This window comes from Acinetobacter sp. ACIN00229 (genome assembly GCF_016106645.1).
GTDB classification, from domain to species: domain Bacteria; phylum Pseudomonadota; class Gammaproteobacteria; order Pseudomonadales; family Moraxellaceae; genus Acinetobacter; species Acinetobacter oleivorans.
The window spans coordinates 57,672-115,342 of the sequence record NZ_JADWOM010000006.1 but is presented as its reverse complement, the minus strand read 5'-3'; the positions used below and the strand labels follow the sequence as shown (position 1 = coordinate 115,342).

At 39.5% G+C, this 57,671-nt stretch carries 57 protein-coding genes (1 of these 57 only partly in view); 38 read left to right on the top strand and 19 right to left on the bottom strand.

The annotated features are described in order from the left end of the window. The first annotated feature begins 65 nt into the window (after positions 1–65). From I7H67_RS07300 to I7H67_RS07205, 20 genes are read left to right on the top strand one after another with little or no spacing between them, the layout of a single operon-like run. Positions 66–680 carry a beta-ketoacyl synthase chain length factor gene (locus I7H67_RS07300; protein ID WP_198307471.1) on the top strand — a complete coding sequence of 205 codons (615 nt, stop codon included), beginning with the start codon at positions 66–68 and terminating at the stop codon, positions 678–680. Then, positions 665–1,468, top strand: a complete 804-nt coding sequence (locus I7H67_RS07295) for a lysophospholipid acyltransferase family protein (RefSeq protein WP_104075002.1) — start codon at positions 665–667, stop codon at positions 1,466–1,468. The genes I7H67_RS07300 and I7H67_RS07295 overlap by 16 nt, the downstream gene beginning before the upstream one ends. A 1-nt stretch (position 1,469) precedes the next feature. Next, positions 1,470–1,730, top strand: coding sequence for a phosphopantetheine-binding protein (locus I7H67_RS07290; protein WP_000067033.1), 261 nt, complete (start codon positions 1,470–1,472; stop codon positions 1,728–1,730). Between the two features lie 5 nt (positions 1,731–1,735). Next, the gene (locus I7H67_RS07285) at positions 1,736–1,990 is read left to right on the top strand and encodes an acyl carrier protein (protein WP_001987856.1); all 255 of its coding nucleotides are present in this window, start codon (positions 1,736–1,738) and stop codon (positions 1,988–1,990) included. Further along, positions 1,987–2,541: a septation protein IspZ gene (locus tag I7H67_RS07280; protein WP_111855481.1), complete on the top strand. Its 555-nt coding sequence runs from the start codon at positions 1,987–1,989 to the stop codon at positions 2,539–2,541. Before I7H67_RS07285 ends, I7H67_RS07280 begins: the two co-directional genes overlap by 4 nt. A 9-nt stretch (positions 2,542–2,550) precedes the next feature. Beyond that, positions 2,551–4,209 (top strand): AMP-binding protein, encoded by a 1,659-nt coding sequence (locus I7H67_RS07275; RefSeq protein WP_198307470.1) that lies wholly within the window; start codon positions 2,551–2,553, stop codon positions 4,207–4,209. 2 nt (positions 4,210–4,211) lie between these two features. Further along, positions 4,212–4,952, top strand: a complete 741-nt coding sequence (locus I7H67_RS07270) for a glycosyltransferase family 2 protein (protein ID WP_198307469.1) — start codon at positions 4,212–4,214, stop codon at positions 4,950–4,952. Between the two features lie 2 nt (positions 4,953–4,954). Then, positions 4,955–5,881 (top strand): acyltransferase, encoded by a 927-nt coding sequence (locus tag I7H67_RS07265; RefSeq protein ID WP_198307468.1) that lies wholly within the window; start codon positions 4,955–4,957, stop codon positions 5,879–5,881. Position 5,882: 1 nt separating this feature from the next. Further along, positions 5,883–7,418 (top strand): HAL/PAL/TAL family ammonia-lyase, encoded by a 1,536-nt coding sequence (locus I7H67_RS07260; RefSeq protein WP_005302274.1) that lies wholly within the window; start codon positions 5,883–5,885, stop codon positions 7,416–7,418. Between the two features lie 9 nt (positions 7,419–7,427). After that, positions 7,428–7,856, top strand: coding sequence for an acyl-CoA thioesterase (locus I7H67_RS07255; RefSeq protein WP_003654902.1), 429 nt, complete (start codon positions 7,428–7,430; stop codon positions 7,854–7,856). Then, positions 7,856–8,485 (top strand): LolA family protein, encoded by a 630-nt coding sequence (locus tag I7H67_RS07250; protein ID WP_005302277.1) that lies wholly within the window; start codon positions 7,856–7,858, stop codon positions 8,483–8,485. The genes I7H67_RS07255 and I7H67_RS07250 overlap by 1 nt, the downstream gene beginning before the upstream one ends. Continuing rightward, complete coding sequence (locus I7H67_RS07245; RefSeq protein ID WP_227602550.1) at positions 8,460–10,775, top strand: MMPL family transporter; 2,316 nt, start codon at positions 8,460–8,462, stop codon at positions 10,773–10,775. The genes I7H67_RS07250 and I7H67_RS07245 overlap by 26 nt, the downstream gene beginning before the upstream one ends. Positions 10,776–10,804: 29 nt before the next feature. Then, positions 10,805–12,100, top strand: coding sequence for an NAD(P)/FAD-dependent oxidoreductase (locus I7H67_RS07240; RefSeq protein WP_198307467.1), 1,296 nt, complete (start codon positions 10,805–10,807; stop codon positions 12,098–12,100). 2 nt (positions 12,101–12,102) lie between these two features. After that, positions 12,103–12,648 (top strand): DUF3261 domain-containing protein, encoded by a 546-nt coding sequence (locus tag I7H67_RS07235; protein WP_198307466.1) that lies wholly within the window; start codon positions 12,103–12,105, stop codon positions 12,646–12,648. Beyond that, positions 12,645–13,847 carry a beta-ketoacyl-[acyl-carrier-protein] synthase family protein gene (locus I7H67_RS07230; protein ID WP_198307465.1) on the top strand — a complete coding sequence of 401 codons (1,203 nt, stop codon included), beginning with the start codon at positions 12,645–12,647 and terminating at the stop codon, positions 13,845–13,847. Before I7H67_RS07235 ends, I7H67_RS07230 begins: the two co-directional genes overlap by 4 nt. Further along, complete coding sequence (locus I7H67_RS07225) at positions 13,847–14,272, top strand: 3-hydroxylacyl-ACP dehydratase (protein WP_000762337.1); 426 nt, start codon at positions 13,847–13,849, stop codon at positions 14,270–14,272. The genes I7H67_RS07230 and I7H67_RS07225 overlap by 1 nt, the downstream gene beginning before the upstream one ends. A 23-nt stretch (positions 14,273–14,295) precedes the next feature. Beyond that, positions 14,296–15,021: a 3-ketoacyl-ACP reductase FabG2 gene (locus I7H67_RS07220; RefSeq protein ID WP_004794677.1), complete on the top strand. Its 726-nt coding sequence runs from the start codon at positions 14,296–14,298 to the stop codon at positions 15,019–15,021. Beyond that, on the top strand, positions 15,021–16,247 hold the full coding sequence (locus I7H67_RS07215) for a beta-ketoacyl-ACP synthase (protein WP_198307464.1): 1,227 nt from the start codon (positions 15,021–15,023) through the stop codon (positions 16,245–16,247). Before I7H67_RS07220 ends, I7H67_RS07215 begins: the two co-directional genes overlap by 1 nt. 11 nt (positions 16,248–16,258) lie before the next feature. Beyond that, a complete protein-coding gene (locus I7H67_RS07210) occupies positions 16,259–16,693 on the top strand; it encodes a hypothetical protein (protein ID WP_004794675.1) in 435 nt (144 codons plus the stop codon). Positions 16,694–16,717: 24 nt separating this feature from the next. Then, positions 16,718–17,374: a 4'-phosphopantetheinyl transferase family protein gene (locus tag I7H67_RS07205; protein ID WP_198307463.1), complete on the top strand. Its 657-nt coding sequence runs from the start codon at positions 16,718–16,720 to the stop codon at positions 17,372–17,374. A 68-nt stretch (positions 17,375–17,442) separates the two neighbouring features. Here I7H67_RS07205 and secB read toward each other — a convergent pair whose 3' ends face one another. From secB to rsgA, 4 genes are all read right to left on the bottom strand, one after another. Continuing rightward, positions 17,443–17,895 (bottom strand): protein-export chaperone SecB, encoded by a 453-nt coding sequence (gene secB / locus I7H67_RS07200; protein ID WP_003654925.1) that lies wholly within the window; start codon positions 17,893–17,895, stop codon positions 17,443–17,445. 27 nt (positions 17,896–17,922) lie between these two features. Beyond that, positions 17,923–18,180, bottom strand: a complete 258-nt coding sequence (gene grxC / locus I7H67_RS07195) for a glutaredoxin 3 (protein ID WP_002114715.1) — start codon at positions 18,178–18,180, stop codon at positions 17,923–17,925. An 11-nt stretch (positions 18,181–18,191) separates the two neighbouring features. After that, on the bottom strand, positions 18,192–18,608 hold the full coding sequence (locus I7H67_RS07190) for a rhodanese-like domain-containing protein (protein ID WP_111855456.1): 417 nt from the start codon (positions 18,606–18,608) through the stop codon (positions 18,192–18,194). Between the two features lie 98 nt (positions 18,609–18,706). Further along, complete coding sequence (gene rsgA / locus I7H67_RS07185) at positions 18,707–19,768, bottom strand: small ribosomal subunit biogenesis GTPase RsgA (RefSeq protein ID WP_005302303.1); 1,062 nt, start codon at positions 19,766–19,768, stop codon at positions 18,707–18,709. 125 nt (positions 19,769–19,893) lie between these two features. On the opposite strand from rsgA, the gene orn reads away from it, so the two are divergent. From orn to I7H67_RS07170, 3 genes are all read left to right on the top strand, one after another. Further along, positions 19,894–20,460 carry an oligoribonuclease gene (gene orn, locus I7H67_RS07180; RefSeq protein WP_004794671.1) on the top strand — a complete coding sequence of 189 codons (567 nt, stop codon included), beginning with the start codon at positions 19,894–19,896 and terminating at the stop codon, positions 20,458–20,460. A gap of 154 nt (positions 20,461–20,614) precedes the next feature. Next, positions 20,615–21,346 (top strand): Bax inhibitor-1/YccA family membrane protein, encoded by a 732-nt coding sequence (locus I7H67_RS07175; protein ID WP_198307462.1) that lies wholly within the window; start codon positions 20,615–20,617, stop codon positions 21,344–21,346. A gap of 137 nt (positions 21,347–21,483) precedes the next feature. Continuing rightward, on the top strand, positions 21,484–22,287 hold the full coding sequence (locus I7H67_RS07170) for an enoyl-ACP reductase (RefSeq protein ID WP_023274323.1): 804 nt from the start codon (positions 21,484–21,486) through the stop codon (positions 22,285–22,287). 68 nt (positions 22,288–22,355) lie between these two features. Here the strand turns inward: I7H67_RS07170 and I7H67_RS07165 are convergent, their stop codons facing one another. From I7H67_RS07165 to I7H67_RS07135, 7 genes are all read right to left on the bottom strand, one after another. After that, positions 22,356–23,750 carry an efflux transporter outer membrane subunit gene (locus tag I7H67_RS07165; RefSeq protein WP_198307515.1) on the bottom strand — a complete coding sequence of 465 codons (1,395 nt, stop codon included), beginning with the start codon at positions 23,748–23,750 and terminating at the stop codon, positions 22,356–22,358. Positions 23,751–23,772: 22 nt separating this feature from the next. After that, a complete protein-coding gene (locus I7H67_RS07160) occupies positions 23,773–25,767 on the bottom strand; it encodes a MacB family efflux pump subunit (protein ID WP_005302315.1) in 1,995 nt (664 codons plus the stop codon). Between the two features lie 2 nt (positions 25,768–25,769). Then, positions 25,770–27,110: a MacA family efflux pump subunit gene (locus I7H67_RS07155; RefSeq protein WP_004794665.1), complete on the bottom strand. Its 1,341-nt coding sequence runs from the start codon at positions 27,108–27,110 to the stop codon at positions 25,770–25,772. A 107-nt stretch (positions 27,111–27,217) separates the two neighbouring features. Next, on the bottom strand, positions 27,218–28,207 hold the full coding sequence (gene holA / locus I7H67_RS07150; protein WP_004794664.1) for a DNA polymerase III subunit delta: 990 nt from the start codon (positions 28,205–28,207) through the stop codon (positions 27,218–27,220). 18 nt (positions 28,208–28,225) lie between these two features. Then, a complete protein-coding gene (gene lptE, locus I7H67_RS07145) occupies positions 28,226–28,735 on the bottom strand; it encodes an LPS assembly lipoprotein LptE (RefSeq protein ID WP_004794663.1) in 510 nt (169 codons plus the stop codon). A gap of 27 nt (positions 28,736–28,762) precedes the next feature. Continuing rightward, positions 28,763–31,387 carry a leucine--tRNA ligase gene (gene leuS / locus I7H67_RS07140; RefSeq protein WP_151826851.1) on the bottom strand — a complete coding sequence of 875 codons (2,625 nt, stop codon included), beginning with the start codon at positions 31,385–31,387 and terminating at the stop codon, positions 28,763–28,765. A gap of 187 nt (positions 31,388–31,574) precedes the next feature. After that, the gene (locus tag I7H67_RS07135) at positions 31,575–31,922 is read right to left on the bottom strand and encodes a DUF4124 domain-containing protein (protein WP_192835835.1); all 348 of its coding nucleotides are present in this window, start codon (positions 31,920–31,922) and stop codon (positions 31,575–31,577) included. A 505-nt stretch (positions 31,923–32,427) separates the two neighbouring features. On the opposite strand from I7H67_RS07135, the gene I7H67_RS07130 reads away from it, so the two are divergent. The 4 genes from I7H67_RS07130 (at position 32,428) to I7H67_RS07115 (ending at position 38,081) form a co-directional block, all read left to right on the top strand. Continuing rightward, positions 32,428–34,152 carry an acetolactate synthase 3 large subunit gene (locus tag I7H67_RS07130; RefSeq protein ID WP_198307461.1) on the top strand — a complete coding sequence of 575 codons (1,725 nt, stop codon included), beginning with the start codon at positions 32,428–32,430 and terminating at the stop codon, positions 34,150–34,152. Next, positions 34,152–34,643, top strand: coding sequence for an acetolactate synthase small subunit (gene ilvN, locus I7H67_RS07125; protein WP_001215920.1), 492 nt, complete (start codon positions 34,152–34,154; stop codon positions 34,641–34,643). The genes I7H67_RS07130 and ilvN overlap by 1 nt, the downstream gene beginning before the upstream one ends. Positions 34,644–34,674: 31 nt before the next feature. Beyond that, positions 34,675–35,691 carry a ketol-acid reductoisomerase gene (gene ilvC, locus I7H67_RS07120; protein ID WP_004794656.1) on the top strand — a complete coding sequence of 339 codons (1,017 nt, stop codon included), beginning with the start codon at positions 34,675–34,677 and terminating at the stop codon, positions 35,689–35,691. 335 nt (positions 35,692–36,026) lie between these two features. Continuing rightward, positions 36,027–38,081, top strand: coding sequence for a GGDEF domain-containing phosphodiesterase (locus I7H67_RS07115; protein WP_013198956.1), 2,055 nt, complete (start codon positions 36,027–36,029; stop codon positions 38,079–38,081). 703 nt (positions 38,082–38,784) lie between these two features. On the opposite strand, the gene I7H67_RS07110 is transcribed toward I7H67_RS07115, so the two are convergent. Then, entirely contained in the window at positions 38,785–39,357 is a 573-nt protein-coding gene (locus I7H67_RS07110) for a TetR/AcrR family transcriptional regulator (RefSeq protein ID WP_192834201.1), read from the bottom strand. Positions 39,358–39,686: 329 nt separating this feature from the next. Here I7H67_RS07110 and I7H67_RS07105 point away from each other — a divergent pair, with 329 nt between their 5' ends. The 7 genes from I7H67_RS07105 (at position 39,687) to I7H67_RS07075 (ending at position 49,104) form a co-directional block, all read left to right on the top strand. Continuing rightward, positions 39,687–40,550, top strand: coding sequence for a hypothetical protein (locus I7H67_RS07105; protein ID WP_198307460.1), 864 nt, complete (start codon positions 39,687–39,689; stop codon positions 40,548–40,550). 232 nt (positions 40,551–40,782) lie between these two features. Beyond that, positions 40,783–42,375 (top strand): peptide chain release factor 3, encoded by a 1,593-nt coding sequence (locus tag I7H67_RS07100; RefSeq protein ID WP_004794650.1) that lies wholly within the window; start codon positions 40,783–40,785, stop codon positions 42,373–42,375. Between the two features lie 69 nt (positions 42,376–42,444). After that, complete coding sequence (locus I7H67_RS07095; RefSeq protein ID WP_198307459.1) at positions 42,445–43,287, top strand: hypothetical protein; 843 nt, start codon at positions 42,445–42,447, stop codon at positions 43,285–43,287. 91 nt (positions 43,288–43,378) lie between these two features. After that, complete coding sequence (locus I7H67_RS07090; RefSeq protein ID WP_151768020.1) at positions 43,379–44,320, top strand: RsiV family protein; 942 nt, start codon at positions 43,379–43,381, stop codon at positions 44,318–44,320. Next, positions 44,320–45,132: a TatD family hydrolase gene (locus tag I7H67_RS07085; protein WP_151768015.1), complete on the top strand. Its 813-nt coding sequence runs from the start codon at positions 44,320–44,322 to the stop codon at positions 45,130–45,132. The genes I7H67_RS07090 and I7H67_RS07085 overlap by 1 nt, the downstream gene beginning before the upstream one ends. Before the next feature lie 124 nt (positions 45,133–45,256). Further along, positions 45,257–48,010: an aconitate hydratase AcnA gene (gene acnA / locus I7H67_RS07080; protein ID WP_198307458.1), complete on the top strand. Its 2,754-nt coding sequence runs from the start codon at positions 45,257–45,259 to the stop codon at positions 48,008–48,010. Between the two features lie 332 nt (positions 48,011–48,342). Next, entirely contained in the window at positions 48,343–49,104 is a 762-nt protein-coding gene (locus I7H67_RS07075) for a ThiF family adenylyltransferase (protein ID WP_005302346.1), read from the top strand. Between the two features lie 65 nt (positions 49,105–49,169). On the opposite strand, the gene I7H67_RS07070 is transcribed toward I7H67_RS07075, so the two are convergent. Continuing rightward, positions 49,170–49,292, bottom strand: coding sequence for a hypothetical protein (locus tag I7H67_RS07070; RefSeq protein ID WP_128825280.1), 123 nt, complete (start codon positions 49,290–49,292; stop codon positions 49,170–49,172). A 96-nt stretch (positions 49,293–49,388) separates the two neighbouring features. Here I7H67_RS07070 and I7H67_RS07065 point away from each other — a divergent pair, with 96 nt between their 5' ends. Then, positions 49,389–50,288, top strand: a complete 900-nt coding sequence (locus I7H67_RS07065; RefSeq protein WP_198307457.1) for a LysR family transcriptional regulator — start codon at positions 49,389–49,391, stop codon at positions 50,286–50,288. Positions 50,289–50,319: 31 nt separating this feature from the next. On the opposite strand, the gene I7H67_RS07060 is transcribed toward I7H67_RS07065, so the two are convergent. From I7H67_RS07060 to I7H67_RS07035, 6 genes are all read right to left on the bottom strand, one after another. Then, positions 50,320–50,715, bottom strand: coding sequence for a hypothetical protein (locus tag I7H67_RS07060; protein ID WP_198307456.1), 396 nt, complete (start codon positions 50,713–50,715; stop codon positions 50,320–50,322). Positions 50,716–50,884: 169 nt separating this feature from the next. Beyond that, positions 50,885–51,403 carry a hypothetical protein gene (locus I7H67_RS07055; protein ID WP_005302354.1) on the bottom strand — a complete coding sequence of 173 codons (519 nt, stop codon included), beginning with the start codon at positions 51,401–51,403 and terminating at the stop codon, positions 50,885–50,887. Between the two features lie 334 nt (positions 51,404–51,737). Beyond that, positions 51,738–52,742: a tRNA dihydrouridine(20/20a) synthase DusA gene (gene dusA, locus I7H67_RS07050; RefSeq protein ID WP_198307455.1), complete on the bottom strand. Its 1,005-nt coding sequence runs from the start codon at positions 52,740–52,742 to the stop codon at positions 51,738–51,740. Between the two features lie 141 nt (positions 52,743–52,883). After that, the gene (locus I7H67_RS07045; protein ID WP_198307454.1) at positions 52,884–54,074 is read right to left on the bottom strand and encodes an MFS transporter; all 1,191 of its coding nucleotides are present in this window, start codon (positions 54,072–54,074) and stop codon (positions 52,884–52,886) included. An 18-nt stretch (positions 54,075–54,092) separates the two neighbouring features. Continuing rightward, positions 54,093–54,500 (bottom strand): RidA family protein, encoded by a 408-nt coding sequence (locus I7H67_RS07040; protein WP_151821737.1) that lies wholly within the window; start codon positions 54,498–54,500, stop codon positions 54,093–54,095. A gap of 67 nt (positions 54,501–54,567) precedes the next feature. Beyond that, positions 54,568–55,494 carry a DMT family transporter gene (locus tag I7H67_RS07035; protein ID WP_198307453.1) on the bottom strand — a complete coding sequence of 309 codons (927 nt, stop codon included), beginning with the start codon at positions 55,492–55,494 and terminating at the stop codon, positions 54,568–54,570. 238 nt (positions 55,495–55,732) lie between these two features. On the opposite strand from I7H67_RS07035, the gene I7H67_RS07030 reads away from it, so the two are divergent. The 3 genes in view from I7H67_RS07030 to I7H67_RS07020 are tightly spaced (at most 12 nt apart) and all read left to right on the top strand, a layout consistent with a single transcriptional unit that may run on beyond the window. Further along, the gene (locus tag I7H67_RS07030; RefSeq protein WP_198307452.1) at positions 55,733–56,860 is read left to right on the top strand and encodes a Re/Si-specific NAD(P)(+) transhydrogenase subunit alpha; all 1,128 of its coding nucleotides are present in this window, start codon (positions 55,733–55,735) and stop codon (positions 56,858–56,860) included. 11 nt (positions 56,861–56,871) lie between these two features. Beyond that, positions 56,872–57,186 (top strand): proton-translocating transhydrogenase family protein, encoded by a 315-nt coding sequence (locus tag I7H67_RS07025; protein WP_003654992.1) that lies wholly within the window; start codon positions 56,872–56,874, stop codon positions 57,184–57,186. 12 nt (positions 57,187–57,198) lie between these two features. After that, a protein-coding gene (locus tag I7H67_RS07020; RefSeq protein ID WP_004794591.1) for an NAD(P)(+) transhydrogenase (Re/Si-specific) subunit beta crosses the window boundary here: on the top strand, positions 57,199–57,671 show its 5' portion. Its footprint extends 982 nt past the window's final position; only the first 473 of its 1,455 coding nucleotides appear in the window; its start codon is at positions 57,199–57,201; the stop codon falls past the right edge of the window.

The window sequence follows — 57,671 nt, the reverse complement described above, 5'->3', positions numbered from 1 at the left end:
TCAGCATCTTTATAAAATAATTTATATTTCGACAGAATAACGCGGCTTAGGGTTCATTTTTTAGCATGGTAACATTACATCTTGCTCAGCTTATATTTACACATGCTCAGCCCTCCTACGCAGCTCTCGACTGCATCCCAGCGATGCAGCGTAGACGGTTATCGCCCTTAGCTAAACTTGCTTTAAATAGCGCGATCGGTGCATTAGATGGTAATAAAGCCGATTATATTGTTTGGGTGTCAAAATATGGTGATGAGGCCAAAACTTTAAATATCTTAAAAGATGTTTTAAATGAACAAACTCCATCGCCTACACAATTTTCAACGTCTGTTCATAATGCAATTTCTGGGCTTTATTCTATTTTATGTCAGGATGATACTCCCTCTACAAGCTTAAGCTGTTCATGGACTGAAAGTTTGATTGAGGCGTATGCACTTTTAAAGTCAATGACTGATATCAAACGGGTCTTAGTCGTTGCTTATGATGAGCCATTACCTAATATTTATGCTGAGGCAGTCGATTTTTCTGCCTATGCAATGGCTACCGTCGTTACTCTAGAGCAACCTAATTTACAAATTACTGCGTGGATGCATACAGATGAAGCAGATGCTCCTGCTTTTGCTCATTTTTGGCAGGATGCTGACCAGTTAACATCTGCATTTGGGTGGAACAAATGCTAAATCTTAAGAACCTCAAGCAAAAAAGTAATTATTGCTGGCGTGTGGCTGCTACTGGTTTTAGTTTTGCCAGTTTTGGGCTGGGTGGTATGGCCATTGCCTCAGTGATTGCACCAGTACTAAATGCGACAACCTCTGATTCTGAAGAGCGTCAGCAGCGTGCACAAAATGTGATTAAACATAGTTTTAAAGGCTTTACCGAAATGATGGTCAAACTTGGCATCATGACTTATTCGGTAGAAGGCTTGGAAAAGCTACAAAATAGTCGTCAAGAGTTGGTGATTGCCAATCATCCGACTTTGATTGATGTTGTAGTACTAATTGGTATGATGCAGCAGGCTAATTGTGTTGTGAAGCAGTCTCTTTGGTCGAACCCATTTACCAAAGGACCCGTACAAAGCGCAGGCTATATTTTAAATGCAGGTTCTCAGCAGTTTGTTGAAGACTGTGTAAAGCGTCTAAAAGAAAACAATGCGGCTTCTCTTTTAATTTTTCCGGAAGGAACGCGCACTGAAAAAGGGATGACCCTCAACGAATTTCAGCGAGGCGCAGCCAATATTGCCATTCGCGCAAATGTACCAATTCGTCCAGTAATTATTACCTGCACACCATCAACATTAACCAAGAATGAAAAATGGTACCACGTACCATCTCAACCATTTCATATCGAGGTCAAGGTTTTAGATGCAGTGCAAGTATCAGATTTGTTAGACGATTTAACAGTAGGACCTAAACAAGTTCGTCAGTTAAGTCGTAGTTTTTATAAAATTTTTGATGAAGAGTTATCTTGAAATGAGCAATCTTGCTGATGAACTAAAGCAAATGATTATTGATGTTTTGGCACTTGAAGATATCACTATTGCGGATATTGATACAGAAGCACCACTATTTGGAGAAGGTTTAGGATTAGACTCGATTGATGCACTTGAGTTGGGACTAGCTTTGAAAAAGCGTTACAACATTCATTTAAATGCAGAGTCGGATGAAACCAAACAGCATTTTAAATCAATCCAGAGTTTGGTTGCTTTAGTTGAAGCACAACAGAAGTCATAAGGAGTGTGATGATGTTATCTCAAGAGCAAGTATTAACTAAACTTCGCGAATGGATGGAAGATTTGTTTGAGATTGAACCAGAGACTGTTCAACTCGATTCGAACCTTTATTCTGATCTTGATGTCGACAGTATTGATGCGGTTGATTTAGTTGTAAAAATTAAAGAGTTAACAGGTAAGCAAGTAAAGCCTGAAGACTTTAAAAATGTGAGAACCGTACTTGATGTTGTGACGGTTATTCAGAACATGACTGCTGAATGAAGTTTATTCTTAAAGGGATAGTTGCAGCACTTTTTGTGCTGTATCCCTTTATTGTGGGTTGGAGTTTGACACATGGTCAATTCATTTGGGTAAGTCTATTACTCATCGGGTTGGGTGTCGTCAGACTTTTTGGTAAAGGTAACTCTTTATTATGGCCTTTAACCGGTTTTGCTATTGTTTGTGGCAGTCTGAGCTTATTGTCACATAATCATGCGTGGTTAAAGTTATATCCAGTCGGTATGAGTTTAGGCGCATTAATTATTTTTTCGCTGACACTCATCAAGCCGCCGTCTATGATTGAGCGCTTTGCCCGACTCGTTGAACCTGATTTACCTGATTCTGGGGTGCAGTGGACCAGACAGGTGACTAAAGTTTGGTGTGTTTTCTTTTTTTGTAATGCACTGATTGCGTTAAGCACTGTGCTTTTTACCTCAACTCAGGTTTGGGTCATTTATAATGGCTTTATTTCTTATGTGCTGATGGGCATTTTGTTCCTTGGTGAATTTATTTTGCGAAAGCGACATCAGCGTTTACATTCTTCAAATCATTAATTAAAAACTATGTATTGCCATTTTCAGAAATTCATCGATTCAGCTCAGCCACTTTGTATAGACGGTGCTCTGCACTCGACCAGTGTTAATTACTTTTGGCAGGATGTGGCCTTACAAGCTGCTGCAATTGCTCAAATGGAAAAACTAACTTGGGCTTTATGGGAAGCGGATAGCTATGAATTTCTGGTTTTATTCTTTGCTGCTTTGCTAGCGAAAAAACAAGTACTTTTACCACCAAATCGAGTACGTGAACTAGAACAAGATTTTGCAGCACAGCAGATTTATTTTTTAAAGCGCCAAAATACTGAAGAAGTTGTTCCTTCATCTTTAACCTTAGACGATGCTTTTTTAGAGCAGGCGCAACTCTATTTTTATACATCAGGTTCAACTGGTGAACCTAAAAAAATTCCAAGGACACTCAAACAATTACTCAACGAAGTCCAAGGGTTAAGTCAAAGCTTTAGTTTTGATGAACATGCAATTGCGATTGCAACGGTTAGTCATCAACATATTTATGGATTACTGTTTAAATTACTGCTACCACTTGCTACTGGTCGAAGTTTTTATGTACCTCAAATGGCATTCCCAGAAGATGTGGTACAAGCTCAAAAAAAGTTAGAAACGTTGAGATTAAGCAATTATTTGATCTCAAGTCCTGCATTATTAAAACGTTGGACAACTGATGTCGTTTTGCAACACTGCCAAATGGTCTTTAGTTCTGGTGGCAAGCTAGAAAGAGGTGTTCGCCCTTTCTTAAATCGTCCGATTATTGAAGTTTTGGGAAGTTCGGAAACGGGTGGTATTGCCCATCGTGCTAAAGATGAAGATGCTTGGATTGCATTTAGTAATGTGGCTATTCGGATTGAAGAGCAACAGCTTATGGTCAAGAGTAATCATGCCTATGAGGATGATTGGATTAGCACAGGTGATGGCGCTGCATGGACAGATGCAACATGTCAGACCTTTAAGTTGATGGGGCGTACAGATCGAATTGTAAAACTTGAAGAAAAGCGCTTGAGTCTAGATGCGATTGAGCAAAGTATTCAGGCTCTAGATGTCGTCAAACACTGTCATGTATTGGTATTTGAACATGAGCAACGTCAAATATTGGGTTGTATTGTTGTTCTGACAGAACAAGCTCGTGAGCAGTTACAACAGCAAGGTAAGTCCGCTTTTGTCAGCCATTTAAAACAACAATTAAAAGACAGCTTGGAAACGATCGCAATTCCTCGTCAATGGCGTTTCCTCAGCCAGTTACCACAAAATACTCAGTCCAAACTCAATAAAAACTATTTGAAAACTCTATTTAAGCCTATGTTACAACCCGTAGTGCTGTCACAGTCTCAAAATTCAGATGACTACATTTGGGAGTTGGAATTTCCACCTGAATTAGCATGTTTTAAAGGGCATTTCCCAACACAACCGATTTATCCTGGGGTTGGGCAAATTGGCTTTTTACAACATTTTGCTAAATCAATTTGGTCTGATTTGAGCTGGTGTCAGGGATATGAGCAGTTAAAATTTCAAAACCTGATTCGTCCGTATGCCATGGTACAACTCAAGCTTGCTCGAAAAGATCACAAGGTGAGTTTTGAACTACGCGATTCAGAACAGATTCTGGCTTCAGGACGACTATTATTTGCTTTGCAAACGGAAGTAGGGGGTTAAAAATGCAGACCAATTACGGTTTTGTTGTTCCGGTTTATAACCATCCACATTATTTAGCAGATTTGATTTCTTATCTGGACAGTTTTGATCTACCGATTGTGTTGGTCAATGATGGAAGTGATGATGCTTGTAGCCAAATTTTAAAAGGATTGGCAGAGCAATATTCTCAAATTCATCTTATTGAACATGAGGTGAATAAGGGTAAGGGACAAGCCGTAATGACTGGTTTACGTGCAGCCTATGAGCTTGGTTTAAGCCATGCATTACAACTCGATTCAGATGGTCAACACTGCTGGGATGACATTCCAAAATTTATCGAGCAGTCTCGGCAGCATCCAGATGCAATGGTAATTGGTCAGCCATACTTTGATGCCTCTATTCCTAAAAAGCGCTTATATGGCCGTTACATTACTCATTTTTGGGTCTGGTTAAATAGTTTGTCTTTTGAAATTAAAGACAGCATGTGCGGGTTTCGCGTGTATCCGCTTGAGAGCACAATAAATGTTTTAAATAGTGCTAAATTTCAGCCACGTATGGGTTTTGATAGTGAAATTTTAGTGCGTTTAAAATGGGAAAATACTCCTTTTATTAATGTACCAACACCTGTGGTTTATCCAGAGCAGGGTATTTCTCATTTTCATGCTTGGCGAGATAACTTAGGGTTAAGTAAAGCGCATGCAACTTTGTTTATGGGCATGCTGATTCGCTTACCGAAGCTATTAAAACAAAAGCTGCAAGGTTAATTATGACAGATTCAGCTTCACCAAAATGGAATGACATTAAAGAGCGAGGTGGCATGTTGCCCCTTATGCTCGTGTTGTGGTTTTACCGTTTTGGTGGACGTTGGTTATGCAAGTTGGTGATGTACTTCGTTATTATGTGGTACTGGTTATTTGCAGCCACAGCAAGACAGGCTTCTTTACTCTATTTACAAAAACTGCATCATTTTGCTGGATCACAATCGCCTTTTAGCCACCAACCAAATTGGACAAATAGCTACGCGCATTTCATACAATTTGGGGAATGTATTTTAGATAAGATTGAGGGCTGGTTGGGTAATATTCCCGAGCAGGAATTACAAGTTTTTGGACATGAAAACTTCTCTCAGCATTATCAAAAAGGTGCTCTGATTATTGTCTCTCACTTTGGTAATATTGAATTGCTTCGAGCCATTAAGTCAGAGCATCCGCAGAAAATTAATGTGCTGGTTTACCAAAAGCACGCGACAAAATTTAATGAGTTTTTGAAAAAACTAAATGATAAGGCGGATGTCTGTCTTTTATCAGTTGATGAGTTAGGTATTGAAACCGCGATGTTGCTGCAAGATAAAATGCAGCAAGGTGAGTGGGTCATTGTGGCGGCAGATCGAGTTCCTGTGCAGTCAGATCGTGTACAGCATGTTGATTTTTTAGGGGAATCAGCAGCTTTCCCACAAGGTGCATGGATTTTAGCAAATTTACTCAAAGTGCCTGTTATTGCGGTGTTTTGCTATCGAGTGCAACAGCAGTTTCAAGTTCATATTCATTCAATTGCTGAGCAGGTGAGTTTACCCCGTGCTCACCGTATTGAAAGTATGCAAACCATCACTAAAACGTACGTTGCCGTACTAGAACAGCATTGTCTGCGTGCCCCTTATCAATGGTTTAATTTTTATAATTTTTGGACGAAATAACATGCGTGTGTTAACCGTAGGTGAACAACCTCTGAGTATTGAAGATGTCGTTTCCGTAGCCAGAGGCGAATGTCAGGTTGCTTTACCAGAAACGTCTGAGTGGCGTGAACTGATTCAAAAAGGTGCTGATTTTCTCGATCAGCTCCTTGAAGAAGAAGGGGTTATCTACGGTGTGACCACGGGTTATGGTGACTCATGTTTGGTTGAAGTACCATTACATCAGGTTAATGAACTACCGCTGCATCTTTCACGCTTTCATGGTTGTGGTTTAGGCGAAAATTTAGATGTCATCACTGCACGTGCAGTAGTCGTGACACGTTTATGTTCATTGGCTCGCGGTTATTCAGGCGTGTCGATCGCTTTGCTGGAACGCTTAGTTTGGTTGCTGAATGAAAATGTAATTCCAGTCATTCCATCTGAAGGTTCAGTCGGGGCAAGCGGAGACTTAACGCCGTTGTCTTACATTGCGGGAACTTTAGTCGGTGAACGTGACGTCTATGTCGATGGGCAAATTGTTCCTATTGCTCAAGTCTATGCTGAAAAAAATATGTTGCCTTTAACGCTTAGACCTAAAGAAGGTTTGGCGCTCATGAACGGCACAGCGGTGATGACGGCGATTGCTTGTTTGAACTATAAAAAAGCAGAGCAAATTGCACTTGCAAGTACTTTAATTACTGCTCTAAATGTATTGGCTTTGGAAGGTAATCCTAGTCATTTTGATGAAGTACTATTTGCACAAAAGCCCCATCCGGGGCAGCAGCAAATTGCCAAGCAATTACGTGACTGGCTGAACAGTGAAGTACAAACAGCACATCAAAGTCCACGCTTGCAAGACCGTTATTCGTTGCGCTGTGCACCACACATCATTGGTGTTTTTGAAGACTCAAAAGTATGGTTACGTCAGTTTATTGAAAATGAACTGAATTCAAGTAACGACAATCCATTGATTGATCCAGTCGGTATGCGTGTGTTGCATGGCGGTCATTTTTACGGTGGACACATTGCACAAGCAATGGATAGCTTAAAAATTATGATTGCCAATATTGCTGACTTGATGGATAGACAGATTGCACAACTAGTCGATCATAAAATGAATCATGGTTTACCACGTAATTTAACGGGTGCAACGGCTGAACGTTTGCCACTGAATCATGGTTTTAAAGCGGTACAAATCGGAGTATCGGCGTGGACGGCTGAAGCCTTAAAAAACACTTTGGCAGCTTCAATTTTTTCACGTTCAACCGAATGTCATAACCAAGACAAAGTTAGCATGGGAACTATTGCTGCGCGTGATGCGAGCCGAGTAATTACCTTAACACAGCAAGTCATTGCAGCGCTGTGCTGTGCAAGTGTGCAGGCGATTCACTTGAAAGGCCTCACCACACAGTTAAGTCCAACATTGCAGGCATTTATGCAATGGACCTTACAAAGCTTTGCATTTGTCGAAGAAGACCGACCATTACAAACCGAATTACAACAGATTGTTGATCGTTTAGACCAACTTGAACTGTTTAATCAACCAGAATTTATGGGATAAGGTGAGCCAATGCATGCAGATGTAATCATTGAAATTCCATTTCATGATGTCGATACCATGAATGTGGTTTGGCATGGACACTATTTAAAATATTTTGAGATTGCGCGCTGTAAATTGCTCGATCAATTTCATTACAACTATATGCAGATGAAAGAATCAGGCTATGCATGGCCTGTGATTGAAAGCCATGTTCGCTATGCATACGGTATTGAGTTTGAACAAAAGATTCGGGTTCGGGCCATTTTAAAAGAATGGGAAAACCGTTTGAAAATTGATTATTTGATTTTTGATGCTGAGTCAGGAAAACGTTTAACCAAGGGTTATACCACACAGGTAGCGGTGAATATTGAAGCTCGTGAAATGTGTTTTCAATCGCCACAGGTTTTGTTTGATCGCTTGAATGCATGGTCTGAGTTTCAACCGAAGAGGAATACGTGATGTCTCAATTCATCAAAACTTTAGGTTTAGGTGCTGCTGTTTGGATGAGCAGTTTAAGTGCGGTCTATGCAGCGCCAACACAGATCACTCAAATTTTTCAGCAATTGTCACAGTCTCCTACGGTTCGTGCTGATTTTGAACAGCAAAAAAAATTGCCATCGTTGAATAAAACTTTTATATCGAACGGCTCTTTGTTGTTCTCAAAATCTTATGGTGTAGCCTGGCAAATCAAACGACCTGTACAAGCAGATTTGATTGTTACCCCAACCAAATTGGTACAGAAAACTCAGCGTACATTTAGCCAAATACAAGTTGATCAATCGCCATATAGTTCGGTCGCGACTTTATTCTTACAACTCATGTCTGGTAATGAACAGGCTTTGGCAAAGAATTTTAATGTGGTAAGTGCGAATTATAGTCCAGCGGGTTGGAGCATGAGCTTAACTCCGAAAAGTAGCTTGTTTAAAAAGTTATTTGTGCGTGTTGATGCTCAAGGACAACAGTACGTCAACCAAATCGTAATTACCGAGAAAGCGAATAATTTAACGACCATTCGCTTTAGTCACCAGACTTCTCAACCGACGACTCTAACGGCTGCTGAGCATGCGATTTTCCAACTGGCAAAATAGGTTCACCGCGCTTTGGTTAATTGCTCTGCTACTGATTGCGGTGGGGCTTGGCGTGACGTGGCTGAATAAAGATATTCATATTCAAACTAATATTTTTGCGTTATTGCCTAAAGTTCAGCAGGACCCAGAACTTGCACGTACTCAGCAGTACATGAATGAGCAACTCAACAATAAAGTATTTGTGGTGGTCGATGCCAAAGATGAAGCTGCGATACAACAAGCGACTCATTTCTTAACAGCGCAGGCCAAGCAAAGCCAGTTGTGGCAACCACTGAAACCACAACTTGATTTTGATCAATTTGCAAAACAGTTGTATCAACATCGAGCAGGTTTGTTGAGTGCTCAAGATCAAGCCTTATTGCAAAAAAAGGATTATGCTGCGCTGACTGAACAAAGTCTGATGCAGATGATGAGTCCAGGCATGCCTGTCACTGCTGAGTCACTTAAGCAAGACCCGCTATTATTGTTCCCTCGTTATGCCATGCAGTTGGTAACCCCGTCGCAACAAGATATTGAAATGGAGCAGGGCTTTGCCACGATTCATCATGAGCAAGGTATCTCTCGGCTTTTCGTATTACAGTTGACGCAAAGCCCATACAATATTGATTACCAAGAACAGACCTCTACTTGGATTGAGCAAACTAAGCAAAAGTTAGCTGCAATGGGATTAAAATCTCATTGGACTGGAACTATTTTATTTTCAAATTTTGGGACGCAATCCGCTAAACAGGAAATATCAACCATTGGTGTTGGCTCGACACTGGGCTTAATTTTTCTGGTTTGGTTCGGCTTTCGCTCACTGCGACCTTTGGCGACCGAGTTTATTGCAGTTTCGACTGGAAGCTTTGTGGCGTTTGCAGTCACACATTGGGTATTTGGTGAAATTCACCTGATGACATTAGTATTTGGTGCAAGTCTGATTGGTGTTTGTGTCGACTTTTCATTTTATTTTATGGCGATGCAATCGCAGCATAGAAAGCTTGGTGGTTTTCAAATTTTAAAACCACTATTACCAAGTTTGTTTATGGGCTTAATGACCACATTAGTTGCTTACATCTTTTTGAGTTTTACTCCATTTCCAGGTTTTAAGCAGATTGCAGTCTTTTCAATTGTAGGATTAACTGCGGCGTGGATCAGTAGTGTTCTACTATTACCAAGATTACCTGCACTCAATGCCCAGCCAGCAATAAAAGCATTGTCGTGGATTGGACAAGCACGGTTATGGTTTCAGCAACGAGCCAAAGTTCGTTATATCTTGATTGCAATCATTTTAGCAGTAGGTACGGCGAGTCTTTTCTATCTTAAAAGTAACGATGATATTCGTAATTTACAAGGTATGGACGTGAGCTTAAAACAGCAAGACCAAGCGGTTCGTGAGCAATTTGGCCAGCAACAAAGTAGTGATTATTTTGTGGTGCGTGCAGCATCGGCAAATGAAATGCAGCAACAAGAGCAGCGACTGATTGGACATTTGCAACAGTTACAGTCACAAGGGAAAATCAGTGCATTTCAAGCTTTGGGACAATGGATTCCACCATTGGCAGAGCAGCAAAATAATCTACAACTATTAAGAAATATTCCAAAAGTGACTTTGCAGCAATATGCACAAAGCATGGGGCTAAATCTTAATGATGTTTTACAGTGGCAACAGCAACTGGTGACACAACCGTTATTAGATTTTTCTGTATTTAAAGATCATCCTTTAGCTTTTTTACAACCTCAAGCCAATGAACGATTAGTCATGGTGACAGGGGTGAAGCAACCTGACGTGTTGAAGCAGCTTCAGAATGAGCACATACATTTCCAGCAACCGATTACCGAAATGTCGCAAATGTTTGCTGAACATCGAGTGCAGGCTCAACATCTTCTGATTTATGCCTTAATTGGTCTGGCGGTTGGTTTAGCGCTTATTTATGGACTAAGTTCGATTGTGCCATTGGTTCTGCCAGTCAGTTTGGCTTTACTGAGCACTTTTGCTATTCAGGCATGGTTAGGTGTCGAGATTAACCTGTTTAGTATTATGGCGACATTCCTGATTATTGGGATTGGTGTCGACTATGCAATTTTCTACCGACATGGACATGATCACCCACAAGTAGTTGGAATGGCATTATTTTTATGTATGATGTCGACCTTACTTGGCTTTGGATTACTTTCATTTAGCCATACTTACGCAATTCATTGTTTTGGTTTAACGGTTTTATTCGGGGTTATTTTCTCGTTTATCTATGCGACTTTGTTAACCCCCGCAGATGAAAAACATATTGTAAATTTACAAGACCATTCATAATTTGAATAAATTAAAAAGGAAGTTGTGCTATGAGCACTATAGAAAAAATTGACGTCGTGATTATTGGGGCTGGGCCATCAGGTAGTTCTGCTGCTGCACTTCTTCGAAAAAAGGGCTATACCGTTACGGTCATTGAAAAACAGCATTTCCCTCGTTTTTCCATTGGTGAGTCATTGTTACCGCAGTCTATGGTGTTTTTAGAAGAGGCTGGTTTATTAGAAACAGTCCGTGAACATGTTGAGCAATACGCTTTTCAATTTAAAAATGGCGCGGCTTTTTTACGCGGCAAACAGCGTAGTTTTTATGACTTTACAGAAAAATTTACGGATGGTCCGGGAACAACTTGGCAAGTTCGCCGTGCAGATTTTGACAATTTGCTAGCAAAACAGGCTCAAGTTTATGGCGCAGATATACGCTTTGGACATGAAGTCTTAGATGTTGATGCTGTATCTGAACAGCCTGTACTTACAGTAATTGATGAAGAACAACAGCGTTATCAGATTCAAACTAAATTCTTGTTAGATGCGAGTGGCTTTGGGCGGATTTTGCCAAAGTTATTAGATTTAGAAAGCCCATCAAATTTTCCGGTACGACGTGCGCTGTTTACCCATATTGAAGATGGTATTACAGATGACCCAGAGTTTGACCGTAATAAAATTTTAATTACTGTCCATGAAAAAGATCACCGTGCATGGTATTGGCTGATTCCATTTGCTGATGGGCGTGCTTCTTTCGGTGTCGTTGCAGAACAAGAATTTTTTGACAAATACACGGTCGAAAATGCTGAAGATAATGAACCAGAAGCAATGTTTAAGCGTATTTTAGCCGATGAACCAAGCTTGTCACATGTCTTGCGCCATGCAACGTTTGATACACCAGTGCGTACTTTGGTGGGCTACTCAGCGAATGTAAAACACTTGGCAGACCGCAACTATGCGCTATTAGGTAATGCGGGTGAGTTTCTTGATCCAGTCTTTTCATCAGGTGTGACGATTGCTCTTAAATCTTCAAGTTTGGCGGTTCCTTTAGTTGAAGGAGTTTTACAAGGTGAGCAAGTCGACTGGTTAGAAGAATATGAAAAACCATTACGCCGCGGCATTCAGGTATTTCGTGCCTATGTTGAGTCATGGTACGAAGGCGAGTTCCAAGATGTGGTGTTCTCGCAAAATCAGAATGAAGGCATTCGCCGTATGATTTCTTCATTATTGGCTGGTTATGCGTGGGATGAAAAAAATCCAATCCATAAAAATGCCAAACGTAGACTCACCACTTTGGCAGAATATTGTCGTGAAGGATTGGCGCAAGAACAGGTACTTGAGGGATAACCATGCAACGCAAATGGGCAACGATATTACTCAGTAGCTTTATATTTTTAAATGGTTGTCAGGTTATGCCACATGCCAAAGGGCTGCAAAGCCCACTATGGCAGGCACAAGCTTATCAACGGCAAGATCAGGTTGAAGTTCAGTGGAAGCAGCAAAGTTTTAGCTTCTTGTTATATCAACAGCAAAAGGGCGCTGTACTGGATATGGTCGCTTTAAGCCTGACAGGCCAGCAATTATTTAAGTTACAGTTTGATGGGCATCGGGTTCATGTTGAACAGCGTATTGATCAAATGCGTTTATTGCCTTTTGAGTTTGTGGTGCGTGACCTTTTGTTTGCGACATACCCTCAGTTTTCGCATTTAGGGCAGCAAGCTGTAGAGATGAAACAACAAGCAGACAAGCAGGTTGTTTATATTGAAAAGCAACCTGTATTGCAGCTTAAACAGGGACAAGGAAGCATTGAATTGATTAATGAACAAGTCCCTTATACCATGACGCTGAGTTCGATTGAGAACACTTTACAGACAGAAGAAAGTCCTACGCCATGAAACATCTACCTTCAGCAAATGCAGCTCCAATGGCAGTAGGCATACAATTTAGTGTTGGTTTATCTGCATTAGGCTGTGAACTTAATCAAATTAAACAGGCATTACAACAGCCGCAGCAAACCTTGAATTTGCGAGATGATTTAATCGCTGATCGTGATGTTTGGGTGGGACAATATACGCATCCATTATGTTCGAGCGTACCTGATGCTTTACAGTCTGTAGATTCACGTAATCTACGTTTTGCATTAACCGCATTATCTAAAATAGAAACAGACTTAAAAGCTTATACCGCATCCTTTGAAAATAAACGTTTGGCCATTGTGGTGGGCACATCGACGTCTGGTATTGCAGATAATGAACTCTTACTTAAGCAATATTTTCAAGGGCAAACAGATCTATCGATATCTCATTATCCCCAAGAAATGAGCTGTTTAGCGAAAGCATTGCAGCAGTACTTAGGATGGGAAGGGCCAGCCTATACGATTTCAACAGCTTGTTCTTCAAGTGCTAAAGCATTAGCCGCAGGGCAGAGATTACTTCACGCAGATTTAGCTGATGTTGTGCTAGTCGGTGGCGTCGATACCTTGTGTAAGTTGACTCTAAATGGATTTAATAGTCTAGAGAGTTTATCTGAACATATTTGCCAACCCTGCGGTCTAAACCGTGATGGTATTAATATTGGTGAAGCCGCTGCGTTTTTTGTACTAAGTAAAGAACAAGCCCCTGTCATGTTAATGGGGGCGGGTGAGTCCATGGATGCATGGCACATTTCAGCCCCGCACCCTGAAGGTAAAGGTGCTGCTTTAGCTATGCAACGTGCATTAGATATGGCACGTATTTCAGCTCAAGAGGTGGGTTATATCAATTTGCATGGAACAGCAACTCCACAAAATGATGCAATGGAAATTAAGGCTGTAAGGCAAATTTTTGGCGATTACCAAGTTGCTTTAAGTAGTACAAAACATAAAACTGGACATTGTCTTGGTGCAGCGGGTGCCATAGAGGCTTTTATTTGTGAGCAAGTTTTAAAAGATCAAAATTGGTTGCCTTTACATCAAAGTGTTGAGATTGATCCAGATTTGGCTGACCAAAACTATGTGCAAAATGCCGAACTAAAACAGCCCATCCGCTATGTCATGAGTAATTCTTTCGCTTTTGGGGGAAGTAATATTAGTCTTGTTTTTGGAGTGAAGCCCTAGTGAAACTAGATGCAATTCAATATATTCCTCATGAGCAACCGATGGTATTTATTGACCATTTAACTGAGGTTGCAGAAGGGCGGGCGCAAGCAGAACTTACGATTACGCCAGAGCTTATGTTTTGTGAAGCAGAAGGTTTGCCGACATGGGCAAGCATTGAAATTATGGCACAAACGATTAGTGCTTATTCCGGCTGGCAAGGTCAGCAGTCAAAACAAGCGCCAAAAGTCGGTTTTTTATTGGGAACGCGTAAGTTAAATTTACCGATCCCTTATTTCGCCTTAGGTTCACGATTGATCATTCAAATAGAACAACAATATTTTCATGAAGGACTTGGGCAATTTTCCTGTGAAATTCAATATGCTGAGCACTGCATTCAGGCAACGTTAAGTGTATTTGAGCCAACAGAATCACCATTTGAATAACCACAAAGAATTAGGAATACATTGTGACAAGACGAATTTTAGTAACAGGTTCAAGTCGAGGAATTGGGAAAGCGATTGCGTTACAACTAGCAAAGGCTGGTTTTGATGTGACTGTGCATGCACGTTCGCGTCAAGCAGAGGCTGAGCAAGTCGTACAAGAGATACAGGCTCTAGGTCAAAATAGCCATTATCTAATGTTTGATGTAAATGAACGCCAAACTGTTCAACAAATTTTAGAGCAAGATGTAGAGCAGCATGGCGGATTCTATGGCGTTGTATTGAATGCAGGTCTTACCCATGATGGTGCTTTTCCAGCGCTCACCGATCAAGATTGGGATGAAGTTATTTCAACGTCCCTAGACGGTTTTTATAACGTATTAAAACCATTAGTTATGCCAATGATTCATTTACGTAAAGGTGGCCGTATTGTCACCTTATCTTCGGTTTCTGGGATTATGGGTAACCGTGGTCAGGTTAACTATAGTGCTGCAAAAGCAGGATTGATTGGTGCGACCAAGGCTTTGGCACTCGAATTGGCGAAGCGAAAAATTACTGTGAACTGTGTCGCACCAGGGTTGATCGAAACTGAAATGGTCACCGATGAAGTCAAAGAGCATGCACTTAAAATGATTCCGTTGCAACGCATGGGACAGGTCGATGAAGTGGCGAGCGTAGTAAAATTCTTGTGTTCAGATGAAGCCTCTTATGTAACTCGACAGGTTATTTCTGTAAATGGGGGACTCATTTGATGAAACGTGTGGTCGTGACAGGAATGGCAGGAATTACCTCTTTAGGTGAAACCACCGATGAGATCTTTGCTCGATTTGATGCTGCCAAAAGTGGTATACGATACATGCCAGAGTGGGAGCAATATGTTGATCTTCGGACAAAGCTTGCTGGCCCTGTTGAAACATTCCATGTTCCAAAACATTTTAACCGTAAGGTTACCCGCGGGATGGGGCGTGTAGCCCTTATGTCTGTGGTTTGTGCGGAAACTGCCTTACAAAATGCTGGTTTGCTTGGGCATGAAATTTTGTCTAGTGGCGAAGCCGGTGTTGCTTTTGGTTCTTCTGCGGGTAGCGTAGAGGCCGTGGGTGAGTTTGCTAGCATGTTGCTTCATCAGAGCATGAGTAAGATCAACGCAACAACCTATATTCGTATGATGGCCCACACAAGTGCGGTGAACATGACCGTATATTTTGGTCTAAAAGGCTTAACTTTACCGACCTCAAGTGCATGTACTTCTGGTTCTATGGCCATTGGGCAAGCCTATGAAGCCATTAAATATGGCAAACAACAGGTTATGATTGCGGGTGGTGCAGAGGAACTCAGTGCAGCAGGTGCAGCGGTTTTTGATGTATTGTTTGCGACTAGTGGCATGAATGACCAACCAGAAAAAACACCGCGTCCATTTGATGCTAAGCGAGATGGATTGGTGATTGGTGAAGGCGCAGGCTGTTTAATTTTAGAAGAATACGAACATGCCAAAGCTCGAGGTGCTCATATCTATGCAGAGGTGATTGGCTATGGTAGCAATACTGATGGTCAACATGTAACTAAACCAGACGCCGAGATGATGGGGCGCTGTATGCAATTGGCACTTAAAGATGCATCTGTAGAGGCTAAAGACATCGCTTATGTGAATGCGCATGGTACCTCAACTGATCAGGGGGATGTGGCTGAAAGTCAGGCGACAGCAACAGTTTTAGGACGTAAACCAATCAGCTCTTTAAAAAGCTACTTTGGACATACGTTGGGGGCGTGTGGAGCTATTGAAGCTTGGCTGAGCATTGAAATGATGAATCGTGGCCGTTTCATTCCAACTTTAAACCTAGATGAAATTGATCCATTGTGCGGTGATCTAGATTATATCGTTCAGCAGCCGAGAAATTTGGATGCTGACATTATTATGAGCAATAACTTTGCTTTTGGCGGAATTAATACTTCGCTTATTTTTAAACGTGTTAAACAATAAGGAACACAACAATGTTAAATAAAAAACTTTTATTTGTAGCAATGCTAAGTGCGGGTTTTACTGCCACTGTTCAGGCTGGAGATGAAGTACATCAGTTAAATTTTAAAGAAGCTGTAGACCGTGCAGTTGCAGATGGGACTTTAGATGGTTCAGTAAAGTTTTATTTAAAGGGTACAAAGTCTGGCGGTAAAATCATTCAAAAAGATGCGGTAACCAATAAAAAAACCAATGGTTTTGGTAAGTCAGCAGCAACGTCTTGTGACTGGGTTTTACGTTCAGCACTGATCCAAATGCAAAATAATGCTAAAGCACAAGGTGCAAATGCAGTTACCAATATTGTGAGCTATTTTAAAGCCAATGAAACTACAAGTACGACAACTTACGATTGCTATAAAGGCGCTATGATGGCGGGTGTTACCTTAAAAGGTGACGTGGTTAAATTCTAATTAATTTTAAATAAGGTCGGGATAATGTCTAAACGTAATATTGAAGTCTACACACAGACATTGTCCCAGCTTCTTTTAAAATCTAAACAAGATTTTCCAGACTTTCGTACATTTAATCATTATAAAAAACAGCAAATACATAATATTAGAAACGAGCTGATAGCACAGAAATTACAAATTAAAATAACGGATTTGGAGTTTGCAAAGCATGAGCATGGCAAGCCATATTTATTGAGTCACGATTTAAATTTTAATCACTCTCATAGTCAACAATACTATGCTTTAGCGATGAGTCAGCATGTTAAAGATATCGGTATAGACGTTGAAGAGTTAGACCGTAAAGTACATTTGGAAGCTCTAGCTCAGCATGCATTTCATCCCGATGAATATGTAACATGGCAAAGTCTAGAACAAGATAGAGAATATTGGTTTAAAGTCTGGACGACAAAAGAGGCTGTTCTAAAAGCTTCAGGCCTTGGTATACGTTTAGATTTAAATACTTTAAATACTCAAGCACATCCTACAGACCGTGGCGGAATATGTTCTCATCCACTGATCGGGACATTTGCTTATCAAAACTTCGTTGTGGGTAATATGATTTTAACAGTGGCATGGCGTTCAGAATTATCTTGCCGTGGTTTTCAGTTTCCTACAATACAGCTTCATTCACTTGATACTTAAAAAGCGAATAGCAGACATAAAAAAACCGCGAATTACGCGGTTTTTTAAGTTTAGAGCAAGCTATAAAATTAAGCTTGACCTTCAACAGCTTGAGCACGTTGCATATTCGCTTCGAACTCTGCATCAAAGTTGATTGGTGTAAGAAGTAACTGTGGGAAGCTACCTTTAGTCACTAAATCATTTACCGCTTCACGTAAGAACGGGAACAAAATATTTGGGCAATAAGCGCCTAAAATATACGGTAAGCGATCTTCTTCGATGTTATCAATCAAGAAAATACCTGATTGAGTGATATCTACAATGAACGCTGTTTCGTTGTCGTTATCGGCTTGTACCACAACTTTTAAAGAAACTTCAAAATGAGTTGGATCAATTTTTTCTGCAGCAGAAGAAAGATTGATATTGAGTTCAGGTTGCCATTGTTTAGTAAAAACCTGCGCCCCAGGAACCTCAAAAGAAATATCTTTTGTATAAATACGCTCTAAAGCTAATTGTGGTTGAACTTGTTGTTCTTCGCTCATTGTTTTTTCCTTAATATGGATGCGAGATTAAGCCAATAATTCGTCGAGTTTACCTTCACGCTCTAAAGCATAAAGTTGGTCAAAACCACCAATAAACTGATCGTTAATAAAAATTTGTGGGACAGTACGATGATTAGTGCGTTGCATTAATTCAACACGTACTTCCGGTGCTTCAACAGAAAGATTTACTTCTTTGTAAGCAACACCTTTACGCTCAAGTAACTGTTTAGCACGAACGCAATACGGACATACAGAAGTTGAGTAAACAATGACATTTGCAGCCATAATAATTCTCCTTAAGCTTTTGGTTTGCTTTTAACAAGAGGTAAGCCTTGTGCTTTCCAGTTACTAATACCACCATCAAGACGATAGCTGTCATGGTGAGCAACTTTTTGCAAAGCACTACCAGCGACTTGCCCGAGGTTGCAAATAAATACTAATGGACGGTCACTTGCTTTTAATTCATCAGCATGACTTGCAATTTGGCTGAAAGGAATATTGCGGCTACCACTAATATGACCTTCACGGAAGTCTTTACTATCGCGCAAGTCGATGAGTATGGCATTTTTCGCTTTCACTAAAATACCAAGCGACTGTGGTGAAATTTTACGACCGTTACGTTGACCTTCAAAAATGAAGAACAACACGATCAAGACTCCGAGCGTACCAAACAAAATGGGGTGATTCCCCATAAACTCTAACCAGCGTTCCACAAGTCACCTAAAAAAAATTAAAAACAAAATTGACCTAGAGTATAGCGTATATAGATGGTGATCAAAATCACCACTTCAAGGGCAAAGCGGACAGAAAATTAGTTTTTTTGCTGTGCCTCTTGAATCTCATCATTTAAACGCAAAAAGCTATCTAGGCGCCGTGGTAAAATTTCACCAGATTCTACAGCGTGTTTTAACCCGCAGTTCTTTTCATGAGTATGGGTGCAGTTACGGAATTGGCAAGAACCCAAATGTGCTTCAATTTCTGGAAAGCCCATACGAATTTTTTCTAAATCAAGATGCCAAAGCCCAAATTCACGAATTCCCGGTGAGTCGATTAACGCGCCATTTTTACCGAAATTCATTAAACGTGTAGAGGTTGTTGTGTGCTGACCAAGTGCAGAGTTTTCAGAAATAATATTTGTTTTTTGCTCTGCTTCTGGAATGAGCACATTAATTAATGAACTTTTTCCTACACCCGATTGGCCAACGAAAGCGACTGTTTCACCATCTAAACGTTCAGATAACGCAGAGATATCACCCTTTTTAGACTGACAAATCATCACTTCATAACCCAAAGTTTTATATTCTTCTAATAGTGTGAGAATTGGGTCATTTTCGGTTAACAAATCAGACTTATTGAGGACTAAAAGAGCAGGAATATTAGCATCTGCACAAGCAACTAAATAACGGTCAATTAACGTTGGCGCAGGTTCAGGAAGCGGTGAGAATACAATCACAATCAAACTGATATTTGCTGCCACAGGTTTAACTTTGTGATAACGGTCTGGACGGGTAAGTAAAGAAGTACGTGGGTGAATGGCTGTAATAATACCTAAACCCGTATTGGGGTCAGCTTGCCATTTAACTCGGTCACCAGTTACAAGTAATTCTAAGTTTGTTCGAGTATGACAGCGCCATACGCTTTTGAGCTCGATAGGTTTCCAGAAAGGTTCTGGCTCTCCTTCGGCAACTTGAGGTTTTTCTGGGTGATGCTCAGGTACAGAGAGTGCTTGTACTTCAAGTTGGCGGCCATAATGTTGTACAACGAGTCCGTCCAGATCTTGTGAAGTATCAGCCTCTTCTTGGCGAGTTTTGTGCTGTTTTTCAATACGACGTTGCTGTTGTTCAGTTAAACGACGCTTACGAATTAAAGCCATTCATATCCCAAAAAAACCACTGTTTGAAGATGGCAAAAATAGCATGAAGCGGCTATAGAATTACAGCGCAGATGCAAGAAATTTGCTACTATTGATGTTTTTACGGCATTTTAGAACGTACATACATGAGCAGTACTTTAAATACACGATTAATTTGGATTGATCTGGAAATGACCGGATTAGATACCGATAATGACCAAATTATTGAAATCGCAACAATTATTACAGATGATCATTTAAATGTACTTGCCGAAGGTCCGGTTTTAGCCGTTCACCAGCCTGACCGTATTTTAAATGCAATGGATGAGTGGAATACCCGCCAACATGGGCAGTCTGGGTTAGTTGAACGAGTTCGTCGCAGCAAATTAACAGCTCGTGATGCTGAGTTACAAACTTTAGAATTCCTAAAAAAATGGGTCAATCCAAAAGTTTCGCCAATGTGTGGTAACTCGATTTGTCAGGATCGCCGTTTCCTACATCGTTTAATGCCAGAGCTTGAGCAGTATTTTCACTATCGTAATCTTGATGTATCTACGGTAAAAGAACTCTCAAAACGCTGGCGCCCTGAAATCATGAGCGGTTTGAAAAAGAATGCATCGCATTTGGCAATGGATGATATTCGTGACTCGATTTCCGAGTTGAAATACTATCGTGAATATTTCTTTATCATGAACACTGACGGTAAAGATTAATAACCTTACCAGAGTGATATGAAAGGGAGGCTATTGCCTCCTTTTTTATTGTTTAAAGGGGATTGTTACAATAATGCCAATTCCTTAATTTGGCTTTCATATTCATTTTGCTTAAAATGATGTTTTAAATTTTTATTATAAAAAGAGAGCATTTATGCAAAGTAATAACCCGATACTGACCCGTGTTGAAACGGTCAGTGACTATAGTCAACCGATGACTGTGCAAGGTGCGATTCAAAAATCTGTAATGTTGACAGTTATTGCTGCTGCGGTGGGTGTCGCTTTATTTTTCTATGCAGCCTTTACTGCAAATGTTGGTATTGCTTACGCGGCTTCAATTGTGGGTGCAATTGGTGGCTTGGTTTTAGCTTTAATTACAATGTTTAAACCAACGACAGCGCCAACATTAGCAATTCCATATGCCTTATTTGAAGGGGCTTTTTTAGGTGGTATTTCTTTTACTTTCCAGTTGAAATACCCAGGTGTTCCTCTTCAAGCTTTATTAGCAACTTTCGTCACCACTTTGGTGATGTTTGGTCTATATAAATTCCAAATTATTCGCGCAACTGAAAAGTTCAAGTCAGTTGTAATCTCTGCATCTTTGGCGATCTTTATTGTATTTATCGTCCAGATGGTCATGCGTTTAGCATTTGGTTCAAGCGTTCCTTATATTTTTGAAAGTAACTGGTTAGGTATTGGCTTTGCTGCATTTGTTGCAGTGATTGCTTCACTTAACCTGATTTTAGATTTTGATTTAATTGAAACTAATGCAGCTTATCGTGCACCAAAATTCATGGAATGGTTGTGTGGTATCGCATTACTTGCAACTTTAGTGTGGATGTATATTTCTTTCTTACGCTTACTTGGCTTATTGTCTGACGACTAAGATTGAATTCATCGAGAAGTCGCTCCTTATCAGGAGCGATTTTTTTTCGTGCGATTTTTGAAAAAAGATGCATTATGCAATTTCGAAAACCGCTGAATATTGGCATTATGCTTGAAATTGTTTTGAGTGAGATCGGCATGACACAAGGACTTTTAGCAGGTAAGCGCTTTTTGATTGCAGGCGTTGCTAGTAAATTATCAATTGCTTTTGGTATTGCACAAGCATTACACCGTGAAGGTGCAGAGCTTGCGTTTACTTATCCAAACGAAAAATTAAAAAAACGTGTGGATGAATTTGCTGAGCAATTCGGTTCTAAGCTTGTGTTTCCATGTGATGTTGCTGTTGATGCTGAAATTGATAATGCATTTGCAGAACTTGCAAAACATTGGGACGGCGTAGACGGTGTTGTGCACTCAATTGGCTTTGCACCTGCACACACGCTTGATGGTGACTTCACTGACGTAACTGACCGCGATGGTTTTAAAGTTGCTCATGACATCAGTGCATACAGCTTTATTGCAATGGCTCGTGCTGCAAAACCTTTATTACAAGCTCGTCAAGGCTGTTTATTGACTTTGACTTACCAAGGTTCTGAGCGCGTTATGCCTAACTATAACGTAATGGGTATGGCAAAAGCGTCTTTAGAAGCGGGTGTTCGCTACTTAGCATCAAGCTTGGGTGTTGATGGTATCCGTGTAAACGCGATTTCTGCGGGTCCAATCCGTACTTTAGCTGCTTCTGGTATTAAATCTTTCCGTAAAATGTTAGATGCCAATGAAAAAGTTGCGCCGTTAAAACGTAATGTAACGATTGAAGAAGTAGGTAACGCAGCGTTGTTCCTATGCTCACCTTGGGCTTCAGGTATTACTGGTGAAATTCTATATGTAGATGCTGGTTTCAATACTGTAGGTATGAGCCAATCTATGATGGATGATGAATAAGTTTTAAAACTTATTTAGCCATAAAAAAGCCGTAGTTCAAGGACTACGGCTTTTTTAATTGGTACAAGTTATTGCGGCAGTTCTTTTACAGGTGAACCACCTAAAGCTTGCATGAGAGTGACATACGCGTTGTATTGGCTTTGCTTGGTTTCAACAAGACTTAGACGTGCAGTACGTGTGGTTTGCTGAGCATCAAGAAGTGTTTTTAATGCGACAGCACCATAACGGTAACGGACTTCGGTTAAACGTTCAGTTTTTTCTGCAAGTTCAACATTGCGCTCCTGTAACGCTACTTGTTTGTCGAGTTCGGTACGACTCGATAAAGCATTTTCTACATCAGCAAAAGCCTGATAAAGTGTTTGACGATATTGAATAATCGCTTTCTCATAATCCAGATTGCTAATCGCGATATCTTTCTTCATATCGTTATATTGCAAAAACGGTAAGCTCAAACTTGCCCCAAGCGTGAGGGCAGGGTTACGTAATAACTCTGTTAACGATGTGCTGCTTGAGCCCAAACTACTGGTTAAGCTAATCGATGGATAGTAGCTCGCCTTAGTAGCATCTTTAGTCGCTAATGCTTTTCTTAAGCGGAGTTCACTTGCTTGCAAATCAGGGCGGCGCGATAAAATATCGGCAGGTAAACCAGCACCAATTGAAGGTAGAGCAGTGCGTGGTAAACGCTTTGGCTCTTGAATGTTTAATTGTTGCAATGGCTCATGTAATAGCACTGCAATAGCCGTACGTGTTTCAACCAATTGTTGTTCAATCTGGCTTAAACTCGCTTTCTGGCTTTGTACTGATTGTTCTGCTTGAGTCAGATCTACACCTGAAACAGCACCAGCTTTATATTGAATCTGCACCAAGTCATAAAGCTTTTGAGAGGTTGCGAGACTTTGCTGGGCAGTTGTGTAGCGCTCATTTAAATAACCGAGTTGCCAATAAAGTTTGGCAGTGGTTGCAATTAAACTTTGCCCAGTCGCTTGTAAGTCTTGTTCAGTCGCTAAGGCTTCCCATTTACTTGCTTCAGTTTGGCGTGCAAGCTTACCAAACAAATCAAGCTCATAGCTTACACCCGCACTCATTGATAGGCCTTTAGAGCTGTCATCTCCCGAATTTAAATCGAAAGAATGTCCTGTAGAAACACTAGAACTGGTACGCAAGCCTTGTTTGTTTGCAATTAGATCAGCTTGCAGACGGGCTTGTTTCAACGCAATTCCGGCAACTGCTAAATCACTGTTACGCTCTAATACATTGCTTACGAGCTGATTAAGCTGAGCATCATTGAAAAGCGTCCACCAACGATCAGAGTATTGATCGGCAGACATGTTTTTTGCTTTTGCTGTGTCATATTGAAAGCTACCCGGAACTTGTACCGCAGGTGTTTCATAAGGTGTTTTTACTACAGCTGCACATCCTACAAGAGAACCTGTGAGAAGAAGTGCTGTGCTGAGTTTAGTCATAGAGAAAGACATGCAATTTTCCTTATTCTCGTGATAGTGCGGCAACCGGGTCAAGTTTCGCGGCATTCTTAGCAGGCAAGAAACCGAATACGACACCAATCAGTGTTGAACAGACAAATGCTGCAATAATAGAAGTGCTTGAATAAGCCACGCTAAAGTTACCGCCAGCAAATTTATTAATAAGTTGTCCAAGGCCAAGCGATAGTAAAACGCCAAGCACACCACCAATTAGACACACCAAAATTGCTTCAATTAGGAATTGCTGCAAAATATCACTTTGACGAGCACCTACGGCCATACGTACGCCAATTTCCTGAGTACGTTCAGTCACTGAAACCAACATAATGTTCATTACCCCGATACCACCAACTACCAGTGAAATTACGGCAATTGCTGAAACCAGAAGCGTCATTGTGCTGGTTGTTTTCTCAATGGTTTGACGGATACTGTCACTGTTCATGGTGAAAATATCTTGTGCACCATGGCGCTGAGTTAATAGGTTTACAATCGCATTTTCTGCGGCAGCAGTTGAATATTTGTCATTAATACGAACCACGATATTACGTACATTAGACTGACCCAACATACGGCTCATTACGGTTGTATAAGGCATATAGACATTTAAAGTATCATCTGAGCCCATGCCGCTTGTCTGCGGTTCTACAATTCCGATAATACGTGCTGGTACACTACCGAGCAGTACGACTTGACCAATTGGATTGCTCCCATCTCCAAAGAATTGTTTTTGAGTATTAGTATCAATGACAACATCTTGTGAACGATCACGCACACTACGTTGGTCAAAAGTTTGCCCATCTTTAAAGACCAGACCTTTAACATCAAAATAATCGTTACTCACACCATTAATGGTCGCGTTTGCTTCATTCTGCTGGTAACGCATGGTTTTGGATGTACTGACGATTGGGCTGACTGCACTGACATAAGGTTGAGTCATTAACGCATCAGCATCGGCAGGAACCAATGTTTTAAAGTTTGCAGTTTTGGAGTTATCACCAAAACCACGGCCCTGAAACACCGTAATCGTATTTGTTCCCAGACTGCTAATATTGCTTAAAATTTGTTGTTGAGAACCTTTACCTAGCGCGACCACTGTAACAACAGATGCAATACCAATAATGATCCCAAGCATGGTTAAAAAAGTACGCATGCGGTGAGCATTCATCGACAGTAAAGCCATTTGAAAAGCTTCTGACAAACGATCTAAAGTAGAACGCCATGCGGAAATACTTTTGCCTTTCTTCTGTTTGCCTTGCAAAGCAGGAGCGGCATCTGGATCAGAATTGCCTGGTTCAGCTGCTTGATCAGGAACATTAGGACGGTCACTAATAATTTCTCCGTCACTAATTTCGATAATACGCGTCGCATTTTTTGCAACTTGCATATCGTGGGTGACTAAAATAATAGTGTGACCTGCGGCATTGAGTTCACGCAAAATACGCATCACCTCAACACCACTATGAGAGTCGAGTGCCCCTGTCGGTTCATCTGCCAGAATAACGTCACCGCCATTCATAAGGGCACGGGCAATAGAAACACGTTGCTGCTGACCGCCAGAGAGCTGGCTTGGTCTATTGAGTGTTTTAGTACCTAAACCTAATTCGGTCAGTAAAGCCGTTGCGCGTTGTTTACGCTCAGAAGGGGTAACACCTGCATAAACTGCGGGAACTTCAACGTTACCCTCAGCGGATAAGTCACCCAGTAAATGGTAGCGCTGGAAAATAAAACCAAAATATTCACGGCGTAGTCGAGCGAGTTGATCTGGTTCGAGTTTACCGGTCTCTTGTCCACTAACCTTGTAACTACCACTCGTAGGACGGTCTAAACAGCCCAAAATATTCATGAGTGTTGACTTACCAGAACCAGACTGACCGACAATGGCAACCAGTTCACCTTCGTAAATGGTAAGGTCAATGCCTTTTAAAATTTGTATCGTGCTTTCGCCAGCAGGGAATTCCCGGACTAGATTGCTGACTTCAAGCAAAGCTTGTTTTGTCATGCTTACATTCCCATTGGGCCACTACGGCGACGGTTATTACTACTATTAGCTGATGCAGCAGAAGTATCTGCGCTATCGGCAATGACAACTTGATCACCTTGTTTTAAGCCCGCAAGAACTTGCGCATTTACACGGTTGTTAATGCCAACCAAAATTTGAGTTGGTTTAGTTGTGCCATCAGCTTGTAATACACGTACAACACTTAACGTTAATTTACCTTGTTCAATTAACTGTTTTTGCTCAGCAGTCAGGTTAAGACGCTCCAAACGAGCTCCATTTCCTTGAGATTTTTTAGCCGCTTCAGGTGTAGAGCTTGCTTTATCAGATGATTGGCCTGATTTTCTTTGACCTGAAAATTGTTTAGAGCTCAGTGCTGATGATGGAACGAGTAGAGCATTTTTAGCTGAGTTTAATACGATATAAACTTGTGCAGTCATATCAATACGCAATTTACCGTCGGTATTTGGCACATCGAATAAGGCATTATAGTAAACAGCTGAACTCGTTGTTGAGCTTGTCGTACTTGTTGATTCGCTAGAAATAGAATCTGGAGCAGGTTCAATCTGACGTAAAGTTGCATAACGCTTAGTGTCTTCACCTAATGTAGTGAAATAAACTTGTTGTCCTTTCTCAACTTTCATAATGTCAGCTTCACTGACCTGTGCCTTGATCGTCATGTTTTGTAGTTTTGCAATTTTGACAATTGTTGGCGCACTTTGATTGGCGTTTACTGTTTGACCTTCTTCGGTCACAATCGCAACAACCGTACCATCTGTTGGAGCAACAATACGCGTATAACCAATATTGGTTTGCGCCGTAGATTTTGTGACTTTTGCCGATTCGATTTGTGCATCTAACGCTTTGATTTGTGCCTGAGCTGTTTTATAGCTTGCCTCAGCCGATTCTAAATCCGCACGTGGTGTTGCATCTTGCGCATACATTTGTTGCTGACGGCGGTATTCAAGTTGTTTTTCATTTAAAGAAGCAACTTGCTGAAGGCGCTGAGCTTCTAAATTTTTAATATTCGCATCAGAGGTTTTTAAACTATTTTCTTGTGTCGTTGAATCAATCTGTGCAATAAGTTGACCTTGCTTAACCTGATCGCCAAGTTGCACATACATCTTTTTAACCTGACCAGATACCTGAGCACCGACACTAATCAGTTTGGTTGCATCAAGTGTACCCGTTGCAAGTACATTATTTTCAATATCTCCACGTGTTACCTCGGCAGTAATATATTGTGGCTGCTGCTGTTTTGGTTTGAAAAACTTCCAAGCTAAAAGAGCAATAATGACTATACAGACGATGATAATAACAAGTTTGATTGGCTTTATTTTTGGCATGGCGAGAGGTCGAAAAGTTTAAAATTTAATTTAGTATAAAAGCGAAATGAGGATAAAACGTGAATTTTTATGATATTTCAGGAATGAAGAAAAAGGATACAGCCGAATTACTGTATAAATAATGTTTTTCCACATAATTCAGCAATCGCTTGCTGCATTAAATGTTCTGCATTTTCGTTCGACATTCCTTTAATTGCTGCATCGATTTGCAATAGAAGGGTAGACCAGCCTAGAAACTGTTGTGGATTTAGTCTTCTTAATGCTTGTTGATATAAGCTGACTTTTGTTTTCCATATACCGAGCTGTAAGGCATTATGGGGTTGTTCAAACAATTGCATCAACAAGCGCATTTCTTTACTTAAAGTCCATAAAATCAGACTATCGGGTTCGCCTGCTGCAATTAAATATTGAAAAATCTTAATAGATTGACCAAGGTTGCCTTCTAATAACGCATCACTTAAATCATAGGTGGTATAGCGTGATTGATCTTGTAGGCACGCATATAATTGTTCAATTTGAATGAGTTGTTGGTCTGGAAATGTGTCTCTTACACGCATCAAGCTATTTTTAGCTGCCAGCAAATTGTGCTCATGATGTTGCATTAACCACTGCCAAGCATCATTGTCGAGTTGAATTTCAAGTTTCTCTGCTTCAGCAGATAAAATTCTTTGGCGATCTTGTGGGTAATTTGCCGTGAGGGCAACTACAACCCCATTTGCTTCAACAACTTGGAAAAAAGCAGATTTTAGGCTACTACTATCTTGTTTGGGTAAAACAATTAATAGCAGGTTATGTTCATTATGTTGTATATAGCTTTTGAGTTGTTTTAAGCCATTCGCATCAGGTTTTATATTGCCGTGTACTTCAATAGCAAGCTGCTGAGAAAATAAAGATAAGCTATTAAGTGCGTTAAAGACATTTTTCCAGTCGCTTACGCTACTAATATCATAGCGCTGTCTTTCAACTTCTTGTTGTTGCCAGCTTTTTCGAAAGGCATCTAATAAATTTTGTTCTAATAAAGGCTCTTGCCCATGCAAAATCCACGCACCCCGAGCTTCCGGAGTACGTTTTAAGGCTTGTAAATAGTCAATTTTCATTGCTGGCAAAAATACAGATTAAGGCTGAGCTTTTGGTAAGCGATTTGCTGAAATCTGACGAGTAATCTGCTGCGCAATATCATCAATTACAATACGTTGTAAGTAACTTTCTTGCTGATTTTCAGTGTTGACTGTTGCCAAGTCATATTGATAACTACGAGATGCAGTTAATGAGCGTGGCTCAGTAATTTTATTACCCTGACGATCTTCGATCTGGAAGGTTACGGTCAAACGTAATAATACTTCAGTTAGTTTTCCATTTAAAAGCTGACGACGTGGTGTGTACTCTAAAACACGAAGTACGTAGGCATCATTATCATTGCTGAGTTGAACACCATTTGCAGCTAAATACACTTTTAACTGCGTTTCCAAATCATCAGTTTTAGCCGGTAACTCAAGGCTTAACTTTTTATAAACAAGCGGAGTCGCAGTCGGGTTGGTTCCTTTTAAATGAAATCCACACCCGACTAAGCCTGCACTAAGGCCTAAGGTTAAAACAACAGCGGCTAAACGTTTGGCTAAGTGCATGCTTGATCCTCTCATTAATAACTTTAATTAAACCACGAGGTTAACTAATTTATTTGGAACCACAATTTCTTTTTTTGTTGGTCCGGTTAAGAATTGTTGAACTTCTGGTAGAGCTTTAGCTTGAGCTAATAGATCTTCCTTAGAAATATCAACAGAAACTTCAAGTTTACCGCGAAGTTTACCATTAACCTGTACAACAATCGTTTGCGTATTACGCGTTAACGCAGAAGCATCAACTTCAGGGAATGTTGCTGCTGTAACATCTGTACCAAATTGAGCCAATAAAGTTTGGCTTAAATGCGGTGCAAACGGTTCAAGTAAAGTTAACAGTGTTGTGATTGCTTCACGTTCTACAGCAATGTCATTGTCATCTTTTGCTTCAAACTTGTTGCTTGCATTTAACAACTCCATTAAAGCAGCAATCGCGGTATTGAATGCATGACGACGTTCAATATCATCACTTACTTTTTGAATAGTTTCGTGTGTTTTACGACGTAAGTCTTGAGCGTCTTTAGATAAATTAGCTGTATCGATTGTAGAAGCTGAGTTGCCTTTTTCAAGGAAGCCAGCTACAAGGCGCCATACACGTTTCAAGAAACGGTTTGCACCTTCAACACCTGCATCAGACCATTCTAAAGATTGATCTGGTGGAGCAGCAAACATCATGAATACACGAGCTGTATCTGCGCCGTATTGATCAATAATCGCTTGTGGGTCAATACCGTTATTTTTCGACTTAGACATTTTTTCTTGTCCGCCGATTACAACTTCTTGGCCGTCACCTGAATATTTTGCAGAAAGAATACGACCTTTCTCATCACGTTCTAATTCAATATCAGCTGGGTTGAACCAAGTTTTCTTGCCATTTTCTGCTTCACGATAGAACGTATCTGCAAGTACCATGCCTTGAGTTAGCAAGTTGGTAAATGGCTCATTACCTTGTACAACGCCTTCATCACGCATTAATTTGTGGAAGAAACGTGCATAAAGTAAGTGAAGAATCGCGTGTTCAACACCACCAATGTATTGATTTACAGGAAGCCAGTTTTGAGCTGCTTCAGGTTTAACCATACCACCAGTAAAGTCTGGAGATGCATAGCGTGCATAGTACCAAGATGACTCTACGAAGGTATCTAAAGTATCTGTTTCACGACGAGCATCGCCACCACAACAAGGACATTTAGTTTCATAGAATTCAGGCATTTTATTCAGCGGATTACCTGAACCATCTGGAACAACGTCTGTTGGTAATACAACTGGAAGTTGGTCTTCTGGAACTGTGACTTGACCACAAGTATCACAGTTAATCATTGGAATTGGACAACCCCAGTAACGTTGACGAGAAACACCCCAGTCACGTAAACGGAATTGAACTTTAGAGTTTGCTAAAGCTTGTGGTTCTAATTTCGCAAGGAATGCGTCAAACGCAGCTTGGAATTCTAAACCGTCAAACTCACCAGAGTTAACAAGTTTACCTTCTTTAGAACCGTACCATTCTTGCCATTCAGTTGCAGAGTAATCTGCATCGTCAGCACCTTTGGCATCAATCACTTGCTTAATTGATAAGTTAAACTTGTTAGCAAATTCAAAATCACGTTCGTCATGCGCTGGTACAGCCATTACTGCGCCAGAACCATAAGACATTAATACGTAGTTTGCGATCCAGACAGGAAGCTCTTCACCAGTTACAGGATGTTTTACAAACAAGCCTGTTGCCATGCCTTTTTTCTCGGCTGTTGCCAAGTCCGCTTCCGCAACTGAACCCATGCGGCACTCTTCAATGAATGCAGCCAATTCAGGGTTGTTTTCAGCAGCTTTCAGCGCAAGAGGGTGTTCTGCTGCAACAGCAACATATGTCACACCCATTAGCGTGTCGGCACGTGTTGTATAAACAGTTAAGCCATCAGCATAGATTTCAGTATTGGCTGAAGGGAAAGTAATTTCCATGCCTGTAGAGCGACCAATCCAGTTACGTTGCATGGTCAACACTTGTTGAGGCCAGCCGTCTTGTAAAGTGTCAAGATCGTCTAATAATTCTTGTGCATAGTCCGTAATACGGAAGTAGTACATTGGAATATCACGTTTTTCAACCAATGCACCTGAGCGCCAGCCACGACCATTTTCAACTTGCTCGTTTGCTAAAACTGTTTGGTCAACTGGATCCCAGTTTACTGTTGAAAGTTTACGGTAGATCAGGCCTTTTTTATAAAGCTGAACAAATAACCATTGTTCCCAGTGATAATACTCTGGTGTACAAGTCGCGAATTCGCGATCCCAGTCTACAGATAAACCTAATTTTTTTAATTGGTCACGCATGTAAGCGATGTTTTCAAATGTCCATTTTGCCGGAGCAACTTTATGGGCAATTGCTGCGTTTTCAGCAGGTAAACCGAATGCATCCCAACCCATAGGTTGTAATACAGTTTCACCTTTTAAACGGTAAAAACGGCTAATTACATCGCCAATTGTATAGTTACGCACATGCCCCATATGCAGCTTGCCACTTGGGTAAGGAAACATTGACAGGATGTAACGATGTTTACCTTCGACAGTGTCGGCAACTTTAAAGACTTTACGATTTTCCCAATCTTGTTGAACTGATGGTTCAATCGTGTTTGCTTGATATTCGGGGTCAATGTGAGAAATAGTCATAGACGTAAGCTATACAACGAAAATTGAAATGAAAGATTGCTGCACAGCATAGCGCAAAATAACAGGAAATGTCAGTTTTTAGATCAGGATTTTATCTTTTAATATGGGCAATAAACATTTCTCAATCTATTCTTCTTTATTTTAAATAAGAGAGGAGTGATGAAAATATTCACCACTCTCATTTTACTTATCGCGGTGTTGGAGCGGATGGGGCAGATGCTACAGGAGGAACAGCTACTGCTGGTGCATTTTTTTCCTGTGCAACATTCGTTGCCTCTTGCACTACTTTATCTGTTTTATCTTGAGATTGTTGTTCTGAGGATGGTGTCGAATTTTTTACGGATGATTGGCTACCGTAAGTAGAAACTTTGTTCAAATGTTTTGCACTCTTAGGTGGTGGAGTCGTGGTGTAATGGGTGGAGCCATTTTTATCCATCCATTTGTAATATTGCTGTGCCTGACTTTGAGTTGAGTAAACTAAAATCGCTGTTGCAACTGCCGCATATAAGCTTGTTTTTAAATAAGATAAATTCATATTAGATATTCCCCAAAGAAAGCTAGCTATATTTAAATAAAGTTCAGAAATAAGCAATTTACAATGCATGATTTTATATAAAAAAGACGAATTATTTTTAATAAATAGAGGGTGGAACTACCAAATTTAAGATTTAATTTTAGATTAAAAAAGAAGCAGCTAAAATTTTTTATGGAAAAACCTTTTCTTTAATCTTGACTTTAGTGAATTAAACAACAAAAATGCTTCCTTTAGTTTTATATGCGATTATTTGATCACCCTTCGAATAACCGTCATGTTTTGTAATAGACATTCTCTCTAGCCGAGAGATTGATTTTACTTAAAGTATGTATATCCAGACATGCTTTATTAATGTTAAAAAAGCTTATACGGCTGAAAAACAGAAATTTTTCTATTGCAACGAAAACTAGACAATATGTGTGCTATAACAGTGCAGACAATTCAATGAATGAAACACTATTTGTGCCTTCCATAAATAGTGATAAAGATTTTAGGGTGAATCACGTTGGAACTTTTATCTGGTGGTGAAATGCTCGTTCGTGCTCTTGCGGACGAAGGCGTTGAACATGTTTTTGGTTATCCAGGCGGCGCTGTATTACATATTTATGATGCGCTATTTCAACAAGACAAAATTAATCATTACCTCGTACGTCATGAACAAGCTGCTGGTCATATGGCAGATGCTTACTCGCGTGCTACAGGTAAGACTGGCGTAGTACTGGTCACTTCTGGACCTGGCGCAACTAATACTGTGACTCCAATTGCAACAGCTTATATGGACTCAATCCCAATGGTGATTTTGTCTGGCCAGGTTGCATCACATCTTATTGGTGAAGACGCTTTCCAAGAAACTGATATGGTGGGTATTTCACGTCCGATCGTGAAACACAGCTTCCAAGTTCGTCATGCAAGTGAAATTCCTGCAATTATCAAAAAAGCATTTTATATCGCATCAAGTGGTCGCCCTGGCCCTGTTGTAGTCGATATTCCTAAAGATGCGACAAATCCTGCAGAAAAATTTGCGTACGAATATCCTGAAAAAGTGAAGATGCGTTCTTATCAGCCACCTTCACGCGGTCATTCTGGTCAAATTCGTAAAGCGATTGATGAGCTTTTAAGTGCAAAACGCCCTGTAATTTATACAGGTGGTGGTGTTGTTCAAGGTAATGCATCAGCATTATTGACTGAGTTGGCTCATTTGTTGGGCTATCCAGTGACAAATACACTTATGGGCCTTGGTGGCTTCCCAGGTAATGATCCACAGTTCGTGGGCATGTTGGGAATGCACGGTACTTATGAAGCAAATATGGCGATGCATAATGCTGATGTCATTCTTGCAATTGGTGCGCGTTTTGATGACCGAGTAACCAATAATCCTGCAAAATTCTGTGTGAATGCAAAAGTTATTCATGTTGATATTGATCCGGCAAGCATTTCAAAAACGATCATGGCGCACATTCCGATTGTAGGGGCGGTTGAGCCTGTACTTCAGGAAATGTTGACGCAGTTGAAACAATTGAATGTGTCTAAGCCTAACCCTGAAGCAATTTCTGCATGGTGGGATCAAATTAATGAATGGCGTAAAGTTCATGGTTTGAAGTATGAAACACCTGCTGATGGCACGATGAAGCCACAGCAAGTTGTTGAAGCTTTATATAAAGCGACTAATGGCGATGCCATTATTACTTCGGATGTGGGTCAACACCAAATGTTTGGCGCGTTGTATTACAAGTACAAACGCCCACGTCAATGGATTAACTCAGGCGGATTAGGCACCATGGGCGTAGGTTTACCTTATGCAATGGCAGCTAAGTTAGCTTTCCCAGATCAACAGGTAGTTTGTATTACCGGTGAAGCTTCAATTCAGATGTGTATTCAAGAGCTTTCAACTTGTAAGCAATACGGTATGAATGTGAAAATCTTGTGCTTGAATAACCGTGCTTTAGGTATGGTTAAACAATGGCAAGATATGAACTATGAAGGTCGTCATTCAAGCTCATACGTTGAATCATTACCTGATTTTGGCAAATTGATGGAAGCTTACGGTCATGTGGGTATCCAGATTGATCATGCTGACGAATTAGAGTCGAAGCTTGCTGAAGCAATGGCGATTAATGATAAATGTGTATTCATTAATGTCATGGTTGATCGTACAGAACATGTTTATCCAATGCTGATCGCAGGTCAGTCAATGAAGGATATGTGGTTAGGGAAAGGGGAGCGTACATAATGAGACATATTATTTCTGTACTCGTTGAAAACGAAGCTGGTGCGCTTTCTCGTTTGGTAGGTTTATTCAGTCAACGTAACTATAACATTGAGACGTTGAATGTAGCCCCAACCGAAGACCCAACGTTATCACGTTTGACGTTAACCACTTATGGTGATGACCATAAGATTGAACAGATTACAAAGCAGCTCAACAAGCTTGTTGAAGTTGTAAAAGTAGTAGATTTATCAGAAGGTTCGCACATTGAGCGTGAACTGATGTTGATTAAAGTAAAAGCGTTAGGTGCTTCACGTGCTGAAATTAAGCGAACAGCGGATATTTTCCGTGCGCAAATTGTCGACGTGACACCAACTACCTATACCATTCAAATAGCAGGGACAACTGAAAAATTAGATGGTTTTATCGATGCGCTTGCAGAAAACACTATTCTAGAAGTCGTTCGTTCAGGTGTATCAGGTATCGCCCGTGGCGAAAAAGTATTAGCCATTTAATTTTTTAAAAGTATTTTAGCGGAGAACACAAATGCAAATTTTTTACGATAAAGACTGTGACTTATCAATCATCCAAGGCAAGAAAGTAGCGATTGTTGGTTACGGTTCTCAAGGTCATGCTCATGCACTTAACCTTAAAGACTCAGGCGTAGACGTAACTGTAGGTTTGCGTGCTGGTTCAGCTTCTTGGAAGAAAGCTGAAAATGCTGGTCTTAAAGTTGCAGAAGTGCCTGCTGCTGTTAAGCAAGCTGACCTCGTAATGATTTTGACTCCAGATGAATTCCAATCACAACTTTACCGTGACGTGATTGAGCCGAACATCAAAGAAGGTGCAACTCTTGCATTTGCTCATGGTTTCTCAATTCTTTATAACCAAGTTGTTCCACGTAAAGATTTAGATGTAATCATGGTTGCTCCTAAAGCACCTGGTCACACAGTTCGTTCTGAATACCAACGTGGTTCAGGTGTTCCTGACCTAATCGCAATTCACCAAGATGCTTCTGGTAATGCACGTAACGTTGCTCTTTCTTATGCTTCAGGCGTAGGTGGCGGCCGTACTGGTATTATCGAAACTTCATTCCGTGAAGAAACTGAAACTGACTTATTCGGTGAGCAAGCAGTTCTTTGTGGTGGTGCAGTTGAACTCGTGAAAATGGGCTTCGAAACTTTAGTTGAAGCTGGTTATGCTCCAGAAATGGCTTACTTCGAATGTTTACACGAACTTAAATTGATCGTTGACTTGATGTTCGAAGGCGGTATCGCTGACATGAACTACTCAGTTTCTAACAATGCTGAGTACGGTGAATATGTAACTGGTACTGAAGTAATTAACGAACAGTCTCGTGAAGCAATGCGTAATGCGTTGAAACGTATTCAATCTGGCGAATACGCGAAGATGTTCATTCAAGAGGGTGCATTAAACTACCCATCTATGACTGCTCGTCGTCGTCAAAATGCTGCGCATGGTATTGAAGTAACTGGTAATAAGTTACGTGCGATGATGCCTTGGATTCAAGCGAACAAAATCGTAGACAAAGAAAAGAACTAATTTTCTTTTTCTAAAGCTTCAAAAGAACCCTGCTACTAAGCAGGGTTCTTTTTTATACTGTTTTTATTTGAATGCGAAAAAGAGCGATTAGGTCAACTTGACCAGATTAAAGAAATTCTATATTTTTCATATAATTGGATGCTTAATTTTTAGTTACTCTATTGATTTATAAAGTAAAAAATACTTGACCAAAATATAGATAATGTTATTGTTTATAACTGACTAAAAACGTCAAATTTACTAAAATTTTTTTAACATGTTTAATTTTTAATTGTATTTTGGGCAATGAGTTGAACAAAATAAAAAAAAGTATTGAATAATCATGGAAGTCCACTATGGGTCATGTTGATTACGATAGCACATTGATCGTCGGCTCTTTTTTTGCAGCTGGCTTCATTTGCTATCTTGTGATTTCCATGGAGCAATTAATATTCAAGCAAGTCTATAAAAAATTTGAGTCCTTAATTCTATTTATCAATGGCTTATTGCTCGCATCAGCAATTAGTATTGTTCATATTATTGGTATACAAGCTTATCATCTGTCTGAAACAGTTAACTCGAATATTCCTTTGATTACTGTTTCATTTGCCATTAGTGCTTTACTATCGTGCATTGCCATGTGGTTGACTTCGCGTTTTACGCTCCCTTTATTCCGGCTCATTTTAAGCTCTATTATTATGGGAATTGGAATCTCAGCTTCATATTACATTAGTATGTTGGGCTGGAATATTAATATCTATAAAAAAGATTACACCTCTTTCTTGCTATTATTTTCTATATTAATTGCGATGAGTGGCTCAGGACTGGCGTTTTTATTAGCCTATAAATTGAAAGACAATGAGCGTTACCGCCTAACTTTAAAAATTGCATTTTCAGTTATGATGACCTTAAGTATTATGGGAATGCACTATACGGCGCTCATTGCGACGAATATCACTGATAAATTTATTAGCCAATATCAGGCAGAACATGACTTATTATTATTTACGATTATTTTAGTCACGTGTCTGGTACTCGTAGCAAGTTTTATTGTCGCGATGTTAGAGCAGAGGCTTACACAACAGAATTTAGAGTTACGTAAGGCAAATAAAGAATTAGCTAACTTATCTATACTGGATAATTTAACCAAACTGCCCAACCGTCTTTACTTGGTTGATTATGCAGAGGTATTGCTCTCAGATCATCGATATAAAGATCAGAAAATTGCTTTTTTATATATCGATTTAGACCGATTTAAATCGGTGAATGATGCGTTTGGACACCATGTCGGTGATCAATTACTTATTCAAATGGCAAACCGTTTACATTGGCAACTCAATGAAAAATGTAAATTGCTTAGAATTGGTGGTGATGAATTTTTGCTTATTGCAGAAAATACAAATGCAGATGAAGCGGTGGTTTTAGCTGAGAAAGTTTTACAACTGATTCAGGAAAGCTATCAAATTTCTGGTAAGGAAATTAATATTTCTGCAAGTTTGGGCGTGGCGCTCTTTCCCGAGCATGGACAAAATGTTCAGGACTTACTCATGAATGCTGATGCTGCCATGCTCATGTCTAAAGAACAGGGTCGGAATACATATACAATCTTTAGTTACTCAACCCATCAGCAAGAAACAAGAAGTCAGTCAAAACTGATCAATGATCTCTATAAAGCCGTAGAAGAAAAACAGTTCATTTTATATTATCAACCAAAATTTAATACGAATCTTGAAGTCTGTGGAGTTGAAGCCTTAATCCGTTGGAATCACCCAGCTTTAGGTATACTCACTCCGCATATGTTCATTGAAGGTGCGGAAAAAACTGGTTTAATCATTCCAATGGGGTATTGGGCACTGGAGCAAGCTTGCCTACAAATTCAAGCGTGGGAACGCAGTAATACACCGTTTTATCCAGTTGCAGTGAACCTGTCGGCACTACAGTTTGAAAATAAAAAGTTATTTAGTACGCTCGAAGCATTATTAAAAAAATATCAAATTCAACCTCATCACTTAATTGTTGAAATTACAGAATCTACTGCAATGCGTCATATCGACTTGAGTATCCGAGCCTGTGAGCGGTTACGTGATATGGGAATTCGTGTTGCCATTGATGATTTTGGAACAGGGCATTCGAGCTTTTTATATTTAAAAGATTTGCCTGTAGACGAATTGAAAATTGACCGTGGCTTTATTGTTGATTTAAAGCCTGGTTCAAAAGAAGAAGTTATCCTAGAAAGTATTATTCATTTAGCTAAAAAGCTAGGTTTAACGGTAACGGCAGAAGGGGTGGAAACTCAGCAGCAGGTTGAGATTTTGACGCGTTTAGGATGTCAGCAATTTCAGGGTTATCTATTGGGAATGCCTGTTCAGGTTGATCAACTCATTGAGTCTCAAGGGGCTAATTTTGTTTAACCTTTTATGTATTAATTTTCTTTAATTTATTTTGTTAATTTTCAAACTTTCCTATTAAAAAGCGGCTGATCGACCTAGGTCTAATCTTTAAAAAAAAGATACGCTTAAAGAGAATACGTGCCTATTCAGTTGCAAAGAAAAGGTTAAGCATAAATATATAGTTTAAGAGAGAGTGTCTTGTTACATGCTCATTTAGATGGGATTGCATAGTTAATAATTTTTGAAATTGAAAAAGCTTTAGCCCAAAGCCCAGCAAATTATAGTGTGCTATTGTAAGTGTTTTTAGTGAAATTTATATAATAATTTTAATAACTTATTTGAAGTGGGTGTGTTAACTTTTCATTTATAATAGAGTATAAAATACTTTAGGTATAATAATTTATTAGTATATTTAAATAAAATATATATCATTACTGAAAAGTTACTTTAATGAATAAGTAACTCGAGCTGGAAAAAGGATTATAAAATTTTCTTATTGATTTTATTGATTTTATTGATTTTATAAAATAATTAGACTTAAAATAGAGGGTGTTGATTAAGGTTGAAGTGAAATACTTGTTTTAAAACTAAAATCATTAAATTTATAGGACTGTAAAAAATGAGTGAATCAGGTTTAACTTGGTGGAGTAGGATTTTATGCTCCACCAAAATTAACATTATTGTTTATTTTTATTAAAGTATAAAAAATTAATTAATTTATATATTAAATAGTTGCATACTCTCGAACCTTCTCAAAATTAATGATTTTATTTATATAAGACCATGTTTTCTCTGAGTTAATTTTTGATTTATTTATAGTGCCATCAATAATGATGCCATCGACAATATTAAGGAAGAGTCCTGTAAGGATTTGTTTATTCTCAACTTCTAGTTCTGAAAAGGTTGAAAAAACTAATTTGTAAATCCAATCTCGATATTTATTAATTTGATATTTAATAGATGGATACAATTGCATGACTTCAATCGTCGCTTTCTTAAATAAGCAGCCATTAAAATCATCTGTATTGATCCAGTCGACATACCAGTTGAAAATACTTTTAAGTTTAATTAATGGATCATCAATATCATTAACTTTATCAAATAAAGAAGTTTGGACTTCTAAATTTCTTCGATGAAGACATTCTTCAATTAAGGCTTCTTTAGAGGAAAAATATTTATAAAAAGTCATTTTTGCCACGTTTGCTTCAGCAATAATACGATCAACCCCAATAGAGGTATAGCTTTTTTGGTTAAAGAGGGTGGTGGCTGTTGTTATAATTGTTTCTCTTTTTGACATCGGTTTTCTCGTCATAAAATATTTTTGATTAACTTTGCTATTGTAAAGTATGAAAGCTTAAATAAATCTTATTTAATGATATTTAAAAAATTATATTTATTCAATAGGTTGATTTGTTATTGAAAATAATAAAAATTACTTCTAATTGGCAGTAATTTACTTTTTTTAAATATTATTAATTAATTCGTTGATTTGTTGAGTTAATAAACATAATATAAAATTGTTAAGTTTTGGTTTGTGGAATTTATTTTAGCAATTGAATGCAAAATTGGAATAAAAATAAGGCCCTATAACTTAACTATAAGAAAAACTTTTTACTGAGAATGATTATGTCAAAAAAATTTGAAGACTTTAATAATCCAAGACAAAAAGCATTGCAAGGGATGAGAAATAGCATTCCTGCAAAACAGTGGGAAGAGAATTTACAATTTCTTAAAGAGTTAAGAAGTAAAATTGCAAAATTACCAGTTTCTAGACATCCTGCAATTGAAGTATTAAATAACGGATATCTCGATAAGAAGAGTTTGACCCATATTCATTTAGAATATCGTCATGCAATTGTACAAATTTTTACAGATGCTTTATTAAAGGCTCAGTTTCTGACAAAACAACTGGAACCTAAACTCCATTCCGGAGCTAAAATGTTTCCAAGGGTATTATTAAGTTTAAATATACTTGATGAGTTTGGTTTTCGTCCTGGGTTAGGTAAAGATAATTATTATTTGGGGAATCCTGAATATGCTCATTATCCATTATATGAAGATTTACTTAATGATTATGGTTTAACAGAGCTTGATCGTCGTAACTTTAAACCATCAAAAATTTCAGATCAGGTTAGATCATTTTTAGAATCTTCTTATGATAGTTATATCAATGTAGTCGCGTTACTAGCTGTTGCAGAGGAAGAGGTTATTCTTTTTAGTCCTCCATTACGTCAAGCGACCAAATTTGTGAATATCGATGTTGAAGGTGGTGGGTATTACCATGTGCATGGTGTATCTACTGATGAAACGTCTGAAGCTGCTGATGATGACCATCAAGATGATCTTTGGTTCACGTTAGCACAAGCAATTACCAAAGATGATTATGACGGCTTAACGAAGATATGTATTGAATATTGTGCGTTATGGAATGAGTTCTGGGATGCACAAATTGCTGATGTTCAGTTTATTGAAGAAAAGAAACTGGCATAAGATATTCTGCTAATTCCGAAGAAAGCCCATCTACCATTGTATGGGCTTTTTTAATTATAAAATTTATAAGATGCTAAGCTACATTCTCAAAAAATATCTAAAAAGCTTATGAGTAGCTCATAGCTTATCAACAATCATTAAACAGTTCTATAAATCTGCTACAATTACGCCAATTTTTATTTTGATCGACTTTAGGTCTTTGGCACTGCAATCTCCGCAGTAGGTGTATTTCATGAGTTTTAAAGATGAGTTAGCGGCACAGGTTGCTCAACGCCGCACATTTGCCATCATTTCCCACCCCGATGCCGGTAAAACCACCATGACAGAAAAATTACTGTTATGGGGTAAAGCAATTCAGGTTGCAGGGATGGTAAAAAGCCGTAAATCTGACCGCGCAGCTACATCTGACTGGATGGAAATGGAAAAAGAGCGTGGTATTTCGATTACCACGTCTGTTATGCAGTTCCCATATAAAGGTCACACGATTAACTTACTCGATACACCGGGGCATGAAGATTTCTCGGAAGATACTTATCGTACCCTAACCGCAGTTGACTCTGCGTTAATGGTAATTGATGGTGCAAAAGGTGTCGAAGAACGTACCATTAAATTGATGGAAGTTTGTCGTATGCGCGACACTCCTATTATTTCATTTGTAAACAAGATGGACCGTGAGATTCGGGAGCCGCTTGAGTTACTTGATGAAATTGAAAATGTCCTCAATATCCGCTGTGTACCGATTACATGGCCATTAGGGATGGGACGTGATTTTGCTGGTGTATACAACATTATTGAAAATAAATTGTATGTCTACAAAGCAGGCTTTGGCTCAACCATTACCGATATTGAAGTCCGTGATGGATACGATCATGCGGATATTCGTGAAAAAGTAGGTGAGTTGGCTTGGGCATCTTTTGAAGAGTCGCTTGAGCTCGTACAAATGGCGAATGAGCCTTTAGACCGCGAATTATTTTTACAAGGTAAACAAACCCCAGTTCTATTTGGTACGGCATTAGGTAACTTTGGTGTTGACCATGTATTAGATGCTTTTATGGGCTGGGCACCTGAACCTAAAGCGCATCCTACACAAGAGCGTGTGGTTGAAGCGAAAGAAGAAGGTTTCTCTGGTTTTGTATTTAAAATTCAAGCCAACATGGATCCGAAACACCGTGACCGTATTGCCTTCATGCGTATTTGCTCTGGTAAATATGAAAAAGGTTTAAAGATGAACCACGTGCGTCTTGGTAAAGATGTCCGCATTAGCGATGCTTTGACATTCCTTGCTGGTGAGCGTGAACATTTAGAAGAAGCATGGCCAGGCGATATTATTGGTTTACATAACCATGGCACAATTCAAATTGGTGATACTTTTACCAGTGGTGAAAATTTACATTTCACAGGTATTCCTCACTTTGCGCCAGAGATGTTCCGTCGTGTGCGTTTAAAAGATCCATTGAAGTCAAAACAATTGCAAAAAGGTTTGAAAGAGTTGTCGGAAGAAGGGGCGACTCAGGTATTTATGCCACAAATCAGCAATGACCTGATTGTGGGTGCGGTAGGTGTGCTTCAGTTCGATGTGGTTGCTTATCGTTTGAAAGAAGAATATAAGGTTGACTGTGTTTATGAGCCAGTAAGTGTTAACACAGTTCGCTGGATTCACTGTGATGACGAAAAAACTCTGAATGAGTTTAAGAAGAAAGCACATGATCAACTTTCTATCGATGGCGGCGGACACTTAACCTATCTTGCACCAAGCCGAGTGAATTTGCAGATTATGCAAGAGCGTTGGCCTGATATTCAGTTCCGTAACACACGTGAACACTGATCATTTTAATGTGACAAACAGCTTCGAATAGAAGCTGTTTTGTTTTGAAAAATAAGAAAGGATGATGAAATGAATTTGAATAAAAAGACAGTTATTGCGCTTTTAGTTGCAGTAATCATATTAATTTTGGCGATTTGTCTTTTTGTCTGGAAAAGAACTCAGCCTTCATCATCTTCTCAAACAAAATTAGCATCTACCCAAACTCAACATATAGAAAAGGCTGAAGTACTGCCATTCCTTAACTTACAACAAGTAAAAGCTGATTATGCTTTGCCATTTTGTGAAAAGAAAAACTGTATTGATGTCGATATTCAAACGATAAAGACCCAAGATGCATGGCTAAATGAATGGATTGCCAAAAGTCAGGCTAAAGTGATCCAAGACCAAATTGATTTGAAAAAAGACTTAAGCTTGCAGCAAACCATTAATGCCTATGTTAAAAAGTCTGATGAATGGCAAGATAAATATTCAAAGAATCGGGCTTACGAATTACATCTTCATACGCGTATTGCATCACAGCGCAACCAATATGTTCTATTGCAATTAGGGCTTGATACTAAGCAAGAAGAGCTCACGATTAAAGATCGTTATTACTTTTTCGTGGCTGACCGAAAACTGCATAAAAGCTTAGCTTTATTAGATGTTTTACAAAAAGATCAACAAACGACTGTGCATCAAATGGTGCAGGTGGCGTATCAAGATTGGTTAAAAAAGCAGACTGCTGACATAAAGAAAGAAGCACCAAAAACTTTATATTGGGGACAAGCAGATTGGTTCTTTGATGGTGAAGGTGTTGGCTTACATTATCAGGCAAACCAGATTACTAAAGAAGCTCCACAGCTCGATATTTATTTATCTAAAGAACAAACTAAAAAAATATTACAACCCGAGGTTTATGAACAAATGTTTTAAGATGGTAGCAGAATTTGCAACCTCTATTTATATGCGCTAATTTCTTAGAAAAGGCACTGTGTAATCTCCTTAGAATAAAAGGCAAAATATGATGTTATCTTCTAAAGCTTCACTGCGATTAACTTTGCTTGCTTCTGCTATATTTTTGGTGGCATGCCAACCTAAAGCTGATCCTAAGGATTCTCAAGAACAGCAGAAACCAGCAGTCGAGGAACAAAAACCAGTAGAGCTGACTTTGAAGGGTGAAACAGTTCCTACTAAGGTGGTTTTACCTGATTGTGATGGTAAAACTTGTCCCGAATTCACAGTTGAACGTTTGCAGAGTAATTTTCCATTTATTGACAAAATTCTAGATCAGCAAATCTTAAAGACTCTAGGTCAAATTTTAGAGATTGCTGAACCAGATGCTAAAGTGAAGCAAGCCGATCAAAAAACAGAAGCTTCAGCAGTTGCGGGTGTAGAGCAAAAAAATAGTTTTGATGCACAGGTTCAACGTTATGCCAATTCATTTATTGGTTTGGACAATGAGTTAAAAGCTTTAAGTAGTAATCATCAAATTAATCTTTTGGTGAAACCTAAAATCTTGCAGGCTCAAGGTAAAGTTGTAACTGTGGTATTGAATAGTAGTAGCTATTTAGGTGGAGCACATGGTTCTGCTGCGCAGCATTATTATAATTTTGATTTAAAAGAACAAAAGCAGATCAAGCTTGAAGATTTGTTACGCCCACAGCAAAAAGCTGCATTAGAAAAGTTAGCCCATGAAGCCTTTAAGACTTGGGTTACGGACTCTAAACTGGCTGATAATGTGGGTGAATATGAGCAAGCTTGGCCATTTAAGTTATCTGATAACTTCTTATTGGGTGAGCAAGGTTTAATTCTTCAATATGGTGAATATGAAATTGGACCATACGTGGTTGGGCTCCCTCGATTAGTCATTCCATATGACCAATTACAGGAAGTGTTGAAACAAGAGTATTTGCCACAGCCTAAAGCTAAACCAGCTTCGGCATCAGTTGCAAAAAGTGCTGGCTAATGCATTTGTTTGATACCCATACCCATTTTGATGTTGCCGATTTTGATGAAGATCGGCAGCAGTTAGCGCTTAATGCCAAGAAAGCTGGGGTTGATGCATTAGTCTTAATTGGTTTTGTGCAGTCACGCTTTGACGAGTTGGTGCAAACTCATCATCAGTTAAATAGCTGGGAAAATGTACCCACTTCATATTTAGCACCAGGCTTACACCCGTTTTATATTGAGCAACATCAGCCAGAACATCTTTCTCAGCTGGAACATATCTTGCAGCAACAGGACTGTGTGGCGGTAGGTGAAATTGGCCTAGATACTTTCTTAAAAGAACATAAGCAGCCCGATATATATGCTAAGCAAAAACAATATTTTGCAGATCAGTTAGAGCTTGCAACTCAATACCAAAAACCAGTATTACTCCACATTCGAAAAGCGCATGGTGATGTGCTTGCTATATTAAAAGCTCAAAAATTTAAATTGGGTGGCATTGCTCATGCATTTAGTGGTGGGGTAGAAGAGGCAAAAGGCCTTATTAAGCTTGGTTTTAAAATTGGTGTGACAGGACAGATTACCAATCCGAACGCAAAAAAACTTCATACTGTTGTGCAGGCTATAGGTGCCGAGCACTTGGTGATTGAAACAGATTGCCCTGATATGACACCGCTTTGCTGCCAAACCTCAACTGAACAACGTACTCGTAATACTCCTGTTAATTTGCCTTATGTATTACAAAGTTTGGCTGAAAATTTAAATATGCCAGAGTCAGATTTGGCTGAGGTGCTGTGGAAAAACTCTCTCACTGCATTGAAATTATCGTAATAAAAATCAAAGATTAGAAATAGTAACTAAAACAAAACACAGCGATTAAAAAAGAAGCTTAAAGTAAGAAAACAACATGTAAAAACGTGAAAAATAACATTGCCAGACATGGGAGGATAACCCAATGGCTAAGTATAGCAGTATCAATAGTTTTAATGCTTTACAGACGCTAACAGTAGGTTCCAGCAATTATCAGATTTTTAGCTTAGCCCAAGCAGAGAAAACGCTAGGGGATATTGCCAAACTGCCGAAATCTTTAAAGGTATTATTGGAAAACTTATTACGGTTTGAAGATCAGCATAGCGTTAAAACGGAACACATTCATGCTTTAGCAGAGTGGTTAAAAACCCGTAGTTCAGATCAAGAAATTCAGTACCGACCTGCACGGGTTTTAATGCAGGATTTTACTGGTGTTCCAGCTGTGGTTGACTTGGCTGCCATGCGTGCAGCAATGGCACAAGCGGGTGGTGACCCTGAAAAAATTAATCCTTTATCCCCTGTAGACTTGGTTATTGACCACTCTGTGATGGTTGACCATTTTGCTGATGATCAGGCCTTTGAAGAAAACGTACAAATCGAGATGCAACGTAATGGTGAGCGATATCAATTTTTACGTTGGGGACAATCAGCATTTAATAACTTTAGTGTAGTGCCACCGGGCACAGGTATTTGCCATCAGGTCAATTTAGAGTATTTGGCTCAAGCGGTGTGGCTAGGTGAAGATAACGGTCAGACTTTTGCTTTTCCCGATACTTTAGTGGGTACAGATTCACATACCACCATGATTAATGGTTTGGGTGTTTTAGGGTGGGGTGTAGGGGGAATTGAGGCCGAAGCGGCTATGCTGGGCCAACCGATTTCGATGCTGATTCCTGAGGTCATTGGTTTTAAATTAACAGGAAAACTACCAGAAGGGATTACTGCAACTGATTTGGTGCTGACCATTACTCAAATGCTTCGTCAAAAAGGGGTAGTGGGTAAATTTGTAGAGTTTTATGGAGACGGCTTAGCCGATTTACCTCTTGCTGATCGTGCAACCATTGCCAACATGGCACCAGAATATGGGGCGACTTGTGGTTTCTTCCCAATTGATGAGGTGACACTAGGATATTTGAGATTAACTGGTCGTCAAAATGATCGTATTGAACTGGTTGAAGCGTATAGCAAAGCACAAGGTTTATGGCGAAATGCTGGTGATGAACCTGTTTTTACAGATACTTTAAGCCTTGATATGAGTACGGTTCAGGCAAGTCTAGCAGGACCAAAACGCCCGCAAGACCGAGTGCTGTTATCAGAAGTACCTAAAGCGTTTAATGCACTCATGGAGTTAACGCTAAAACCAGCAAAAGAAGCAAAAGAACGTCTAGAAAATGAAGGTGGTGGTACTGCTGTAGAGGCAAAAAAAGCAAATATTCAACATGAAAGTCCATCTTGCGTGATTGAAGGGCAGGAATACCCGTTAAATCATGGTGATGTTGTTATTTCTGCGATTACCTCTTGTACCAATACCTCTAACCCAAGCGTGATGTTAGCGGCGGGGTTACTTGCTAAAAAAGCCATTGAAAAAGGCTTGCAACGAAAACCATGGGTGAAAAGCTCTCTTGCACCTGGTTCTAAGGTCGTGACTGATTATTTGTTGGCTGCTGGGCTTACGCCGTATTTAGATGAATTGGGTTATAACTTGGTGGGATATGGTTGTACAACCTGTATTGGTAACTCAGGCCCATTACCCGAGCCAGTCGAAGATGCAATTCAATGCCATGATTTGAATGTTGCATCTGTACTTTCTGGTAACCGTAACTTTGAAGGACGAGTACATCCATTAGTTAAAACCAATTGGTTAGCTTCACCGCCTCTTGTAGTGGCTTATGGTTTGGTTGGGAATATTCGTACCGACCTGACAACAGAGCCTCTTGGTGAGGGTAAAGATGGACAACCTGTCTATTTAAAAGATATCTGGCCAAGTCAGGCAGAAATTGATGTTGTCTTGCAGAAAGTAAATACAGACATGTTTCATAAAGAATATGCTGCGGTGTTTGATGGTGATGAAAGCTGGCAATCAATTCAGATTCCAAAAAGTAAAACTTATGAATGGGCTGATGATTCGACTTATATCCGTCATCCGCCATTCTTTGAAGGCATTGGTGAACCACCAAAACCAATTAAAAATATTGAACAAGCAAATATCTTGGCAGTGCTTGGTGACTCAGTAACGACTGACCACATTTCACCAGCAGGTAATATCAAAAAAGACAGTCCGGCAGGTCGATATTTACAAGAGCAAGGTGTTGAGCCAAAAGACTTTAACTCCTATGGTTCTCGACGCGGTAATCATGAGGTCATGATGCGCGGGACCTTTGCCAATATTCGTATTAAAAACGAGATGCTTGGTGGTGAAGAGGGTGGTAATACCATTCATGTGCCAAGTGGTGAAAAGCTCGCTATTTATGATGCTGCAATGCGTTATCAACAAGAACATACACCGCTTGTGATTATTGCTGGTAAAGAATACGGAACAGGTTCTTCACGTGACTGGGCTGCTAAAGGAACAAACTTGTTAGGTGTGAAGGCAGTGATTGCTGAGAGCTTTGAGCGTATTCATCGTTCAAACTTGGTGGGTATGGGCGTGTTGCCACTACAGTTTGTTGATGGACAAACTCGACAGTCGCTCAACTTAACTGGTCATGAGGTGATATCAATTCGAGGTTTGTCTGATGGCGTTCAGCCTCATCAAATTCTTGAGGTTGATGTAAAAGGGCCAAATGGAGTCGCCAGCCACTTTAATGTGTTATGTCGAATTGATACGTTAAATGAGGTCGAGTACTTTAAAGCGGGTGGTATTTTGCATTATGTACTGCGGAATTTGATTGCTTCATAAATCGATAAACTTAGCTCGGCCTTTTAATGAATATGTTTTGGCTGATGTTGGGTATATAGATACATCCTTACTTTTCGAGGATGAAAAGTAACAAAAATCCTCTGTCGGGCTGACGGTATGTCCTTATACCGCAGCCCAACTGGGCGGCATCCGTGCCGCCTGTCACGTTAGTAAATAATGACTTAAATCTTAAATAATATAATTTGATTTATAATGATAAGACTTGTCGTGAACTCAAATATCGCTATCTCAAGTTTTCTTTGATCTGAAATACACTTTCTTCTGAAAAGCAGTAAAATAGCCACCGTGTTTTATATCCCCAAAGAGTAACAATGACCGATCTCCAACAAGATGAATATGACCGCCGTTTTGCAGGTGTAGCCAAAGTTTATGGTGATTCATCGTTCCAGCACTATGAAAAAAGTCATGTGATGGTGATTGGTATTGGTGGTGTCGGTAGTTGGGCGGTAGAGGCTTTGGCACGTACGGGTATTGGCGAGATCACGTTGGTCGATATGGATGTGGTTGCAGCATCAAATGTGAACCGTCAGTTACCTGCAATGACATCAACTTTAGGCTGTGAAAAAGTTGAGATTATGGCGGAACGTTGTCGCCAAATTAACCCACGTATTAAAGTAAATATTATTGATGACTTCTTAACACCAGAGAATGTCACAGCGCTGTTAACCCCTGTACCCGATATTATTTTGGACTGCATTGATGACGTTAAAGCAAAGTTGGCTTTAATGCTCCATTGCCGTTTTAATAAAGTTCCGTTGATTGTGTCGGGTGGAGCAGGTGGTAAGCTCGATCCGCTTAAAATCCGTGTGGCTGATTTATCCAAAACAGAACAAGACCCAATGTTAGCGAAGCTACGTAGTCAACTTCGTGCTCGAGGCATCTGTAAAAAGCCGAAAGAGAAATTTGGAATTACTTGTGTTTACTCAATCGATAATCCATTTTCGAGTGCAGATGTTTGTCCATCGGCTGGCCTGCGCTGTGGTGGCTATGGTTCCGCAGTAGTGGTGACATCAAGCTTTGCCATGATTGCTGTGGCTGAAGTTTTGAAGAAACTCGATTTGAAGAAAGCCTGATTTAAATATAAAAAAAGCATGCTCTTATGTTGGAGGGCATGCTTTTTGTTTTTGAGAAAAACGATTTAATCATATAACTCTATAGTGTCGTGTTTGGGCTGTGTTGGAAGCTGCTGATCATAAAATTTAAAGCACCATAAAATTAGAACAACAACAGTGAAGAGGGTGAAACCTTTAAAATACTTCATGAATAATTCAATCAAGTGTGTGGTCTTGATAAAATTCTAGCGAAGGCAATCCATCTAATCTAATATAGAAAATAGACCTAATAATCTAATTTTGAGATGGTAATGCTCACATTAAAACAATTTCAATATTTCATAAAAATTGTAGAAGAAGGGAGTTTTACTGCTGCTTCAGAAAAGCTCTTTATTGCTCAGTCTGCTTTAAGTCGACAAATTAAATTGCTAGAAGAAGAAATTGATTTTCAGTTATTTGATCGTACTGATAAGAAAATAAAACTTACAACGGCGGGAGAGGTCTTCTATAAAAAAATAAAAGATAATATGCATTATTTAAATGAAATTATTGGAGTTTCTAAGGATATTGCCGAAGGAAAAAATCGCCAGATTAAAATTGCTCACTCAAGCAGTATTATTATGGATGATAAAAAAGTTCAGATATTAAAAGAAATTAGCTTAACGCAAGAAATCAATTTTGAGGTAAACACTTTGTCATCTGAGCATCAAATTCTAGCTTTAATGAGCGGGGAAATTGATATTGGTTTGATTAGACCACCAGTTCGGCACACTTTAGATGAGATCAATATTGTTAAGCTATATGAAGAACCTTTAATGGTGGCTGTGCATGTTGATCATGCTAAGTTTGCAAATAAACAAGAGATTCAAGTTAAAGACTTAAAAGATGAATATTTCGTTTCTACACCCCATTCTAAACGAGGCGGTTTAAGCTATTTGGTTTCAAACTTGTGTGTAGGGGCAGGCTTCTGGCCTAAAGCAGCGACCATCCAATCACGTAAGCTAAGCCAATTACAGTTAGTTGCTGCAAATTTGGGTATTAGCATTGTTCCCCAAGAGTTTAAGCAAATATTACCCAAAAATGTAAAATTGATTCCTCTAGAAAATAAGAATCTTTCATCTGAAGTGGTTTTAGCTTGCAGAGCAAACCAGAGTGATCTGATTCAACCTTATGTTGAGCAGATCTACCAGCTGCTGCAAGTGTGAGAGGTAATATGTTTAACTTATGCTGAAATAATTATTGTGACCCAGTGTGCTCACTAATAGAAAATGTATATTCGGTATCACCTTCTAACTGACGTTCCTGAGATAGGATGTCCATTTTGGGGCGTTTATGCTGGTAAAATTCCAAATTGATACAACCACTATTGTTAATCTCATAGCGAATATAATAACGATCGGGTTCCAGAAAAAATGTTGCTTCTTCAAATGAGTGCAAAGATAGAATTTTCTTCTTGTCGTGATAAATCACGGAAGGACAATCTAGTAGTCCATTTGAATATTGTTTTCGTATCACATGGATCCGAGCTTTAGGAGGGGTTTCTTTTAATAAATATTGGGGCTGATAAATCCGTTTTTCAGGTACTTTTTTTAAAACCTCTTCAACTTTTGTATCTGGGGCAGCATACGTCATACTAAACGACGTCAGTAAGTAAAAGCTCAGCAATATTCTTTTCATAAAGTTCCATCATTATTTTTGACGAGTACAGTATGAAAATAAAGCAAAAAAGAAGCCAAGCTGGATTTAAAGCGTTTGTTTGATAAGATGCTTGAAATGATTCAAGTGATTGAACATCTAGTTCTTAAGTAGCTTGCCCTAATCGGTAATAAGTATAGGTTACGCTATCATCTTTATAGACATCATAACTATTTTGTTTGAAGTCAGAGACCCATTCACTTCCTGTATATCCAGCAATATGTCCATAAACATGGTTACGGGTTCTGTGAATGATATAGATGTCGCCTTCTTGTGGTTCATCAAAGGCTGGATTAATTTCTTTATAGCCAATCTTTTTTAAGGTATCTCCCCAATCTGAAGCTGCGATTGGGTGGTTTTCGACATTGGCACCAGCAGATTCTAGTGCAAGGCGGATACTACGGGCGCAACGAGCTTTACTGCGTCTAGAGGTAACACTTTCTAATTTTTCTACAAATTTATCAATATCTATGGCGGGAGTACTGGAAGTTTCTGTTTGATGATTATTGGGTTTCATGGTGAAAGGATAAGGAAGGCTTGGGGTGCTGTGGGATACAACAATGGCTGCCTGATTTGAATCCTGATACATGTAATTATCAGCTACTTGTCCGTCATAAATAATCATCGTGAAATCTCTACCGTGCTACTCATATCCATATTAAAAAAATCACCACCTACCTGTGGCGTTCAGAGATACTAATCGGCGTACCTTAAAAGTTTTGTTTATGTTATGTAATAACGTATCTTTTTTCCAGAGGTACCTGCTTCGGAGTAAAAAGATGCTCATCAAAAGAGTGATTAAAAATAGTGAAATTTAAATTATTGATATCATTATAAATAAATAATTAACCAGAGCTTAAATTTGAATATTTTGCTTCAACATTTGCGAATATACTCAAAATCTAAGTCTCTGATTTAAAATGCCACATTTTCTTACAATTTAAGAAGCGCTCACAAACTTAAGCTTGCTGCTCTTTTAAATATTCCTCGGTACGCATTAGAGCTGCTTGCATGTTGCTAATAGCCTGTTCTACATCACCTAAAGTTTTTGCATTTCCACCACTTAGTGCCTGACGCCACTTTCGAGCACCTGGCAAGTTTTGGAATAGACCTAAGATATGACGGGTAATGATTGAAAGAGGAGCGCCTTCAGCCATACGTTGTTCAATATAAGGCAGCATTTTTTCCATAATATCGAATCGATCAGGTGCCTCTAAATTCCAAAGCTGACCCATTTCCGCGAGTAAGTACGGATTATGATAGGCTTCACGGCCAATCATGACGCCATCTACGTGCTGTAAATGTGTTTGAGTTTCAGCAAACGTTTTAATTCCGCCGTTAATTTCAATAGTGAGATGCGGACGCTCTTGTTTTAAACGATAAACATCTTCATAGCGTAAAGGTGGAACTTCACGGTTTTCTTTCGGAGATAGACCTTTCAAAATAGCGATACGAGCATGTACAACGAAGTAAGTACAACCTGTCGCTGCAACAGTATCTACAAAATGAAGCATCTCTTCGTAAGATTGCATGTCATCGATACCAATACGGTGTTTGACTGTTACAGGAATCTTTACTGCTTTTTGCATGGTATGAATGCATTCAGCAACTAACTCTGGTTCTGCCATTAAGCAAGCACCGATTTTATTGTTCTGTACACGGTCACTTGGGCAGCCTACATTAAGATTGACTTCATCGTAACCCCAGTCTTCGGCCATTTTTGTGCAGGTCGCAAGCTCTTGCGGATTTGAGCCACCAAGTTGCAATACGATAGGGTGTTCTTGTGCGCTGTAGTCCAAATGACGTTTTGCATCGCCAAAAAGAATCGCACCTGTAGTTACCATTTCTGTGTAGAGCACAACATTTGGGTTAAACAAGCGTGCAAAGAATCGATAATCCTTTGTAGTCCAGTCCATCATGGGTGCGACAGAAATACGAGGTTGTAACGATTGAAGTGATTGCATAACCAATAGCCCAAAAGTCGCTAAATTAATGAAAGGGCAGCATTATACGAGGTTTATGCTTGAATCGACAGGGGCATTTAACCGAGTAATTTATAACCACCCTCGGGTTGAATATAGTGAGATGATTTATAACAAGTTACCTTATTGGGAAACCATTTTCTTTTTTTGTAAGATCGTATCGAACATACTAAATAAAATACAAAGAACAACTAGCCCAATCCCTGCAAGGCAAGTCATGGTCCATCCACCACGGTTCCATGCAAAAATTCCTAATGCCGAACCGCCTGCACCGCCAATAAAGTAAGTCGTCATATAAATGGCATTAATACGAGATTTTGCATCTGGTCGTAAACGGAAAATAATACTTTGGTTACTGGTGTGTACGAGCGCGAGTGCTAATTGAATTAAAGCAAAACCAATAACATAAGTAGAAAGTAGAGTTTGTCCGAAGTAGAAACAAACCCAACTTACTAAGAACAGCCCGCAGCCCATCCATGTCAGTAAGCCAGTATGGCCTTGATCTGCATATTTACCAATGTAACGTGTTGATAGAGCACCGAAGATACCCACTAAAGGCACTAGTCCAATAAAGAGATCAGGTAAATGATGTGCTGAGGTAAGAAGTAATGCGATAGTAGAATACAAGATACTTACTGCTGCAAAGGCGAAAGCACCTGTAAGCGCTCTTAATAATAACTGCTTTTCCTGCTTTAAAAGTTGAGCCATGGAAACAAAGATTTGCCCATAGTTCATTTTCATACGTAAGACATAAGGTAAGCGGCTTTTTAAGGTAAAAGCCAGCAGCAGCATTAATACGCCACTTACCACATAAACCACTTTCCAGTGGAAAAGATTGGAAAATAAGCCTGCTAGACTGGTAGAAAGTAAAATTCCGACCAATAAGCCACTCATTAAAAAACCAATGATTTCTCCAGTTTTTTCGGGTTTTACAGTCATTGTGGCAAGAGGAATAAGCACTTGAGCGGCAACAGAAAACAAGCCTGCTAAAATTGTACCAATCCATAGCATAGGCAAGTTCACAGCAAAAGCAGAAGTAAATAGGCCAATTGCACAAAGCACCATTAAAAACGGAATAGCCTTGGCTTTATTGACGATGTCACCCATTGGAACAATAAAGAGTAAACCGAGGGCATAAGACACCTGAGCAAATGTCACTGTTAAAGCAGCTTGTGCTTGAGTTACAGCAAACTCTTGTTGAATCGAGTGAATCAGCGGCTGACAATAGTAATTCACACCTGCACATAAGCCACATGCTGCTGCCATCAACCAAAGCAAAGGTTTATTCTGACTGATATCTTCAGGGGTAGACATGATGTTCTCTCGATTTTATTAGGTGTATGCGGTTGCTTCGACTTCAATGAGCATATGCTCTAATGCAAGGCGTGGTACAGGAATGAGTGTACAGGCTGGAAAAGGATGATTTTTCCATAAATTCTGCATAATTTTAATCAAAATTTGATGTTTTTCGACCGAATGGTCAACAACTAAAACTCTTAACATTGCAATGTTACTAAGCTCTGCATTGGCAGCTTTTAAAGCATGTTGAATGTTATTAATGGCTTGGATAACTTGTTCTTCAAAATTTGGGCTTAATTCACCTTTTGAGTTTTCGCCACCTTGACCTGCAATATGAATAATCTTTTTAAAATTTTCTACTACAGCCACATGACTATAAGCATTCGGGCTAGGGTCATATAAAGTTGATGGATTTATGATTTTAAAAGTTTCTTTATTCATGGAACTCAACCGTTCATTAAAATTTAGATGAGTATCCAACCTCAACTTAAGTTGAGGTCAAGAGAATTTAATGTTTTAGCCTTTTCTTTCTGAGTGTAATCATCATCACACCAATAATATTGAGAAGGCAACCGACCCATTGCCACATGTTGAGATGTTCATTTAAAAAAGCAACAGCAAGCAAAATCGTTAAAACTGGTCCAATCGAAGCAATCATTGCAGATTGAGAGGCACCTAATCGTTCAATACTTTGCATGAGCATAACGGTAGGTAAGACGGTGACTAAGAAGCCAAGGCCGATTCCATACCAAATCACACTAGAGGGTAGCTGTAATAGAAGTTGAATAGGTTGAGGTGTGCTGAGTGCATAGTGGGTTAATGTACCGATACAAGCCACAGTTAATGCTAACCCTGTGAAATTCCAAGAACCAAATTTCTTAATTAATGGTGGGGTTAGTAATAAATAGCCTGCAAAAGCCACCGCACTTGCAAATACTAAACTTGACCCTAGCCAGAAGTTGCCCTGAATTGGTGCGTTGTTGTGCTCTTGCAGCATGACCAACACGGTTCCACCATAACTAAGAAAAATGGCAAATAAACTTTTTGCATCTAATTTTTGTTTGTAGAGTAAGCTTGAGACGATGACTGTAAGCGTGGGATATAAAAATAGAATAATTCGTTCTAGAGAGGCGCTAATAAACATAAGGCCCATGAAATCGAGCCAACTGGCAAAGTAGTAGCCTAATAGACCGGCAAAAATTAAAATTAGCCAATCCTTCTTTTTTATGCCCTGATTATGATGCCTGTTAAACCAACAAATAAGTAGAAAGAACGGTAAAGCGCTTAACATGCGTAAAGCCATCAGGACTGTAGCATCTACTAATGGAGAAAGGGCATAAGTCTGTTTAATAAAGATTGCTTTTGTACTGAATAGAAAAGCAGAGCAAAGAGCAAAAAAAGACCCGATTTGAAACGAAGAAAACGAAATTTTCATATACAAGACTGTATAAGAGAGACTATTGTCTACAAAAAAATAAAAATCTTCCTATATTACACCTCAAATCAAATATCGTGAATCATCAGTTCAAAATATGGGTATTTATTAAATAAATATTGGGTGGTATTTTAAAAAAGTTCAATTAGAATCCAAATTCTGTACAAAGAATACACATGGGGGAAACATTGCAGCTTGCAATGTTTTTGACAATGAGAAATTAGCTTGAGGAACGCTCATGCAGATCGGAATCCCAACCGAAACTGTCGTCGGTGAAAATCGTGTAGCTGCTACGCCAGAGACAGTAAAGAAGTTGATTAGCGCTGGTCATAGCGTTGTGATTGAACGTGGTGCTGGTGTAAAGGCCGCGTACATTGACAATGCTTATGAACAGGTCGGTGCAACCATTACGGATGATGCCTATACGGGTAGTCAAATTATTTTGAAAGTTCGCGCGCCACAAGGCGGGGAAATTCAAAAACTTGCAGCAAATACTGCTGTTGTAGCAATGTTTGATCCTTATCGTAATACCGAGCTAGATCAGTTTGCGAATCAGCAAGTTTCTGCTTTTGCTCTGGAATTGCTTCCTCGTACGCTTTCTCGTGCGCAGAACATGGACGTATTGTCTTCTCAGGCAAACCTTTCTGGTTATAAATCAGTTTTGCTTGCTGCTGCTGAATATCAGCGCATGTTCCCAATGCTTATGACTGCTGCTGGTACTGTAAAACCTGCTCGTGTTGTGATTATGGGTGTGGGCGTTGCAGGTCTTCAGGCAATTGCAACCGCAAAGCGTTTAGGTGCAATTGTTGAGGCGACCGATTTACGTCCTACAGCAAAAGATCAGGTTGAATCTTTGGGTGGTAAGTGGTTAGACGTACCAATGTCTGAAGAAGAACAACAACGTGCAGCGGATGCCGCTAAAAATGGTTATGGATGGATGCCGGGTGAGCAATACATCAAAGACCAAGCCGCGATTGTTGATAAGGCTGTTTCTAATGCTGACATCGTGATTACTACTGCGTTGTTGCCGGGTCGTGATGCACCACGTCTGATTAAGGCTGAAACTGTTGCCAAGATGAAACCGGGTTCTGTCATTTTAGATATGGCTGTTGAAACTGGCGGTAACGTTGAAGGCTCTAAAGTGGGCGAGACTGTTTTTACAGAAAATGGCGTGAAAATTTTGGGTATTCCAAATATTCCGGCAACTGTAGCAACAGAAGCTTCAGCGCTATATGCACGTAACGTTTTTAATTTCGTAGAGACTTTATTCGACAAAGAGAAAAACTTTGCGATTAATCAAGAAGACGAAATCCAAAAAGCCCTATTGGTCACTCATGGCGGTCAAGTACTGCTTAAGCGTGGTTAAGGAGATTTCTCATGGTTGAAACTATTACAATTTTCGTCCTTGCCATCTTCGTAGGTTATTACGTAGTTTGGGGTGTTACACCAGCTTTACATACGCCGCTTATGGCTGTAACCAACGCATTGTCATCTATTATTGTAGTAGGTGCGATGTTGCAAACTGTGGGTCTGCCTATTTTGGGTGTAGATGCTAACGTTGCATTTCAAAGTGTAAATGTGGTGAGCGTACTTGGTGCGATTGCAGTATTTTTGGCAAGCATTAATATTTTCGGTGGCTTTGCAGTAACTGCACGCATGCTGGAAATGTTCAAGCCTAAGCAAAAGAAATAAGAGGGCTTTGACATGGAATTTATTCAAGCAAATGCGAACTGGTTGTACCTTGTTGGCGCAATCCTCTTTATCTTGACGCTTCGTGGCTTGTCTGGCCCTAAAACAGCAATTCAAGGTAACCGTTACGGTATGATCGCGATGGCGATTGCAGTTGTAACGACTTTCTTTGTTGCGAATAACCCAGTGATCTGGATGATTGTTGGTGCAATGGTGCTTGGTGCAATCGTAGGTATTGCACGTGCTCGTACTGTACCAATGACGCAAATGCCGGAAACTGTTGCACTTATGCACTCTTTAGTTGGTTTGGCAGCTGTTTTAATTGCAATTGCTGCAATTTTACATAACAACCAATTAACTGAATTGTTTGCACAAAATGAAGCAGCTTTAACGGCAGCTGGTGTGCAACATGTGCACATGAGCAAAGTTCACTTATTTGAATTGTTTGTTGGTTGTTTTGTTGGTGCGATTACCTTTACTGCATCTGT

Excerpts from the sequence above, each read along its gene's own strand:
- I7H67_RS07300 (WP_198307471.1), top strand. The coding sequence starts at position 66 with ATGGTAACATTACATCTTGCTCAGCTTATATTTACACATGCTCAGCCC.
- I7H67_RS07290 (WP_000067033.1), top strand. The coding sequence starts at position 1,470 with ATGAGCAATCTTGCTGATGAACTAAAGCAAATGATTATTGATGTTTTG.
- I7H67_RS07280 (WP_111855481.1), top strand. The coding sequence starts at position 1,987 with ATGAAGTTTATTCTTAAAGGGATAGTTGCAGCACTTTTTGTGCTGTAT.
- I7H67_RS07275 (WP_198307470.1), top strand. The coding sequence starts at position 2,551 with ATGTATTGCCATTTTCAGAAATTCATCGATTCAGCTCAGCCACTTTGT.
- I7H67_RS07270 (WP_198307469.1), top strand. The coding sequence starts at position 4,212 with ATGCAGACCAATTACGGTTTTGTTGTTCCGGTTTATAACCATCCACAT.
- I7H67_RS07265 (WP_198307468.1), top strand. The coding sequence starts at position 4,955 with ATGACAGATTCAGCTTCACCAAAATGGAATGACATTAAAGAGCGAGGT.
- I7H67_RS07260 (WP_005302274.1), top strand. The coding sequence starts at position 5,883 with ATGCGTGTGTTAACCGTAGGTGAACAACCTCTGAGTATTGAAGATGTC.
- I7H67_RS07255 (WP_003654902.1), top strand. The coding sequence starts at position 7,428 with ATGCATGCAGATGTAATCATTGAAATTCCATTTCATGATGTCGATACC.
- I7H67_RS07250 (WP_005302277.1), top strand. The coding sequence starts at position 7,856 with ATGTCTCAATTCATCAAAACTTTAGGTTTAGGTGCTGCTGTTTGGATG.
- I7H67_RS07245 (WP_227602550.1), top strand. The coding sequence starts at position 8,460 with ATGCGATTTTCCAACTGGCAAAATAGGTTCACCGCGCTTTGGTTAATT.
- I7H67_RS07240 (WP_198307467.1), top strand. The coding sequence starts at position 10,805 with ATGAGCACTATAGAAAAAATTGACGTCGTGATTATTGGGGCTGGGCCA.
- I7H67_RS07235 (WP_198307466.1), top strand. The coding sequence starts at position 12,103 with ATGCAACGCAAATGGGCAACGATATTACTCAGTAGCTTTATATTTTTA.
- I7H67_RS07230 (WP_198307465.1), top strand. The coding sequence starts at position 12,645 with ATGAAACATCTACCTTCAGCAAATGCAGCTCCAATGGCAGTAGGCATA.
- I7H67_RS07215 (WP_198307464.1), top strand. The coding sequence starts at position 15,021 with ATGAAACGTGTGGTCGTGACAGGAATGGCAGGAATTACCTCTTTAGGT.
- I7H67_RS07210 (WP_004794675.1), top strand. The coding sequence starts at position 16,259 with ATGTTAAATAAAAAACTTTTATTTGTAGCAATGCTAAGTGCGGGTTTT.
- I7H67_RS07205 (WP_198307463.1), top strand. The coding sequence starts at position 16,718 with ATGTCTAAACGTAATATTGAAGTCTACACACAGACATTGTCCCAGCTT.
- secB (WP_003654925.1), bottom strand. The coding sequence starts at position 17,895 with ATGAGCGAAGAACAACAAGTTCAACCACAATTAGCTTTAGAGCGTATT.
- grxC (WP_002114715.1), bottom strand. The coding sequence starts at position 18,180 with ATGGCTGCAAATGTCATTGTTTACTCAACTTCTGTATGTCCGTATTGC.
- rsgA (WP_005302303.1), bottom strand. The coding sequence starts at position 19,768 with ATGGCTTTAATTCGTAAGCGTCGTTTAACTGAACAACAGCAACGTCGT.
- orn (WP_004794671.1), top strand. The coding sequence starts at position 19,894 with ATGAGCAGTACTTTAAATACACGATTAATTTGGATTGATCTGGAAATG.
- I7H67_RS07175 (WP_198307462.1), top strand. The coding sequence starts at position 20,615 with ATGCAAAGTAATAACCCGATACTGACCCGTGTTGAAACGGTCAGTGAC.
- I7H67_RS07170 (WP_023274323.1), top strand. The coding sequence starts at position 21,484 with ATGACACAAGGACTTTTAGCAGGTAAGCGCTTTTTGATTGCAGGCGTT.
- I7H67_RS07165 (WP_198307515.1), bottom strand. The coding sequence starts at position 23,750 with ATGACTAAACTCAGCACAGCACTTCTTCTCACAGGTTCTCTTGTAGGA.
- I7H67_RS07160 (WP_005302315.1), bottom strand. The coding sequence starts at position 25,767 with ATGACAAAACAAGCTTTGCTTGAAGTCAGCAATCTAGTCCGGGAATTC.
- I7H67_RS07155 (WP_004794665.1), bottom strand. The coding sequence starts at position 27,110 with ATGCCAAAAATAAAGCCAATCAAACTTGTTATTATCATCGTCTGTATA.
- holA (WP_004794664.1), bottom strand. The coding sequence starts at position 28,207 with ATGAAAATTGACTATTTACAAGCCTTAAAACGTACTCCGGAAGCTCGG.
- lptE (WP_004794663.1), bottom strand. The coding sequence starts at position 28,735 with ATGCACTTAGCCAAACGTTTAGCCGCTGTTGTTTTAACCTTAGGCCTT.
- leuS (WP_151826851.1), bottom strand. The coding sequence starts at position 31,387 with ATGACTATTTCTCACATTGACCCCGAATATCAAGCAAACACGATTGAA.
- I7H67_RS07135 (WP_192835835.1), bottom strand. The coding sequence starts at position 31,922 with ATGAATTTATCTTATTTAAAAACAAGCTTATATGCGGCAGTTGCAACA.
- ilvN (WP_001215920.1), top strand. The coding sequence starts at position 34,152 with ATGAGACATATTATTTCTGTACTCGTTGAAAACGAAGCTGGTGCGCTT.
- ilvC (WP_004794656.1), top strand. The coding sequence starts at position 34,675 with ATGCAAATTTTTTACGATAAAGACTGTGACTTATCAATCATCCAAGGC.
- I7H67_RS07115 (WP_013198956.1), top strand. The coding sequence starts at position 36,027 with ATGGGTCATGTTGATTACGATAGCACATTGATCGTCGGCTCTTTTTTT.
- I7H67_RS07110 (WP_192834201.1), bottom strand. The coding sequence starts at position 39,357 with ATGTCAAAAAGAGAAACAATTATAACAACAGCCACCACCCTCTTTAAC.
- I7H67_RS07105 (WP_198307460.1), top strand. The coding sequence starts at position 39,687 with ATGTCAAAAAAATTTGAAGACTTTAATAATCCAAGACAAAAAGCATTG.
- I7H67_RS07100 (WP_004794650.1), top strand. The coding sequence starts at position 40,783 with ATGAGTTTTAAAGATGAGTTAGCGGCACAGGTTGCTCAACGCCGCACA.
- I7H67_RS07095 (WP_198307459.1), top strand. The coding sequence starts at position 42,445 with ATGAATTTGAATAAAAAGACAGTTATTGCGCTTTTAGTTGCAGTAATC.
- I7H67_RS07090 (WP_151768020.1), top strand. The coding sequence starts at position 43,379 with ATGTTATCTTCTAAAGCTTCACTGCGATTAACTTTGCTTGCTTCTGCT.
- I7H67_RS07085 (WP_151768015.1), top strand. The coding sequence starts at position 44,320 with ATGCATTTGTTTGATACCCATACCCATTTTGATGTTGCCGATTTTGAT.
- acnA (WP_198307458.1), top strand. The coding sequence starts at position 45,257 with ATGGCTAAGTATAGCAGTATCAATAGTTTTAATGCTTTACAGACGCTA.
- I7H67_RS07075 (WP_005302346.1), top strand. The coding sequence starts at position 48,343 with ATGACCGATCTCCAACAAGATGAATATGACCGCCGTTTTGCAGGTGTA.
- I7H67_RS07070 (WP_128825280.1), bottom strand. The coding sequence starts at position 49,292 with ATGAAGTATTTTAAAGGTTTCACCCTCTTCACTGTTGTTGTTCTAATT.
- I7H67_RS07065 (WP_198307457.1), top strand. The coding sequence starts at position 49,389 with ATGGTAATGCTCACATTAAAACAATTTCAATATTTCATAAAAATTGTA.
- I7H67_RS07060 (WP_198307456.1), bottom strand. The coding sequence starts at position 50,715 with ATGACGTATGCTGCCCCAGATACAAAAGTTGAAGAGGTTTTAAAAAAA.
- I7H67_RS07055 (WP_005302354.1), bottom strand. The coding sequence starts at position 51,403 with ATGATTATTTATGACGGACAAGTAGCTGATAATTACATGTATCAGGAT.
- dusA (WP_198307455.1), bottom strand. The coding sequence starts at position 52,742 with ATGCAATCACTTCAATCGTTACAACCTCGTATTTCTGTCGCACCCATG.
- I7H67_RS07045 (WP_198307454.1), bottom strand. The coding sequence starts at position 54,074 with ATGTCTACCCCTGAAGATATCAGTCAGAATAAACCTTTGCTTTGGTTG.
- I7H67_RS07040 (WP_151821737.1), bottom strand. The coding sequence starts at position 54,500 with ATGAATAAAGAAACTTTTAAAATCATAAATCCATCAACTTTATATGAC.
- I7H67_RS07035 (WP_198307453.1), bottom strand. The coding sequence starts at position 55,494 with ATGAAAATTTCGTTTTCTTCGTTTCAAATCGGGTCTTTTTTTGCTCTT.
- I7H67_RS07030 (WP_198307452.1), top strand. The coding sequence starts at position 55,733 with ATGCAGATCGGAATCCCAACCGAAACTGTCGTCGGTGAAAATCGTGTA.
- I7H67_RS07025 (WP_003654992.1), top strand. The coding sequence starts at position 56,872 with ATGGTTGAAACTATTACAATTTTCGTCCTTGCCATCTTCGTAGGTTAT.